Source organism: Hydrogenophaga sp. (assembly GCF_025699295.1).
Taxonomy (GTDB): Bacteria; Pseudomonadota; Gammaproteobacteria; order Burkholderiales; family Burkholderiaceae_C; genus Hydrogenophaga.
Window position 1 is genome coordinate 223,212 of the sequence record NZ_JAILWB010000005.1, and the last position, 56,115, is coordinate 279,326.

Annotated in this window: 52 protein-coding genes (2 of these 52 running past the window's edge); 24 read left to right on the top strand and 28 right to left on the bottom strand. The window is 67.6% G+C overall.

All coding sequences use genetic code 11. The features are described 5' to 3' along the window. The 5 genes in view from K5880_RS07020 to K5880_RS07040 are tightly spaced (at most 53 nt apart) and all read left to right on the top strand, a layout consistent with a single transcriptional unit that may run on beyond the window. Window positions 1-462, top strand: partial view of an amidohydrolase family protein gene (locus tag K5880_RS07020; RefSeq protein WP_297650185.1) — the 3' portion only. Its footprint begins 381 nt before the window's first position; only the last 462 of its 843 coding nucleotides appear in the window; its start codon lies off the left edge, out of view; its stop codon occupies window positions 460-462. Between the two features lie 2 nt (window positions 463-464). Beyond that, window positions 465-1,679 carry a 3-oxoadipyl-CoA thiolase gene (gene pcaF / locus K5880_RS07025; protein WP_297650187.1) on the top strand — a complete coding sequence of 405 codons (1,215 nt, stop codon included), beginning with the start codon at window positions 465-467 and terminating at the stop codon, window positions 1,677-1,679. Continuing rightward, complete coding sequence (locus K5880_RS07030) at window positions 1,676-2,482, top strand: crotonase/enoyl-CoA hydratase family protein (RefSeq protein ID WP_297650189.1); 807 nt, start codon at window positions 1,676-1,678, stop codon at window positions 2,480-2,482. The genes pcaF and K5880_RS07030 overlap by 4 nt, the downstream gene beginning before the upstream one ends. After that, the gene (locus tag K5880_RS07035; RefSeq protein WP_297650191.1) at window positions 2,479-3,252 is read left to right on the top strand and encodes an enoyl-CoA hydratase-related protein; all 774 of its coding nucleotides are present in this window, start codon (window positions 2,479-2,481) and stop codon (window positions 3,250-3,252) included. The genes K5880_RS07030 and K5880_RS07035 overlap by 4 nt, the downstream gene beginning before the upstream one ends. A 53-nt stretch (window positions 3,253-3,305) precedes the next feature. Beyond that, on the top strand, window positions 3,306-4,286 hold the full coding sequence (locus K5880_RS07040; RefSeq protein ID WP_297650193.1) for a tripartite tricarboxylate transporter substrate-binding protein: 981 nt from the start codon (window positions 3,306-3,308) through the stop codon (window positions 4,284-4,286). A 70-nt stretch (window positions 4,287-4,356) separates the two neighbouring features. Here the strand turns inward: K5880_RS07040 and K5880_RS07045 are convergent, their stop codons facing one another. Beyond that, window positions 4,357-5,283: a LysR family transcriptional regulator gene (locus K5880_RS07045; protein WP_297650195.1), complete on the bottom strand. Its 927-nt coding sequence runs from the start codon at window positions 5,281-5,283 to the stop codon at window positions 4,357-4,359. Window positions 5,284-5,411: 128 nt separating this feature from the next. On the opposite strand from K5880_RS07045, the gene K5880_RS07050 reads away from it, so the two are divergent. From K5880_RS07050 to K5880_RS07070, 5 genes are read left to right on the top strand one after another with little or no spacing between them, the layout of a single operon-like run. Next, window positions 5,412-6,383 (top strand): tripartite tricarboxylate transporter substrate-binding protein, encoded by a 972-nt coding sequence (locus tag K5880_RS07050; protein ID WP_297650197.1) that lies wholly within the window; start codon window positions 5,412-5,414, stop codon window positions 6,381-6,383. Window positions 6,384-6,389: 6 nt separating this feature from the next. After that, window positions 6,390-7,421: an amidohydrolase family protein gene (locus tag K5880_RS07055; protein ID WP_297650199.1), complete on the top strand. Its 1,032-nt coding sequence runs from the start codon at window positions 6,390-6,392 to the stop codon at window positions 7,419-7,421. Continuing rightward, window positions 7,418-8,326 carry a VOC family protein gene (locus tag K5880_RS07060; RefSeq protein WP_297650201.1) on the top strand — a complete coding sequence of 303 codons (909 nt, stop codon included), beginning with the start codon at window positions 7,418-7,420 and terminating at the stop codon, window positions 8,324-8,326. The genes K5880_RS07055 and K5880_RS07060 overlap by 4 nt, the downstream gene beginning before the upstream one ends. 34 nt (window positions 8,327-8,360) lie before the next feature. Next, the gene (locus K5880_RS07065; RefSeq protein ID WP_297650203.1) at window positions 8,361-9,227 is read left to right on the top strand and encodes a fumarylacetoacetate hydrolase family protein; all 867 of its coding nucleotides are present in this window, start codon (window positions 8,361-8,363) and stop codon (window positions 9,225-9,227) included. Window positions 9,228-9,229: 2 nt separating this feature from the next. Continuing rightward, window positions 9,230-10,783: a bifunctional 3-(3-hydroxy-phenyl)propionate/3-hydroxycinnamic acid hydroxylase gene (locus K5880_RS07070; protein ID WP_297650313.1), complete on the top strand. Its 1,554-nt coding sequence runs from the start codon at window positions 9,230-9,232 to the stop codon at window positions 10,781-10,783. Between the two features lie 45 nt (window positions 10,784-10,828). Here K5880_RS07070 and phnY read toward each other — a convergent pair whose 3' ends face one another. The 6 genes from phnY to phnD are packed head-to-tail and all read right to left on the bottom strand — an operon-like array spanning window position 10,829 to window position 17,192. After that, entirely contained in the window at window positions 10,829-12,283 is a 1,455-nt protein-coding gene (gene phnY, locus K5880_RS07075) for a phosphonoacetaldehyde dehydrogenase (protein WP_297650205.1), read from the bottom strand. Continuing rightward, window positions 12,280-13,383 carry an iron-containing alcohol dehydrogenase PsrA gene (psrA, locus tag K5880_RS07080; RefSeq protein WP_297650207.1) on the bottom strand — a complete coding sequence of 368 codons (1,104 nt, stop codon included), beginning with the start codon at window positions 13,381-13,383 and terminating at the stop codon, window positions 12,280-12,282. Before psrA ends, phnY begins: the two co-directional genes overlap by 4 nt. 9 nt (window positions 13,384-13,392) lie before the next feature. After that, window positions 13,393-14,643, bottom strand: a complete 1,251-nt coding sequence (gene phnA, locus K5880_RS07085; protein ID WP_297650209.1) for a phosphonoacetate hydrolase — start codon at window positions 14,641-14,643, stop codon at window positions 13,393-13,395. A gap of 1 nt (window position 14,644) precedes the next feature. Further along, window positions 14,645-15,463, bottom strand: a complete 819-nt coding sequence (gene phnE, locus K5880_RS07090) for a phosphonate ABC transporter, permease protein PhnE (protein ID WP_297650211.1) — start codon at window positions 15,461-15,463, stop codon at window positions 14,645-14,647. Next, window positions 15,460-16,299 carry a phosphonate ABC transporter ATP-binding protein gene (gene phnC / locus K5880_RS07095; RefSeq protein ID WP_297650213.1) on the bottom strand — a complete coding sequence of 280 codons (840 nt, stop codon included), beginning with the start codon at window positions 16,297-16,299 and terminating at the stop codon, window positions 15,460-15,462. The genes phnE and phnC overlap by 4 nt, the downstream gene beginning before the upstream one ends. Continuing rightward, window positions 16,296-17,192: a phosphonate ABC transporter substrate-binding protein gene (gene phnD, locus K5880_RS07100; RefSeq protein WP_297650215.1), complete on the bottom strand. Its 897-nt coding sequence runs from the start codon at window positions 17,190-17,192 to the stop codon at window positions 16,296-16,298. The genes phnC and phnD overlap by 4 nt, the downstream gene beginning before the upstream one ends. A 196-nt stretch (window positions 17,193-17,388) precedes the next feature. Between phnD and K5880_RS07105 the strand changes: the two genes are divergently transcribed. From K5880_RS07105 to K5880_RS07115, 3 genes are all read left to right on the top strand, one after another. Next, window positions 17,389-18,303 (top strand): LysR substrate-binding domain-containing protein, encoded by a 915-nt coding sequence (locus tag K5880_RS07105; protein WP_297650217.1) that lies wholly within the window; start codon window positions 17,389-17,391, stop codon window positions 18,301-18,303. Between the two features lie 181 nt (window positions 18,304-18,484). After that, window positions 18,485-18,820 carry an ankyrin repeat domain-containing protein gene (locus K5880_RS07110; RefSeq protein ID WP_297650219.1) on the top strand — a complete coding sequence of 112 codons (336 nt, stop codon included), beginning with the start codon at window positions 18,485-18,487 and terminating at the stop codon, window positions 18,818-18,820. Between the two features lie 107 nt (window positions 18,821-18,927). After that, window positions 18,928-19,740 (top strand): class I SAM-dependent methyltransferase, encoded by an 813-nt coding sequence (locus tag K5880_RS07115; RefSeq protein WP_297650221.1) that lies wholly within the window; start codon window positions 18,928-18,930, stop codon window positions 19,738-19,740. A gap of 26 nt (window positions 19,741-19,766) precedes the next feature. Here the strand turns inward: K5880_RS07115 and K5880_RS07120 are convergent, their stop codons facing one another. Continuing rightward, the gene (locus K5880_RS07120) at window positions 19,767-20,531 is read right to left on the bottom strand and encodes an enoyl-CoA hydratase (RefSeq protein WP_297650223.1); all 765 of its coding nucleotides are present in this window, start codon (window positions 20,529-20,531) and stop codon (window positions 19,767-19,769) included. A 148-nt stretch (window positions 20,532-20,679) separates the two neighbouring features. Here K5880_RS07120 and K5880_RS07125 point away from each other — a divergent pair, with 148 nt between their 5' ends. Then, complete coding sequence (locus K5880_RS07125) at window positions 20,680-22,962, top strand: patatin-like phospholipase family protein (RefSeq protein WP_297650225.1); 2,283 nt, start codon at window positions 20,680-20,682, stop codon at window positions 22,960-22,962. An 18-nt stretch (window positions 22,963-22,980) separates the two neighbouring features. On the opposite strand, the gene K5880_RS07130 is transcribed toward K5880_RS07125, so the two are convergent. From K5880_RS07130 to K5880_RS07185, 12 genes are all read right to left on the bottom strand, one after another. After that, window positions 22,981-23,802 carry a thioesterase family protein gene (locus tag K5880_RS07130; RefSeq protein ID WP_297650227.1) on the bottom strand — a complete coding sequence of 274 codons (822 nt, stop codon included), beginning with the start codon at window positions 23,800-23,802 and terminating at the stop codon, window positions 22,981-22,983. A gap of 5 nt (window positions 23,803-23,807) precedes the next feature. Beyond that, window positions 23,808-25,016 (bottom strand): acetyl-CoA C-acyltransferase, encoded by a 1,209-nt coding sequence (locus K5880_RS07135; protein WP_297650229.1) that lies wholly within the window; start codon window positions 25,014-25,016, stop codon window positions 23,808-23,810. Then, window positions 25,013-25,435, bottom strand: coding sequence for an endonuclease domain-containing protein (locus K5880_RS07140; protein ID WP_297650230.1), 423 nt, complete (start codon window positions 25,433-25,435; stop codon window positions 25,013-25,015). Before K5880_RS07140 ends, K5880_RS07135 begins: the two co-directional genes overlap by 4 nt. A gap of 143 nt (window positions 25,436-25,578) precedes the next feature. Continuing rightward, window positions 25,579-27,978, bottom strand: a complete 2,400-nt coding sequence (locus K5880_RS07145; RefSeq protein WP_297650231.1) for a 3-hydroxyacyl-CoA dehydrogenase/enoyl-CoA hydratase family protein — start codon at window positions 27,976-27,978, stop codon at window positions 25,579-25,581. Window positions 27,979-28,104: 126 nt separating this feature from the next. Next, window positions 28,105-28,545, bottom strand: a complete 441-nt coding sequence (locus K5880_RS07150) for a DUF2147 domain-containing protein (RefSeq protein ID WP_297650232.1) — start codon at window positions 28,543-28,545, stop codon at window positions 28,105-28,107. Window positions 28,546-28,589: 44 nt separating this feature from the next. Further along, window positions 28,590-30,386, bottom strand: a complete 1,797-nt coding sequence (locus K5880_RS07155) for an acyl-CoA dehydrogenase C-terminal domain-containing protein (protein ID WP_297650233.1) — start codon at window positions 30,384-30,386, stop codon at window positions 28,590-28,592. 40 nt (window positions 30,387-30,426) lie between these two features. Next, complete coding sequence (locus K5880_RS07160; protein ID WP_297650235.1) at window positions 30,427-31,128, bottom strand: TetR/AcrR family transcriptional regulator; 702 nt, start codon at window positions 31,126-31,128, stop codon at window positions 30,427-30,429. 160 nt (window positions 31,129-31,288) lie between these two features. Further along, entirely contained in the window at window positions 31,289-31,981 is a 693-nt protein-coding gene (gene slmA / locus K5880_RS07165; protein WP_297650237.1) for a nucleoid occlusion factor SlmA, read from the bottom strand. 125 nt (window positions 31,982-32,106) lie between these two features. Continuing rightward, window positions 32,107-33,600: an ATP-binding protein gene (locus K5880_RS07170; RefSeq protein WP_297650239.1), complete on the bottom strand. Its 1,494-nt coding sequence runs from the start codon at window positions 33,598-33,600 to the stop codon at window positions 32,107-32,109. Next, on the bottom strand, window positions 33,584-34,279 hold the full coding sequence (locus tag K5880_RS07175) for a response regulator transcription factor (protein ID WP_297650241.1): 696 nt from the start codon (window positions 34,277-34,279) through the stop codon (window positions 33,584-33,586). The genes K5880_RS07170 and K5880_RS07175 overlap by 17 nt, the downstream gene beginning before the upstream one ends. A 3-nt stretch (window positions 34,280-34,282) precedes the next feature. Next, window positions 34,283-35,182 (bottom strand): acetylglutamate kinase, encoded by a 900-nt coding sequence (gene argB, locus K5880_RS07180; RefSeq protein ID WP_297650243.1) that lies wholly within the window; start codon window positions 35,180-35,182, stop codon window positions 34,283-34,285. Window positions 35,183-35,344: 162 nt separating this feature from the next. Continuing rightward, on the bottom strand, window positions 35,345-37,330 hold the full coding sequence (locus tag K5880_RS07185) for an SDR family oxidoreductase (RefSeq protein ID WP_297650245.1): 1,986 nt from the start codon (window positions 37,328-37,330) through the stop codon (window positions 35,345-35,347). Between the two features lie 243 nt (window positions 37,331-37,573). Here K5880_RS07185 and K5880_RS07190 point away from each other — a divergent pair, with 243 nt between their 5' ends. The 4 genes from K5880_RS07190 (at window position 37,574) to K5880_RS07205 (ending at window position 40,952) form a co-directional block, all read left to right on the top strand. Further along, complete coding sequence (locus tag K5880_RS07190) at window positions 37,574-38,107, top strand: phasin family protein (RefSeq protein ID WP_297650247.1); 534 nt, start codon at window positions 37,574-37,576, stop codon at window positions 38,105-38,107. Window positions 38,108-38,229: 122 nt separating this feature from the next. Then, window positions 38,230-39,477, top strand: a complete 1,248-nt coding sequence (locus K5880_RS07195; protein WP_297650249.1) for a patatin-like phospholipase family protein — start codon at window positions 38,230-38,232, stop codon at window positions 39,475-39,477. Window positions 39,478-39,489: 12 nt separating this feature from the next. Beyond that, entirely contained in the window at window positions 39,490-40,149 is a 660-nt protein-coding gene (locus tag K5880_RS07200) for a TetR/AcrR family transcriptional regulator (protein WP_297650251.1), read from the top strand. 26 nt (window positions 40,150-40,175) lie between these two features. Continuing rightward, window positions 40,176-40,952: a hypothetical protein gene (locus K5880_RS07205; protein WP_297650253.1), complete on the top strand. Its 777-nt coding sequence runs from the start codon at window positions 40,176-40,178 to the stop codon at window positions 40,950-40,952. A gap of 1 nt (window position 40,953) precedes the next feature. Here the strand turns inward: K5880_RS07205 and K5880_RS07210 are convergent, their stop codons facing one another. The 4 genes from K5880_RS07210 to K5880_RS07225 all read right to left on the bottom strand — a co-directional run bounded on the left by K5880_RS07210 (window position 40,954) and on the right by K5880_RS07225 (window position 45,699). Further along, window positions 40,954-42,057, bottom strand: a complete 1,104-nt coding sequence (locus tag K5880_RS07210) for a M14 family metallopeptidase (protein ID WP_297650255.1) — start codon at window positions 42,055-42,057, stop codon at window positions 40,954-40,956. Then, window positions 42,054-43,271 carry a M20 aminoacylase family protein gene (locus K5880_RS07215; protein WP_297650257.1) on the bottom strand — a complete coding sequence of 406 codons (1,218 nt, stop codon included), beginning with the start codon at window positions 43,269-43,271 and terminating at the stop codon, window positions 42,054-42,056. The genes K5880_RS07210 and K5880_RS07215 overlap by 4 nt, the downstream gene beginning before the upstream one ends. Before the next feature lie 126 nt (window positions 43,272-43,397). Beyond that, window positions 43,398-44,549 (bottom strand): ABC transporter substrate-binding protein, encoded by a 1,152-nt coding sequence (locus K5880_RS07220; RefSeq protein WP_297650258.1) that lies wholly within the window; start codon window positions 44,547-44,549, stop codon window positions 43,398-43,400. A 76-nt stretch (window positions 44,550-44,625) separates the two neighbouring features. Beyond that, the gene (locus K5880_RS07225) at window positions 44,626-45,699 is read right to left on the bottom strand and encodes an ABC transporter substrate-binding protein (protein ID WP_297650259.1); all 1,074 of its coding nucleotides are present in this window, start codon (window positions 45,697-45,699) and stop codon (window positions 44,626-44,628) included. Between the two features lie 87 nt (window positions 45,700-45,786). Here K5880_RS07225 and K5880_RS07230 point away from each other — a divergent pair, with 87 nt between their 5' ends. The 3 genes from K5880_RS07230 to K5880_RS07240 are packed head-to-tail and all read left to right on the top strand — an operon-like array spanning window position 45,787 to window position 49,385. Continuing rightward, complete coding sequence (locus tag K5880_RS07230) at window positions 45,787-47,883, top strand: molybdopterin oxidoreductase family protein (RefSeq protein WP_297650260.1); 2,097 nt, start codon at window positions 45,787-45,789, stop codon at window positions 47,881-47,883. Next, the gene (locus K5880_RS07235) at window positions 47,883-48,995 is read left to right on the top strand and encodes an aminopeptidase (protein WP_297650261.1); all 1,113 of its coding nucleotides are present in this window, start codon (window positions 47,883-47,885) and stop codon (window positions 48,993-48,995) included. Before K5880_RS07230 ends, K5880_RS07235 begins: the two co-directional genes overlap by 1 nt. Before the next feature lie 36 nt (window positions 48,996-49,031). After that, complete coding sequence (locus tag K5880_RS07240) at window positions 49,032-49,385, top strand: polyhydroxyalkanoic acid system family protein (RefSeq protein ID WP_297650262.1); 354 nt, start codon at window positions 49,032-49,034, stop codon at window positions 49,383-49,385. A gap of 118 nt (window positions 49,386-49,503) precedes the next feature. Here the strand turns inward: K5880_RS07240 and K5880_RS07245 are convergent, their stop codons facing one another. Next, window positions 49,504-49,758 (bottom strand): acyl-CoA-binding protein, encoded by a 255-nt coding sequence (locus tag K5880_RS07245; protein ID WP_297650264.1) that lies wholly within the window; start codon window positions 49,756-49,758, stop codon window positions 49,504-49,506. A gap of 160 nt (window positions 49,759-49,918) precedes the next feature. On the opposite strand from K5880_RS07245, the gene K5880_RS07250 reads away from it, so the two are divergent. Beyond that, window positions 49,919-51,475 carry a wax ester/triacylglycerol synthase family O-acyltransferase gene (locus K5880_RS07250; protein WP_297650266.1) on the top strand — a complete coding sequence of 519 codons (1,557 nt, stop codon included), beginning with the start codon at window positions 49,919-49,921 and terminating at the stop codon, window positions 51,473-51,475. A gap of 43 nt (window positions 51,476-51,518) precedes the next feature. Here K5880_RS07250 and K5880_RS07255 read toward each other — a convergent pair whose 3' ends face one another. Both K5880_RS07255 and K5880_RS07260 read right to left on the bottom strand, forming a co-directional pair. Beyond that, window positions 51,519-52,289: a type III pantothenate kinase gene (locus K5880_RS07255; RefSeq protein WP_297650268.1), complete on the bottom strand. Its 771-nt coding sequence runs from the start codon at window positions 52,287-52,289 to the stop codon at window positions 51,519-51,521. 66 nt (window positions 52,290-52,355) lie between these two features. After that, on the bottom strand, window positions 52,356-53,024 hold the full coding sequence (locus K5880_RS07260; RefSeq protein ID WP_297650270.1) for a helix-turn-helix transcriptional regulator: 669 nt from the start codon (window positions 53,022-53,024) through the stop codon (window positions 52,356-52,358). A gap of 90 nt (window positions 53,025-53,114) precedes the next feature. Between K5880_RS07260 and K5880_RS07265 the strand changes: the two genes are divergently transcribed. Then, window positions 53,115-54,440, top strand: a complete 1,326-nt coding sequence (locus K5880_RS07265) for a HAMP domain-containing sensor histidine kinase (protein WP_297650272.1) — start codon at window positions 53,115-53,117, stop codon at window positions 54,438-54,440. Between the two features lie 7 nt (window positions 54,441-54,447). Beyond that, window positions 54,448-55,434, top strand: coding sequence for a response regulator (locus K5880_RS07270; RefSeq protein WP_297650275.1), 987 nt, complete (start codon window positions 54,448-54,450; stop codon window positions 55,432-55,434). Between the two features lie 14 nt (window positions 55,435-55,448). On the opposite strand, the gene cqsA is transcribed toward K5880_RS07270, so the two are convergent. Next, window positions 55,449-56,115 carry the 3' portion of an alpha-hydroxyketone-type quorum-sensing autoinducer synthase gene (gene cqsA / locus K5880_RS07275; RefSeq protein WP_297650315.1) on the bottom strand. It continues 518 nt past the right edge of the window, so only the last 667 of its 1,185 coding nucleotides appear in the window; its start codon lies beyond the right edge, outside the window; its stop codon occupies window positions 55,449-55,451.

Below are 56,115 nucleotides of genomic sequence, written 5' to 3' on the forward strand. Positions count from 1 at the left end.
AGCGACAGTCGCTACTACCCGCTGTTCGAGGAGATCAACGCCATGGGCGCGGCGGTGATGATCGACGTCGGCACCACCGGCATGGGCGCCGGCATGCCCGGCGGCAACGGTGCGCTGGTGCGCCACGCCCACCCCGAGCACATCGATCAGCTCGCGGCCGATTTCCCGAACCTGAAGATCATCATGGCCCACCCCGGCTGGCCCTGGGTGGACGAGACCACCGCCGTGGCGCTGCACAAGGGCAACGTGTACTGGGAGATGTCGGGCTGGGCGCCCAAACATTTCCCGGGCAACCTGAAGGTGGACATCCGGGGCCGCCTGCAGGACAAGATCATGTTCGGCAGCGACTACCCCAGCCTGCCCTACGAGCGCATCCTGCGCGAGTGGGACGAGCTGGGCTACAAGCCGGAAGTGATGGAGAAGATCATGCATGGCAATGCCGAGAGGGTGCTGGGCCTGTGACCATGAACGCCTTCATCTGTGACGGCGTGCGCACGCCGATCGGCCGCTACGGTGGCGCGCTCTCCAGCATCCGCACCGACGACCTCGGCGCCATCCCCATTCGCGCGCTGATGGCGCGCCACCCTTCGTTCGACCCGGTCCTGGTCGACGAGCTGGTCTTCGGCTGCGTCAACCAGGCCGGCGAGGACAACCGCAACGTCGCGCGCATGAGCGCGCTGCTCGCGGGCCTGCCGGTGGAGGTGCCGGCGGTCACGGTCAACCGGCTGTGCGGCTCGGGCCTCGAAGCCGTGGCGCAGGCGGCGCGCGCGCTGCATGCCGGGCAGGCGCAGGTCGCCATCGCCGGTGGCGTGGAAAGCATGAGCCGCGCGCCGCTGGTGATGCCCAAACCCACGGCGGCGTTCTCGCGCCATGCCGAGGTGCACGACTCCACCATCGGCTGGCGCTTCGTCAACCCGCGCATGGAACAGCTGCACGGCGTGGACGCGATGGGCGAGACGGCCGAGAACGTGGCCGAGGAACACGGCATCTCGCGCGCCGACCAGGACGCGTTTGCGCTGCGCAGCCAGCAGCGCGCGGCGGCCGCGATGCGCTCGGGTGTGCTGGCGCAGGAGATCGTTGCGGTGGAGGTGCCGGGCCGCAAGGGCGCGGTGACGCAGGTCACCGAAGACGAACATCCGCGCGCCGACACCACGGCACAGAGCCTGGCGGCGCTCAAACCCGCCTTCCGCCAAGGTGGCAGCGTCACCGCCGGCAATGCCTCGGGCGTGAACGACGGCGCGGCCGCCTTGCTGCTGGCCAGCGAAGCGGCGGCGCAACGCCACGGCCTGCAGCCCATCGCCCGTGTCGTCGGCTGCGCCAGTGCCGGCATCGCGCCGCGCGTGATGGGCTTCGGCCCCGTGCCCGCCGTGCACAGGCTGCTGGCGCAGACCGGCATGCGCATCAGCGACTTCGACGTGATCGAACTCAACGAGGCCTTCGCAGCCCAGGGCCTGGCCGTGATGCGCGCGCTGGGCCTGCCCGACGATGCACCGCATGTGAACCCGAACGGCGGCGCCATCGCCTTCGGCCACCCGCTGGGCATGAGCGGCGCGCGCCTGGTGCTCACCGCCGCGCGGCAGCTGCAGCGCACCGGCGGGCGCTACGGCCTGGTGACCATGTGCGTGGGCGTCGGCCAGGGCGTGGCCCTGGCGATCGAACGCGTGGGAGACACACCATGAGCGCGCCCCTGCTTGTCGTGCGGCGCGGCCACGTCGCGCTGCTCACGCTCAACCGGCCAGACACCCGCAACGCCTTGAGCGGCGAGGCCATGTTCGCCGCGTTCGAGCAGACCTTCGCCGAACTGAACGCCGACATGGGCGTGCGCGTGGCCATCCTCACCGGCGCGGGCACGGCTTTCTGCTCGGGCGGCAATGTGGCCGAGATGCGCGAGCGCACCGGCATGTTCGCCGGCTCACCCGCCGAAATTGCCGAACGCTACCGCGACGGTATCCAGCGCATTCCGCGCGCCTTCGAGGCGCTGCAGGTGCCCATCATCGCGGCGGTCAACGGGCCGGCCATCGGCGCCGGAAACGACCTGGCCTGCATGTGCGACCTGCGCATCGCCTCCAGCACCGCGCGCTTTGCCGAGAGCTTCGTGAAGGTCGGCATCGTGCCCGGCGACGGTGGCTGCTGGCTGCTGCCGCGCGTGATCGGCCACGCGCGCGCGGCCGAGATGGCGCTCACCGGCGACACCATCGACGCCGAAGAGGCCCTGCGTTTCGGCCTGGTCTCGCGCGTGGTCGCGCCCGAGGCGCTGCTCGACGAGGCCATGCGCCTGGCCGGGCGCATCGCGGCCAACCCGCCACAGGTGCTGCGCTGGACGCGGCAGCTGCTGCAGCAGGCGCGCACCGGCACGCTGGACGAAGCGCTGAACGCCGCCGGCCGGTTGCAGGGCCTGGCCCACCACACCGCCGACCACGCCGAGGCAGTGGCCGCCTTCTTCGAAAGACGCACGCCCACGTTCACCGGGGGCGCCGCATGAGCGGCATCCTGCTGGAGGAAAGGCCTTTCGATGGCGTGGCCCTGCTGCGCCTGAACCGGCCCACCGTGCTCAATGCGCTCAACCTCGACCTGCGCCACGCGCTCGCCGACGCCTTCCACCGGCTCGATGCCGATGCGCAGGTCCGCGCCATCGTGCTCGCCGGTGGCGAGCGCGCGTTCTGCGCCGGGGCCGACCTGACGGAGTACGTGGACGCCACGCCCACGGAGATCATGGAGCGCCGGATGGACCGGCTCTGGGACGCCATCGGCGCTTGCCGCAAGCCGGTGATTGCCGCCGTCAGGGGCCACGCACTGGGCGGCGGCTGCGAGCTGGCGATGCACGCCGACATCCTCGTCGCCGGGCGCGGCGCGCGCTTCGGCCAGCCCGAGGTGAAGCTGGGGATCATGCCCGGGGGCGGCGCCACGCAACGCCTGACGCAGGCGGTGGGCAAGTTCGCCGCGCTCCACATCCTGCTGCGCGGCGAGCCCTTCAGCGCGGACGCGGCCCTGGCGATGGGCCTGGCGAGCGAGGTGGTGGACGACGAGCAGGTGGAGGCCCGCGCATTGCAGCTGGCCGGCGAGCTGGCGGCTCTGCCCGTGCAGGCGCTGCGCCTGATCAAGGAGGCGGTGCTGGAAGGGATGAGCAGCGGGCTGCAGAGCGGCCTGCGGTTCGAGCGGCGCTCTTTCCAGACCCTGTTCGCCACGCAAGACAAACACGAAGGCATGCGCGCCCGGCTGGAGAAGCGCGCGCCGAACTTCATCGGGAGCTGATCGCCCGCGGCGCACGGGCGGCGACGACATTGACCACCCACCAGGAGACCACCATGACCAGACAACCCCTTCGCTCCCTCGTGACCGGCTTCGCGCTGGTCGCGCTGGCCACCAGCGCCGCGCACGCACAGGCCCCGGCGTATCCGAGCAAGCCCATCCGCCTGCTGGTCGGTTCGCCCCCGGGCGCGCCGTCGGACATCACGGCCCGGCTTTTCGCCGACCGCTTGTCGCAGCGCCTGGGCCAGAGCGTGATCGTGGAGAACCGTCCCGGCGCCGGCACCAGCCTGGCCGCCGGCGTGGTGGCGGCTGCCGAAGCCGACGGCCACACGCTGGGCGTCAGCCCGGACACCGTCGTCACGGTAAACCCGCTGGTCTATCCCAAGCTCAGCTTCGACGCGCGCAAGGACCTGATGAACATTTCGGTGCTGGCCAGCTTCACCCAGATGCTGGTGTGCCACCCGAAAACCGGCGTGAAGACCGCGGCCGACCTGGTCGCCCGCGCGAAGGCAGGCCGCATGACCTACGGCTCGGGCGGTGCGGGCGTGCCGGGCCACCTGGCGGCCGAGATGTTCCTGCAGAACACCGGCGCCCGCATGGAACACATCGCCTACCGCGGCCCCGCCCCGGCCACCACCGCGGTGCTGGCCGGCGAGGTGGACTGCGGTTTCCTGGCGACGCCGACCGTGCTGCCGCACGTGACGGCCGGCAAGCTGACCGCGCTGGCCGTGTCGTCCGCCGAGCCCTCCGCGCTCGCGCCGGACGTGCCGACGCTGGCCAAAGCCCTCGACGACCCGAAGCTCGACATCAGCTTCAAGCTGGTGCTACAGGCGCCCCGGGACCTGCCGGCACCGATTGCGGCGGCGCTCGAGCAAGCGGCGGGCGCCATCATGGCGGCCCCGGATGTGCGGACCCGGCTGCAGGCGCTGGACCTGCGCGGCGTGGGCAGCACGCGGCAGGCGGCCGAGGCCCAGGTGCGGGCCGACACCGCGCGCTGGGCGCCGGTGGTGAAGCAGCTGAACCTGAGCCTGGACTAGGGCCTGTTCACACTATTTTTCCCAGTGCGAAGGGGTTGAAAACAGGCCCTAAGCGGCGCGCGCGCCGGACCTACAGCGGCATGCCGGCGTTCGCTTCGCGCCGGTTGACCTCGTGGAACAGGCCGCGCAGCCAGCGGTGCCCGGGGTCGTTCTGCATGCGCCGGTGCCAGAACTGCTGCACCTCGATCACCGGCGGCTTGAACGGCAGCGCGATGCGCCGGATCGGGATGTGCCGCTCCATCACGGTGGCGATGTCTTCGGGCACGGTGGCCACGAGATCGGTGCCGGGCAGCAGGGCGAGCAGGCTCATGAAGTGCGAGAGTTCCAGCGTCACGTGGCGCCGCCAGCCCTTGGTGTCGAGGTAGCGGTCGAGCATGTGCTCGCGACCGTCGGGCAGCACCACCACGTGGCGCGCCGCCAGGTACTGCTTCTGCGTCATGCGCGACGGGCCTGGCCCCACGCGCGCGCAGGCAATGCAGGCGTACGAGGTCTTGAACAGGCCTTGCTGAAAGAAGCCGGCCTTCTTCAGGTCCGGGAAAAAGCCCACCGCCAGGTCGGCGTCGCCCGAGGCCAGCGCCTCGGCGGCGGCCTCGCGCGGCTTGGCGATGGCGCGCAGGCGCACCAGTGGTGCTTCGTGCCGCAGCCGCCGCAACACACCGGGCAGGAACGCCACCTCGCCGATGTCGGGCGTGAGGAGGGTGAAGCTGCGTTCGGCGCGCGCCGGGTCGAAGCGGGCCTGCTGCAGGATCTCGTGGTTGATCGTCTCCACCACGCGGTGCACCACGGGACCGAGCTCCAGCGCGCGCGGCGTCGGTTTCATCTGCGTGCCGGCGCGCACGAACAGCGCGTCGTCGAAGATCAGGCGCAGGCGCGCCAGGGCGGCGCTGGTGGCGGGCTGGCTCAGGCCCAGGATCTCGCCGGCGCGGCCCACGCTGCGCTGGCGCGAGAGGGCATCGAACACCACGAGCAGGTTCAGGTCGACATTCCGGATATCCATGCCATGGATTCTATGAATCCACGTCATCGTCTGTACAGATGGGGTTGCCCTGCCTAGCATCCGCCCTGCCTTCATTGCCACCGACGGCGCCGCACGCACGGCGACGCACCCTTTCAGGAGACAAATCCATGCAACGCAGAGACTTCGCCCGCGCCGCCGCGCTGCTCCCCTTCGCCGGTACGCTGCGGGCACAAACCCCCGCCTGGCCGCAGCGCCCGGTGCGCTTCATCCTCTCGCAACCGGCTGGTGCCGGCCCCGACATCCTGGCGCGCTTTGTGGGCGACCAGCTGGGCCGCCTGTGGAACCAGGGCGTGGTGGTGGAGAACAAGCCCGGCGGCCAGAACGTGATCGGCGCGCAGGCGGCGGCGCGCGCGCCAGCGGACGGCTACACCTTCTACTACGCCACCACCGCCGCGATGGTGACCAACGCCTTCACCTTCAAGTCCCTGCCCTACGACCCGGCGAAAGACTTCGCTCCCGTGCGCCTGGTGGGCCGCAGCCCGTTCCTGATCGCCGCCGCGAGCGACTTCCCTGCCAAGGACCTGGCCGAAGTGTTCGCGATGGCCAGGGCGAAACCCGGCACGGTGTCCATGGGCACCGAAGGCCCCAAGACCTTCTCCGGCATGCTGGCCGGCAGCGTCGCCGGCATGGCGGGTGTGCAGTTCAACCTGGTGCCCTACACCAAGGCACCCGAAGCCATTCAGGACGTGATCGCTGGCCGCGTGCAGCTGGTGTGCCTGCCTGACGCCGCGCTCAGCGCCTTCCTCAAGAGCGGACAGCTGCGCGCGCTCGCCATCAGCACCGCGCAGCGCCAGCACGACAAACCCAACGTGCCGGCGCTGGCCGAGACCTTCCCTGGCTTCGAGTACACCGGCTGGAACGGTGTGTTCGCACCGGCGGGCACGCCGGCCGACGTGGTGGCGCGCGTGAACCGCGACCTGGAGACCGTGCTGCGCCAGCCCGAGGTGTCGCAACGCCTGGCGCAACTGGGCTCGCTGGCCGAGCAGAAGATGTCGGTGGCCGAATTCGACGCCTTCATGCGCGATGAGCGTGAGCGCTGGCGCGGGGTCATCAAGACCTTGGGCATCACCGCGGAGTAAACCAGCGTGCCGTCCGTGATGCGTTGCGCCTGCGGCGTCGACGTGCATTCGCACGTCGTGCCCGAGAACTTCCCCGCCTACATCGGCCGCAGCATGCCGGCGGACTGGCCGTCCATGGCGCCGGCGCAGCCCTGCCACCGCAGCGTGATGATCGCGGGCAAAAACTACCGCACCGTGGTCGACAAGTGCTGGGACGTGGCCCGCCGCCTGGAGGACCTGCCCGGCATGGGGCTAGGCCTGCAGGTGATGTCGCCCATGCCCGAGCTGCTGTCGTACTGGATGGCGCCAGCCGACGCGCAGCAGCTGCTGCGCTTCCTCAACGACCAGATCGCGGCCATGGTCGCCGACAGCGCGGGCCGGCTCGCCGGCCTGGGCGCGGTACCGCTGCAGGACATGGACCTGGCCCTGCGCGAGCTGGAGTACGTGGTGAAGACACTGGGTTTTCCCGGCGTGGAAGTGGGCAGCAACATCAACGGCGTGCCGATCGGTGCGCCCGCCTTCGATCCCTTCTTCGAGGCCTGCGAGGCGCTGGGCGCGGCGGTGTTCGTGCACGCCATCCGGCCTGCCGGCATGGAGCGCCTGGTGGGCCCGGCGCCGCTGCAGCAGGTGCTGGGCTACCCCGGTGACGTGGGGCTGGCCGCCGCGTCCGTCATCACCACCAACCTGCTGGTGTGCCGGCCGGCACTGCGCATCGCCTTCAGCCACGGCGGCGGCACGCTGGCTTCACTGCTGCCGCGCCTGCAGCAGGGCTGGGGCGTGTTTCCGGCGCTGCGCGAGGCCGTGCTGCAAGCCCCTGCCGAACAGGCGCGCCGCCTGTTCTACGACACCCTGGTGTTCGACGAGCCCATGTTGCGCCACCTGGTGGACCGCTTCGGCGACACGCAGCTGATGGTGGGCACCGACTACCCGTTCAATTTCCACGACCACACGCCGGTGCAGCGCATCGAAGCCGCCGGCTTCGACGATGCGGTCACCGCGCGGCTGGTGCAACACAACGCCGAGCGCTTCCTGGGCCGGCAGAAAGTGACCACCCCATGAGCTCTCCCTGGATCGAAGGCCTGCGCAGCGTGGCCCTGAACGTGCCCGACCTGGCGCAGGCCGAGGCCTTCTACACCACCGTGTGGCGCCTCGACGTGGCGCACCGCAGCGAGGGCAAGGCCCTTTACCTGCGCGGCACCGGCAGCGACCACCACCTGCTCGCCCTCTATGCCGGCGGGCCCGTGCCGCAGCTGCGGCAGGTCACGCTGCGCGCGCGCAGCGCCGAGGCCCTGCAGGCGGTGGCCGAGGCCGTGCCGCGCGCGGGCGGCCGCATCGTCTCGCCCATCGGCCCGTTGTCGAAGAACCCCGCTGGCGGCACGGGCCTGACCCTGCGCGACCCGCACGGCCGCGTGTTCCAGGTGGTGCACGGCGACGCGCGCGCCGACGACATGGGCGAATGGCGGGACCGGCCCGTGCGCCTGACCCATGTGGTGCTCAACAGCCACGCGGTGGACGACACGCAGCGCTTCCTCACCGAAGCCCTGGGCTTCACCCTGGCCGACCGCACGGTGGCGATTGCCTTCATGAACTGCAACAGCGACCACCACACGCTCGCGGTGGGCGTGGCCGACAACGATGCGCTCAACCACATCGCCTTCCTGATGCCGGACGGCGAATCGGTGATGCGCGGTGGCGGCCGCATGAAGGACGCGGGCCACCCGATCCAGTGGGGCCCGGGGCGCCACGGCCCGGGCAACAACCTTTTCAACTACTTCATCGACCCGTTCGGTGTCGTCATCGAATACACCGCCGAGGTCGAACAGGTCGACGAGAGCTACCAGCCGCGCGGCCCGGCCGACTGGAAGTGGCCGCCCGGGCGCGTCGACCAGTGGGGCATCTCGCCCCCGCCCGGCCCCACGCTGAAGGAGGCGCAGCGCCGCGTGCTGTTCGCGCCTTCGACCTGATTCCCTGTTTCTTCTTTCTCAACGACCACCTGCCATGAAGTTCACCACCTACCTGCGCGAAGGCGCACCCCGCCTGGCCGTCGTCGACGGCACCGACCTGATCGACCTGAACGACGCCCAGCCCCAGGTGCCTGCCGACCTGCGCGCGGCCTTGCGGGCGGGCATCGACCTGCAGGCCGCCGCAAGCACCGCGCTGAGCGGCCCCTGCAAGCGGCAGGCCATCGCCAGCGCGAAGCTCGCGCCGCTGGTGCCCGAACCCGGCAAGATCATCTGCCTGGGCCTGAACTACTTCGACCACGCCAAGGAGGGCGGGCGCGACAAGCCCGAGTACCCGTGGTTCTTCTTCCGCGGCGCGTCCTCGCTGATCGCGCATGGCGACGCGGGCGTGGTGCCCTCGGTGTCCACGAAGTTCGACTACGAGGCCGAGCTGGCGGTGGTGATCGGCCGCACCGTGCCGCGCCACACGAAGCAGGCCGACGCGCTGCCCTATGTGTTCGGCTACAGCTGCTTCAACGACATGAGCGTGCGCGACTACCAGAAGCGCACGCCGCAATGGACCATCGGCAAGAACTTCGACGGCACGGGCGGCTTCGGCCCGGTGCTGGTGAGCGCCGACGAACTGCCACCCGGCGCGGTGGGCCTGAAGATCCAGGGCCGCCTCAACGGCCAGGTGATGCAGGACGCCAACACCAGCGACATGATCTTCAACGTGGCCGAAACCATCGCGCTGCTGGCCGACGTGCTCACGCTCGAACCCGGCGACGTGATCGTGATGGGCACGCCCGCCGGCGTGGGCCAGGCGCGCACACCGCCGGTGTGGATGAAGTCCGGCGACAGCTTCGAGGTGGAGATCGAAGGCGTCGGCACGCTGGTCAACCCGATCGCGAACGAGCGGGTGTGACGATGGAGCGCGTGTTCGATGTCGCCATCGTCGGCTACGGCCCGGCGGGTGTGGTGGCCGCCGGTCTGCTCGGCCAGGCGGGCCTGAGCGTGTACGTGTGCGAGCGCCTGACCGAGGTCTACCAGATACCGCGCGCGATCTCGCTGGACCACGAGATCATGCGCGTGTTCCAGCAGCTCGGCGTGGCCGACGCGGTCGCGCCCTTCTGCGAGCCGTTCACACCATCGGAGTACTTCGGTGTCGATGGCCAGCTGATCCGGCGCATGACCATGGTGGCGCCGCCCTACCCGCAGGGCCACACGCCGTCCATGGTGTTCACCCAGCCCGCCGTGGAGCGCGCGCTGCGCGAACGCGTGGCGCAGATGCCCAACGTGGTGGTGGAACTGGGTGTGGAGATGACGCACATCGCGCAGGACGCGTCGGGCGTGGCGCTCGACGTGCGCACCGGCAGCGGGCAACACACGGTGCGCGCGGCCTGGGCGATTGCCTGCGACGGTGGTGCCAGTACGGTGCGCACCCAGCTGGAGATGCCGCTGGAGGACCTGGACTTCGACGAACCCTGGCTGGTGGTGGACGTGCTGGTCAACGAGCAGGGCCTGGCGAAGCTGCCCAAGGTGAGCGTGCAGTACTGCGAACCCGAACGCCCCTGCACGCTGGTGATCGGCCCGAAGAACCACCGCCGCTGGGAGATCTCGCTCAAGCCCGGCGAAGACCCGAAGGCGGCCGCCACGCCCGAGGCCACCTGGCGCCTGCTCTCGCGCTGGCTCACGCCCGAGGACGGCGAACTCTGGCGCCAGGCCAGCTACCGCTTCCACGCACTGGTGGCGCGCGACTGGCGCCTGGGCCGCGTGTTCCTGGCCGGCGACGCGGCCCACATGCAACCGCCCTTCCTCGGACAGGGCATGTGCCAGGGCATCCGCGACGCGACCAACCTGTCGTGGAAGCTCGCGGCCGTGCTGCGCGGTGACGTCACGGGCGCGCGCGCCGAGGCGCTGCTCGACAGCTACGGCACCGAACGCAAGGCCCATGTGCGCGAACTCACCAGCCGCATCAAACACGTGGGTGCCGTCATCTGCGAACGCGACCCGGCAAAAGCGCGCGAGCGCGACGCCCGGATGCTCGCCGATTGCGGCGGCGTGGTGAAGGACACGCCGCGCCAGGACATCCTGCCCGCGCTGGAGCAGGGGCTGCTGGCGCCGCAGACCCATGCCGCGCGCGGCAGCCTGTTCCCGCAACCCTGGCTGCTCAACGGCCCGCAGCGCCAGCGCATGGACGCCATCGCCGGCAACGGCTGGCGCCTGGTGCTCGCCCCCGGCCAGGCCACGCCGGCCGGCGCGGCGGCCCTGCCCTGGCTGCGCGCGGTGGCACTGGGCACGCCCGCTGCACGCGAGACCGACGGCGTGGCCGAAGCCTGGTTCCAGCGCCACCAGTGCGTGGCAGCGCTGGTGCGGCCGGACAACTACGTGTATGGCGTGGCGGGCACGACCGACGAGGCCGAGGCGCTGGTGGCGGAACTGGCCATGCAACTGGGCGTGATGGAGGCCTGCGCGACGTGACGGCGCCCGACCGCCGAGCGAGCGAGCGGCTGGCCCGATCGTCCGCTACCAGGGGAGGGTGAACGTCTTGCCGTTGCAAAACGACTTCATGGCCTCCTGCACACCTTCCTTGTAGCCCAGGCCAGAGTCCTTGATGCCGCCGAAGGGCGTGAGTTCGATGCGGTAGCCAGGCACTTCCCACAGGTTCACGGTGCCCACCTTCAACTCGTGCGCGAAACGGGTGGCGTAGTCCATGCGGTTGGTGCAGATGCCGGACGACAGGCCGTAGGCCGTTCCGTTGGAGATGGCGATGGCTTCGTCTATGTCCTTGAACGTGACGATCGGGGACACGGGGCCGAAAGTCTCCTCGCGCACAAGCGTCATCCCGGGTTGCACGCGGTCGAGCACGGTGGGTGAGTAGAGTGCGCCGTCACGCTGGTTGCCGGTAAGCACGCGGGCGCCCTGGCCCACCGCTTCGTTCACCAGCTCTTCAAAACGCGCGGCGGCCTGGGCGTCGATCACGGTACCCATGTCCATGCTGGCGTCCATCGGGTTGCCGTGTTTCCAGAGACGGGTTTTCTCCACCACGAGCTCGGTGAAGTCGGCGGCCACGGCTTCGTGCACCAGCATGCGTTTCACGGCCGTGCAACGCTGACCGGAGTTCTTGTAGGAACCCTGCACCGCCAGGTCAGAGGCTTTGTCCAGGTCGGCGTCCTCCATCACGATCAGTGGGTCGTTGCCGCCGAGCTCGAGCACGATGCGGCGGTAGCCCGCCTTGGCCGCGATGTACTTGCCAATGGGCACACCGCCGGTGAAGGTGATCAGGTCCACGTTTTCGTTGGTCAGCATTTCATCGGCAATCTCGCGCGGGTCGCCCGTGATCACCTGGAACATCTCGGGCGGCAAGCCGGCCTCGTACAGGATGTCGGCCAGGAAGCAGGCCGAAAGGGGCACCTTCTCCGACGGCTTGAGCACCATGCGGTTGTTGGTAGCGATGCTTGGAACCACCTTGTGCGCCACCTGGTTCATGGGGTGGTTGAACGGAGTGATGGCGGTGATCACACCCTGCAACGGTTCGCGCATGGTGATGACCTTGCGCTTTTTTCCGTGCGGCGTGAGGTCACAGGAAAACACCTGCCCGTCGTCGCGCAGCGCCTCATTGGCGCCAAACACCAGCACATCGGCCACGCGGCCGATCTCGTACATCGAATCCTTCTTGCACAGGCCCGATTCGAGCGTGATGAGCGTGGACGCTTCTTCGGCGCGCGCGCGCAGCAACACGGATGCCTTCTGCAGGATGCTGGAACGCTCGTAGCGCGTGAGCGTGGCCTGGTAGTCGTGGCCGATGCGGTAGGCGCGGCGCACGTCATCCAGCGTGGCCAGCGGCACTGTGCCCACGCGCTCGCGGGTGTAGGGGTTGATCACGTCGAGATTTCGGTCTCGGGCGATGCGCTCGCCGCCGATGCGCAGCGCTTCGGCGCGAAAGTGTTCGCTGTCGCGCAGGGGGGTGCGTGCGTTCATGCCAGGATCTCCTCGACGGCAGTGCCAATGAAGTTCTTGCCGCGTGCGCCGCCCTGGGCGTGCAGCACCATCTGTTCGGCCTCCTCGTCGCTCACGCCGTAGTCGGCAAATCGCGTCTTCACGCCCAGGCTTTCGATGAAGCGCTCCAGGCGCGCGGGCGCATCGGCCAGCGGCAGGCCCAGGGCCTGGGTGAGCACGGCGTCGCGATCAGCGCGGTGGCCGATGGCGCGTTCCAGCACCATGGGCAGCGAGAACGAACATGCAATGCCGTGCGGAATGCCGTAGCGCAGCGTCATTTCATAGGAGATGGAATGCGCCAGCGCGGTCTTGGTGTTGGAGAAGGCCATGCCGGCCTTGAGCGCGGCCAGCGCCATGCGTCCGCGCAGTTCCACGCTGCCCAGCTCGCGCATCAGGCGCGGCAACACGTCCAGGATGTCCTGCACAGCCGAGATGGCGAGTGTGTCCGACATCGGGTTGGCGTTGACGTTCCAGATCGATTCGAGCGCGTGCGAGAGGGCGTCCAGCCCGCTTTGCAACGTCACCGAAGCGGGCAACGAGAGCATGAGCTCCGGGTCGATCAGCGCCACGCTGGGCCAGGTCTGCGGCAGATGCAGCGAATACTTCTTCTGCCGCTCCCGGTCCCAGATGGTGGCCCAGGGCGTCACCTCGCTACCGGTGCCGGCGGTGGTGGGCACGGCAATCAGCGTCTTCGTGGCGTGCGGCGTAAAGGGCGCGCCGGTGGCCAGCAGTTCGACCAGTTCGTTGAAGCGGCCGCTGGCCGTGCCGACCATCAGTGCCTTGGCGGTGTCGATGGCACTGCCGCCGCCCACGGCCACGATGACTTCCGCATCGGCGTGGTCGCGCCAGAACGTTTCGTAGGTGTGCGCGAGTTCGGCCACGTCGGGGTTGGGCAGCACCTGGTCGATCACGCAGGCCAGTTGCGCACCCAGCACACTCTCAAGGCGCGCCAGCAGGCCCAGTTGTCGCGCCTCGGGAAAGGTCACCAGCGCGGCTTTTCGGCCGGCCAGCAGTGTCGGCAGGGACAACAGGGCTCCTGGCCCGTACACGCTGTGCACGGGGTTGAAATAGTTTGCGGTCATGGAAGGCCTCTAGGCGGTCGTGGTCACCACGGCGTGGTTGAGCGCCAGGTCGAAGATGTCGAAGTTGCGCAACCGGCGCCCCGGAATCAGACCCTGCAGCTGGCGGTTGAACAGCAGCGGCACCTTCTGCTCGGACAGGCCGCCGTGCGAGCGCAATGGCACGGTGAGGCCGCTCAGATCGTGCTCCGAAGCACGCGTTCCCAGCACCGTGAGGTGGTCGGAGATCACCACAAGATCACCAATGCGGTCGGGGGGCAGCTCGAAGCGCTCGGCCGCCTCCCCCCGTGTGAGCACGGCTTCGATGCCGTCGTGGGTCATGAGTGCGCGGGCCACCGCGCGGGCGTTCGCGCCCTTGGCCAGGTACACCGTGGCAAACGAGCCCAGCGCGCCGTGGTGCACCACGTAGGGGTCTGTGATGGGCAGGATCACGCGGCTGCCGTCGCCGCCTGCGGTAGCGTCCATCACCTCCTGCAGGTACACCACGCGGGGCTGGCCGGCAGCGTCGGTCTTGGGGCTCATGCCATGGTCGGCGGTGAGCGCAATCACCGCGCCCAGCGCATCGAGCTGCGCCAGGTAGCCGTCCATCATGGCGTAGAAGTCGTTGGCACCCTGCGTACCGGGCGCGCACTTGTGCTGCACGTAATCGGTGGTGGAGAGGTACATCAGATCCGGTCGATGCGTTTCCAGCAGCTTCACCCCGGCCGCAAACACAAACTCGCTCAGATCCGCGCTGTAGACCGAGGGCACGGGTTTGCCCACGAGTTCGAGCACTTGGTCAATGCCGCTGTCGGCAACCGTCGCCTTGTCGGCCTTCTCGGCCGAGAAACAGATGCCGCCTTCGAGCTGGTGGCCCAGCAGGGTGCGCAGCTTGTCCTTGGCGGTGACCACCGCCACGCGGGCCCCTGCCCGGGAGAACGCCGCCAGCAGCGTTTCGGCGCGCAGGTAGGCCGGGTCGTTCATCATCACTTCCTTGCCGATAGCCGTGTCGAGGAAGTAGTTGCCACAGATGCCATGCACCGAAGGCGGCGCACCGGTCACGATGGACAGGTTGTTCGGGTTGGTGAAGCTGGGCACCACGCAGTCGCCCACCAGCGACGTGCCTCTGGCCAGCATCTTCTGCATGAAGGGCGCCACGCCGGCCTGGATGGCCTGGGTGATGTAATCGGGCTCGCAGCCATCGACGCACACCACCACCACCGGCTGGGTGGGCTTGCTGTACTCGCGGTCGTTGACCTTGAGCTTGAAATTGTCCGGTGCCATATCAACGAGCTCCTTGTTGGATCCAGGCGCGCAGCTTGCTGGAGACGTAGTCGGCGGTCATGACCATGGCCACGATCACCAGAATGCAGGTGGCCGTGTCCTGGTACTGGAACAGCTTCATGCTGCCCACCAGTTCAAAGCCAATACCGCCCGCTCCCACCATGCCGAGCACGGTGGCCTGGCGCAGGTTGGTCTCGAAGCGGTAGAGGATGACGGCGATCCACGCGGTGACCACCTGCGGCAGCACGCCGAAGATGATGATCTGGATCGGCCCGGCGCCGGTGGAGCGCAGCGCCTCGATGGGGCCCTGGTCGATGTCTTCAATGGACTCGGCGAAGAACTTGCCCAGCATGCCGGCACCGTGCAGCGCGAGAGCGAGCACACCGGGGAACGGACCCAGCCCCACCGCCGCCACGAAGATCAACGCAAGGATGATCTCGTTGATGCCGCGCATGATGTTGAGCACCTGCCGCATGAAGTGGAACACCGCGATGTTGGGCGATATGTTGCGCGCGGCCAGGAAACACATGGGCACAGCCAGCACGATGGCCAGCAGCGTGCCCCAGATGGCAATCTGCACGGTTTCGATGGCGGGCTTCACCAGCTTGCCCGCGAACTCCCAGTTTGGCGGGAACATGCGCGAGAGGAAGTCGCCTATCCAGGGCGCGCCTTTGGCGAGTTCGTTGAAGCTGACCTGGCTGCCGAGAGCGGCCCACCAGACCACGCCGAATAGCGCTACGGCGCTGGCGGCGTATTTCCACCAGCCATCGTTGCCGCCGCTCTTGCCCACGAGAAGGTTGTAGCGTCCGATGCCGATCATGATTGCTCCAGAGCGAGTTGAGGGGCGGCATGTGCCGTGACGGGCGACGACGCGGGAGCAGCGAAGGCCGCTGGCGCTTCGGGCGTGGCCGGCACGGGCGCATCGAGTCCGCCGGGGTAGATGCGTTGCAGCACCTCGTCGGTCAGTTCGTCAGGCCGGCCTTCGAAGACCACACGGCCCGCCGCCACGCCGATGATCCTTTGGCCGAATTCGACGGCGTAGTCCACCTGGTGCAGGTTGCAGATCACGGTGATGCCGGAATCGCGGCTGGCCTGCTGCAGGTAACGCAGCACCTTGCGCGAGGTCTTGGGGTCCAGGCTGGCCACGGGCTCGTCGGCCAGGATCACCTTCGGGTGCTGGGCCAGCGCGCGGGCAATGCCCACGCGCTGCTTCTGCCCGCCCGAGAGGGTGTCGGTGCGCACGTCGGCCTTGTGCTCCAGCTCCACGCGGCGCAGGCATTCGTGCGCGGCCTCGATGTCGGCGCGCGGAAAAAGCTGGAACCACGAGAGCAGCGCAGGCATGGAGCCCAGCCGACCGGTGAGCACGTTCTTCAGTACCGAGAGGCGCGGCACCACGTTGTAATGCTGGAAGATCATGGCCACGTCGCGGCGCACCTTCCGCAAGCCTGAGCGGTCACCGCGCGAGAGTTCGCCATCCAGCCTGATCTCGCCGGCCGAGGGTTCGGCCAGGTGGTTGATGCAGCGCAGCAGCGTGGACTTGCCCGCACCCGACGCACCGAGGATGACGACGAACTCCCCCTTGGCCACAGTCAGGCTCACGTCGTGCAGTGCGACGAAGTCGCCGTAGCGCTTGGTCAGGTTGCGGATCTCGATCATTTCATCTTCCTCAGATCGAGATTGAGCAACTTGGCCGTGTCGCGGATCACGTTGTACGCGGCGTCGTTGGTGGGATGGAAGCCATTGAGCAGTCCTTGGTCCGACCAGGGAATGTCCTTCACCTGCAGGAACGCAGCCTGCACGCGCTTCTTGAGGTCGGCCGGCAGGTCGGTGCGCCACACCGTGGGCGACTCCGGGATGGGGTCGGACTTCCACACCTCGACCAGGTCCTCGCGCTTGGCCAGGCCCTTGTTGATGGCGGCGTCCAGGATGCGGTCGGCAATGGCGGCTGCATCGATCTTCTTGTTCTGCACGGCGATCGCGCTGGAGTCGTGCGAGCCGGAGAAGATGACGCGACCGAAGTCCTTGTCGGCGTCGAAGCCGGCTTTCATCAGACCCGCCTTGGGGAACAGATGGCCCGAGGTGGAGCTGGGGTCGACGAAGGCGAAATTCCTGCCCTTGAGGTCGGCCACCGTCTTGATGCCGCTGTCCTTGTGGGCAATGATCTGGCTGTGATAGAACGTGCGCCCGGCCTTCTTGGTCTCGGCCACCGCGAAGGCCTCGATGGGAGCGATGGTGGCGCCCAGCACATACGAGAACGGACCAAGGTAGGCCACGTCCAGGCGCTTGGAGCGAAGGGCCTCGATGACGCCGTTGTAGTCGGCCGCCACGAACGGCTTCACAGGCATGCCCAGCGCGCTGGAGAGCATGTCCATCATCTTCTGGCTGTTGGCGATCATGGCGCGGGAGTCCTCCGACGGGATCAGCCCGACGGTGAGTACCTGCTGGGATCGTGCGGGAAAAGACAGCGTGCCGGCCACGGCCGCGGCGGACCCTATCAGCACTTTTCTGCGGTTCATCATGAGCTTGTCTCCGGTGTGTTGTGAGGACATGAAATTTCTCCATCCTTGACAGGGCGGATTGCCCGGCTTGGGGTTTTTCAGCCGGTCATGACACGCCTGTGACAACGATGAATTTCCACGAGCGTTCGGTGGTTCTATCGACTCCTGCACCGCTCTGGACGCAGTAAACCACCGCGGACATAATTCACCAAATTCAAAGATTTTCAGACTTCCATTCTTTTTTTCTATGCGACTCACACAGCTCAGATCGTTCTACGCGGTGGCGCGCATGGGCAGTTTCACCAAGGCTGCCGAGCATCTGCACGTGAGCCAGCCCACCATCACCACGCAGGTGCGCTTCCTTGAAGAGAGCTACAAGGTCGAACTGTTTCACCGCAGTGGCCGGCGCGTGCAGCTCACGCTGCTGGGCGAGCAGTTGATGCAGCTGGCACAGCAGATATTCAGTCTGGAGGCGGATGCGGTGAGCCTGCTGCGCGATGCGGGCGAGCTGCGCACCGGCCACCTTCGGGTGGCGGCCGTCGGGCCCTACCACGTGACGCAGATGCTGGCCGACTTCAGCCTGCGGTACCCAGAGATCAAGGTCAGTGTGAGCACCGGCAATTCGCAGGACGTGCTCGACAGGCTGCTGGACTACAGGGCCGATGTGGGCGTACTCGCGCAGCTGGTAAAGGACGACCGTTTCATGTCGGTTCCCTTCAACCGCCACCCGGTGGGAATCTTCACATCCTCATCGCACCGTTTCGCGCGGCGGCGCAGCATCCGCCTGGCCGAGCTGCAGGGTGAGCGCATGATCCTGAGGGAGCAAGGATCCACCACGCGCAAGGCACTGGAACTGGCGCTGCAGAAGGCGGGTGTGGCACCCGAGGTGGTGATGGAGATCAGCAGCCGTGAGGTGATTCGCGAGGCCGTTTCGCAGGGCATCGGCATCGCTGCGGTGTCGTCGGTGGAATTCGTGCCAGGCCCCGGCCTGCATCTGGTGAGTGTCAGCGACGCTGACATCTTCACTTATGCGCATGTGGTGTGTCTGGCCGAACGGCGCACCATGCGCATGGTCAAGGCGTTCTTCGACACGGTGTCGCCACCCGAGACGACCCCATTGCGATCGCCACGCAAGATGGCATCAAGGCGTCAGGCGCAATGACATCGTTGGATGCCTTGCTCCGCTGCCGCCCGACCGCAGAAGAACATCGCTCCTGCGCCGCCGTCTGCCGGGACATGCGGATTCAGTCCACGCAGCGCGGGCCGCCCTACAATCGCCGCCACGCCTGCCCCCGGCGTGGCGCCACACCGATCGAACAACCACCACCCCGACGAGCAAGCCCATGTCCGCAGGCGACTGGAAGGATCTGTACCAGGCGGCCCTGACGGGCGATCTGCCGCTGGTGCGGCACCACCTCGGCGAGGGCGTGAACCCCAACTACCAGCATCCCGAGGTCCTGTGCACGCCGCTGGTGGCGAGCCTGATCCACGGGCATGACGAGGTTGCGCGGTGCCTGCTGGACCACGGCGCCGACCCGAACCTGCTGTCGGACTTCGACGACCTCACCCCCTTGCAGGCCGCGCGCCGGCATGGCCGCGAGGCGCTCGCGCAACTGCTCGTCGAGCGGGGCGCCCGGGACGTTCGACGGCCGTTCTGGTGGCGCTGGCTTCCCATTTGAAGGCGTGATTGATGAACGCCTGCGCGGGCGTGATGGCTTGCACTTGAACGCCACCTGGGCGACGATGCGGCGCTGAGTGGCGCTCGTTGCGCCCAAGGAGCTGCAGCGTGAACGTGTCCTCCACCTTTTTTGCCACGGATGGCGACGGATACGAACTCAACATGGGTCGCTGGAGCAAGCTGCTGGCGCATCCCTTCCTGGATTTTGTCGGCGGCACGGCCCATGAACGCGTCCTCGATGTCGGCTGCGGCACGGGGCACCTGGCGGCGGCGGTCGCGGCACGCACAGAGCCGCTTGCCGTGTGTGGCATCGACCTCTCGCCTGCCTACATCGCCCACGCACAGGCCCACACATCCGACCCCCGGCTGGAATTTCAGGTCGCAGACGCGTGCGCACTGCCCTACCCCGACAACAGCTTCGACCGTGTGCTGTCACTGCTGGTGCTGCACTTCGTCCCGCGGGCGCTCGATGCCATCGCCGAAATGAAACGGGTGGCGAAGCCGGGTGCGGTGGTCGCCGCAGCCGTGTGGGACGCGCGCGGCGGCTTCGTCGCCAACCGCCTGTTCTTCGACACCGCGGCAGCCCTGGACCCGAAGGCCTCTGAACGGCGCGCGAAGAACTATTCCCGGCCCATGACACGCCCGGGCGAACTGGCGGCAGCGTGGCGCAGCGCCGGCTTCGCGGAGGTGACTGAAGCGCAGATCGGCATCCGGATGGACTATCCATCGTTCGCCGACTACTGGGCGCCTTACCTCGGCAAGGACGGCCCGGGCGCCGAGTACGTGGGCACGCTGACGGCAGCCGAACGCCTGCGCCTTGAGGCGGCGGTGAGGGCGGCGTACCTGGACGGCGAGGCCGATGGACCCCGCTCCTACGCGGCGCTGGCCTGGGCCGTCAAAGGCACCAAGCCGGTTTCCTAGCCGCCCGGAATATCTGCTTCAGCAGGTCAGAGCTTCGAAAAATCCGGCTTCCGGCGTTCCATGAAGGCGCCGAAGGCCTCCTTCGCCGCCGGCTCGCCGAGCATGCGGCCGAAGCTCGCACCCTCCTCGGCCATCACGGCCAGCACCTGCTGCGTCTGGTTCTTCTTCATGAGGCGCTTGGTCTCGACCAGTGCGCTCATTGGCTTGGCGGCAAGCTTGCGCGCGACCGTCTGCGCGTAGCCCGCGGCCTCCATCGGCGGCAGCACGCGGTTGACCAGGCCGACTTCGAGCGCGGCCTCGGCCATGAAGGGTTCGCCCAGCAACAGTGCCTCGGCGGCGCGGTGGTGGCCCAGCATCTGTGGCACCAGCAGGCTGGACGCGGCCTCGGGGCACAGGCCGAGGTTGACGAAGGGCATGGAGAAGGCGGCGTTGTCACCCGCGTAGACCAGGTCGCAGTGGAACAACATCGTGGTGCCCACACCCACCGCCGGGCCGCACACGGCGGCGATCAGCGGCTTGGGGAATTGCGCGATGCCGCGCAGGAAACGAAACACCGGCGAGTCGGCGCCGGCGGGCGGGTTGTTCAGGAAGTCGGCGATGTCGTTGCCGGCGCTGAAGATGGTTTCGTTGCCCTGGATGACGACGCAGCGCACGGCGGCATCGTCCTGCGCGGCCTGCAGGCCGTCGGCCAGCGCGCCATACATGGCGGCGGTGATGGAGTTCTTCTTGTCCGGGCGGTTGAACGTGAGGGTGCAGACGCCGGCTTCGGTGTGGACGAGGATGTCGCTCATGGGGGTGTCTCGGGTGGTGCGGAAAAGGAAGCCGCAAATTACCACGAACGGGCGTGCTTTTCTGGGTGGCACGCCCGGTGGCTGACGGGTGCGTGACAGCGTGTTTCAGCGCATGCCTGCACGCGCACCCACCCCTACACTTGCCGCCATGCTGTTCCGACCCTTTTCCTTGTTCGTCACGGGCCTGGCCGCGCTGCTGGTGTGCACATCGGTCCGGGCCCAGCCCCAGAACCCGCCGCCGGCAGCGAGCACGGCCCTGCCCGCTGAGCGGCCCCGCGTGGGCCTGGTGCTCTCGGGTGGTGGCGCGCGCGGCTTCGCGCACGTGGGCGTGCTCAAGGCGCTGGAGGCGGCGAAGGTGCCGGTGGACCTGATCGTGGGCACGTCCATGGGCGCGATCATTGGCGGGCTGTACGCCAGCGGCATGACGGCGGACGACCTGGAGCGCGAGATCCTGGCGGTGGACTGGGGCGGCCTGTTCGACCGCCGCGAGCCGCGCCAGATGCTCTCGCAGCGCCGCAAGGAAGAGGACTTCGAACTCTCGCCGGTGCTGATGCTGGGTTTCCGCAAGGGCGAATTCGTGCTGCCCACGGGCGCGGTGTCCACCCGCTCGCTGGAGATGCTGCTGCGGCGCTACACCCTGTCCACGCGCCACCTGGCCACCTTCGACGGCCTGCCCACGCCGTTTCGCGCCGTCGCCACCGACATGGAAACCGGCCAGGCGGTGGTGCTCGACCACGGCGACCTGGCGGCCGCGCTGCGCGCGAGCATGTCGGTGCCGGCGGTGTTCTCACCGCTGGAGGTGGACGGGCGCGTGCTGGGCGACGGCGGGCTGGTGAACAACCTGCCGGTGGACGTGGCGCGCCGCATGGGCGCGGACGTGGTGATCGCCGTCAACATCGGCACGCCGCTGGCGGGGCGCGAGACGCTGGGCAGCGTGGTGGGCATCACCACGCAGATGGTCAACATCCTGACCGAGCAGAACGTGCAGGCCAGCATCGCCACGCTGACGCGGGACGACCTGCTGCTCGCGCCGCCGCTGGGCCAGCTCACCTCGGCCGATTTCGGCCGGGCCCCCGAGCTGGTGAAGCTCGGCCACGACTACGCAAAGACGGTGGGCGAAGCACTGGCGCGCTTCGCGGTGGACGCGCCGCGCTACCAGCGCTGGGTGGCCGCGCGCGAGGCCCAGGCGCTGGCCAATGCCGGGCGCATCGGCACGGTGGCGACGGTGACCTTCGAAGGCGTGAACGAACAACGCGCCGATCGCCTGGCGACCACGCTGTCCACCACACCCGGCCAGCGGCTGGACGTACCCAGGCTGGAGGACGACCTGCAGCGGCTCGCGGCCCTGGGCGACTTCGAGCGCGTGGACTACAGCCTGGTGCGGCGCGACGACGGCGCCGAGGACCTCACCGTGCACCTGCGCGAGAACACCTGGGGTCCGAACTACCTGCGCGTGGGGCTGGACCTGCGCACCGACTTCCAGGGCCAGGGCGCGTTCAACCTGCGCATCAGCCACAACCGGCACTGGCTCAACGACAGCGGCGCCGAGTGGCGCAACCGCGTGCAACTGGGCGAGACGGTGGGCCTCTACTCCGAGATCTACCAGCCACTGACCTTGCGCAGCGACCGCTTCGCTGCGGCCTACGTGGACGCCAGCCTGCGCAAGGTGGAGCTGTTCGGCACCGAAGGCGAGGCTCTGGCGCTGGTGCAGCGGCAGAGCCTGCGCGTGGGCGCGGACATCGGCTGGCCCATGGGCCTGCTCGGCAATGTGGGCGACATGCGCGTGGGCCTGGTGGCCGCGCAGCGGCGCGTGAGGCCGGAGCTGCTCGCGGCCAGCATCCCGGCCAGCGCCACCACCTCGCTGAAGTGGCGCGAGGTGGGCTTGCGCGGCGCGGTGATCGCCGACCAGCTGGACTATGCGAACTTTCCCTCCCACGGCTACCGCGCGCAGGGCGAGGTGGTGTTCGGCCGGCGCAGTTTTGACGGCGCACCGAGCAGCAGCTTCTCCAGCTTCGAGGGCACGGCGACCGCCGTGAAGTCATGGGGCCCGCACACCTTCAACATCGGCGCGCGCCTGGCAAAGACGAGCCAGATTCCCCTGGGCGCGATCGACGAGTATTCGCTCGGCGGTTTCCAGCAGCTCTCGGGCTACCGCGTGGGCCAGGTGGCGGGCAACTACCTGGTGTTCGGGCGCATGACCTACTACCGCCGACTGCCCTGGAGCCCGGGCGTGGCGCGCGCGATGTTCGTGGGCGGCTCGCTGGAAGCAGGCAATGCATGGACCGAGCGCCGCGACATCTCGCTGGGCGACTTGCGCGCTGGCTCCAGCCTGTTCGTGGGCGCGGACACCGGCATCGGGCCGCTGTACCTGAGCATCGTGAGCGCGCCGCGTGGCTACACCGGGCTCTACCTGTTCCTGGGCAGGCCCTGACGCCGCCCAGGCACGGCGTCACTCCTTGTAATAGACGACCTGGTGGGTGGTGGCCAGCAGCGCGCCGGCCTCATTCCAGACCTGCGCGGTCTGGTCGAAGAAGCCGTTGCGAAACCCCTGAGCCTGAGCCTGACCGAGCAGCCAGCCGGTGCCGGTGCCGGTGCCCGCCAGCTGCACCGAGCCGGCGTGAAAGTACACCGTCATCGACACCGTGCCCGCAGGCACGCGCGTGGCGCGGCGCAGCCAGACGCGCGGGAAGAACACGTCGGCCATCGCTGTCAGGTTGCAGAAGTCGAGCATGCGCGCGGGTTCGTCGCGCACCCACAGGGTGCTGCGGCTGGCGTCGCCGCTGCCGTCCCACGCAGTGGGTATTGCACCTTCCGCGATGCGGATGTCGTAGCGCCTGACCCATTCCACCAGCGCCGCCATGTTGGGCCGGCCCACCGCCTCGGGCGAGAGCACGGCGGGCATGGGCGCATCGTCGGTGCCCCAGGTCTCGCGCCGCGCGGCGGTGACGGCGGTAGCGGTGAGCACGGTGGATTCGGTGCCATCGGGGCCGGGCTGGGTGATCTCCATCAGCCAGTGCTGCGTGGAACGGTTGGTGCGCACCGGCCGCGCGTGGACGGTGAAGGCACCGTCGGCCAGCGCGGCGGCGAAGTTCACCGTGAGCGCCACCGGCTCGCCCAGCAGCGCCGGGTGCTGCAACACGGCCTTGAGCACGGTGGCAGCCGTAACGCCGCCGAACGGACCGACCATGTTGCCGTAGGCGGGTGAGGTCGCGCCGCTGTAGGTCCCTTCACCCCGCGCAGAGAGGGCAATGGCCTGGTCGAACACGTGCATGGCGGTCAGACTCGCTCGAAGATGCCCGCGGCCCCCTGGCCCATGCCCACGCACATGGTGACCATGCCGTACTTCCTGTTGTGGCGCTTGAGCGCGTGCACCACGGTGGCCGCGCGGATGGCGCCGGTGGCGCCCAGCGGGTGGCCGAGTGCAATGGCGCCGCCCATGGGGTTGACCTTGGCCGGGTCCAGACCCAGGGTGTTGATGACGGCGAGCGACTGCGCGGCGAAGGCCTCGTTGAGTTCGAACCAGTCGATCTGGTCCTGCGTCAGGCCGGCCGCCTTCAGCGCGGCGGGAATCGCCTCGATCGGGCCGATGCCCATGAGGTGCGGCGGCACGCCGCGCGAAGCGTAGCTGACGAAACGCGCCAGCGGCGTGAGGTTGTAGCGCTTCAATGCGGCTTCACTCACCAGAATGAGCGCGCCCGCGCCGTCGCTGGTCTGCGAGCTGTTGCCCGCCGTGACCGAGCCGCGCGCGGCGAACACGGTGCGCAGTTTCGCCAGGCCTTCGATGGAGGTGTCGGGCCGCGCGCCCTCGTCCAGGCTCACGGTGCGGGTGGTGGTGCTGACCTCGGCGCTCTCCAGATCCACGCTGCGCTCGGTGACCTCCACCGGCGTGATCTCGTCGCTGAACTCGCCGTTCTTCATGGCCAGCACGGCGCGCTGGTGCGACTGCAGCGCGAACGCGTCCTGCGCCTCGCGCGAGACCTTCCACTTCTGCGCCACCTTCTCGGCCGTCAGGCCCATGCCGTAGGCGATGCCGTAGCTCTCCACGTCGTCGGTGTTGCTGAAGATGCTGGGCGACAGGCTGGGCGTGTTGCCCATCATCGGCACCATGCTCATGCTCTCGGTGCCGGCGGCGATCATCACGTCCGCCTCGCCCACGCGGATGCGGTCGGCCGCCATCTGCACCGCCGAGAGACCCGAGGCGCAGAAGCGGTTGACCGTGATGCCACCCACGCTGTTGGGCAGGCCGGCCAGGATGGCACCGATGCGCGCCACGTTCAGGCCCTGCTGCGCTTCGGGAATCGCGCAGCCGCAGATCACGTCTTCGACAGCCTTCGGGTCCAGGTCAGGCACTTGCGCCATGGCGGCGCGCAGGGCGTGCGCCAGCAGGTCGTCCGGGCGCAGGTGCTTGAACGAGCCCTTGTGCGAACGGCCGATGGGGGTGCGGGTGGCGGCGACGATGTAGGCGTCTTGGATTTGTTTGCTCATGGGTTCGCTCCTTCAGCGGTGTCTTGCTCCTTCCCCCTCTGGGGGAAGGCAGGGATGGGGGCAGCGCCCGCCAACATGTTGAGTTGATGAAGAATGGCGCTCAGCACGCCATCAAGGTTCTGGAACGGTGCGTTGGACGGGAAGCGCAGCACGACAAAGCCCCGCGCCTTGAAAAATGCATCCCGGACCAGGTCGTACGTTTGTTGATCCGCATGCTGCGAGCCATCAAGCTCGACGATGAGCTGCGGTTCGAGGCAAGCGAAGTCGGCGATGTAGTGGCCCAGTGGGTGTTGGCGGCGGAACTTGAAGCCCAGTTGCTCGCCCCGAAGCCCCGACCACAGCTTGCGCTCGGAGTCGGTCATGGCCCCGCGCAGGGCGCGGGCGTTGACTTGGGCATTGGGGGTGGCCTGGTTCTGCATGGTTGTTTGGCTGTGGGGAGAGCCCCCATCCCTACCTTCCCCCAGAGGGGGAAGGAGCAAGATATCTCGCTGGAGCACGTGTCTGACCCCTTCCCCCTCTGGGGGAAGTCTGGGATGGGGGCACGCACACCAGAAACATCACCTCAGTTCCGCACCGGCTTGCCGGTGTTCAGCATCCCCAGAATCCGCTCTTGCGTCTTCGGGTGCACGATCAGCGAGCAGAAGGCCTGGCGCTCCAGCGTCATCAGATAGTCTTCGTTCACCAGCGTGCCTGGTTCAACATCGCCGCCGGTGACCACGTTGGCAATCAGGGACGCGATGTGGAAGTCGTGCTGGCTGATGAAGCCGCCGTCGCGCATGTTGACCAGGCTGCCCAGAATGGTGGCCTTGCCGTCGCGCCCGGCCACCGGGAACAGGCGCTTGTGCGGCGCGCGGTAGCCGCCCACAAACAAGGCCTTCGCTTCGTTGATGGCCACGAACAGCAGCTCGTCCTTGTGCGGCACGATCACGTCGGAGTGCAACACGTAGCCGAGCTTGCGGGACTCCAGCGCGCTCGTGCCGACCTTGGCCATGGCGGCGGCAGTGAATCCCTCGGTAAGGAAGGGCAGCAGGTCCTTGCCGGTGGACGTCTCGGCGTTCTCGGCCGCGCGGCGCGCGATGTAGGTCAGGCCGCCGGCACCGGGCACCAGGCCCACGCCGACTTCCACCAGACCGATGTAGCTTTCCATGTGCACCACGCGGCGTGCGCTGTAGACAGCCAGTTCGCAACCACCGCCCAGCGCCAGGCCGCGCACGGCAGACACCACCGGCACGTTGGCGTAGCGCAGGCGCAGCATGGTCTGCTGCATGAAGCCCTCGGCGTCCTCGATGGCGCTCACGCCCACGGCCATGAAGGCCGGCAGCATGGCCTGCAGGTCGGCGCCGGCGCTGAAGGGTTCGTCACCCGACCAGATCACCAGGCCCTGGTAGTCCTTCTCGGCCAGGTCCACGGCAGCCATCAGGCCTTCGCAGACCTCCGGGCTGATGGCGTGCATCTTGGTCTTGATGCTGGCGATGAGCACCTGCTCGTCCAGCGTCCAGATGCGGATGGCTTCGTTCTCTTCGATCGTGCTGCCCGCGGTCTCGAACTTCGGCCCGGCTTCGCCGAGCAGCAGCTCGGGGAAGTGCTGGCGCTGGTAGACCGGCAACTGAAGCCGCCCCTGGAATTCACCCTTTCCGGGGTTCCACGAACCCTGCGCGGTGTGCACGCCACCGGCCTCGGCCACCGGCCCCTTGAACACCCACTCGGGCAGCGGCGCCTTGCTCAGTGCCTTGCCGGCATCGATGTCCTCCTGGATCATCTTCGCCACCTCGAGCCAGCCGGCTTCCTGCCAGAGCTCGAACGGACCCTGCTTCATGCCGAAGCCCCAGCGCATGGCCTGGTCGACATCGCGCGCGGTTTCGGCGATGGTGGCCAGGTGCACGGCGGCGTAGTGGAAGCTGTTGCGCAGGATGGCCCAGAGGAACTGGCCCTGCGGGCCTTCGCTGTTGCGCAGCAGCTTCAGGCGCTCGGCCGCCGGGCGCTTGAGCATGCGGCCATAGACTTCGTCGGCCTTTTGCCCGGCGGGCACGTAGTCCTCGCTGTCCAAATCGAAGCGCAGGATGTCGCGGCCGACCTTCTTGTAGAAACCGGCCTTGGTCTTCTGGCCCAGGTTCTTGAGCTCCAGCAGTTTGGCCAGCACCGGCGGCGTGCCGAAGCTGCCGTAGAACGGATCGGTCTTCTCGTTCAGGTTGTCCTGCAGCGTCTTGACCACGTGGGCCATGGTGTCCAGACCCACCACGTCGGCGGTGCGGAAGGTGCCGCTGCTGGCGCGGCCCAGGCGCTTGCCGGTGAGGTCGTCCACCACGTCGTAGGTCAAGCCGAAGTTCTCCACCTCCTTCATCGTGGCCAGCATGCCGGCGATGCCGATGCGGTTGGCGACGAAGTTGGGCGTGTCCTTGGCGCGCACCACGCCCTTGCCCAGGCCACTGGTGACGAAGGTCTCCAGGTCGTTGAGGATCTGCGGCTCGGTGGTGGGCGTGGCAATCAACTCCACCAGCGTCATGTAGCGCGGCGGGTTGAAGAAGTGGATGCCGCAGAAGCGCGGCTTGATCGCCTCGGGCAATGCCTCGCTGAGCTTCGTGATCGACAGGCCCGAGGTATTGGACGCGACGATGGCGTGTTCGGCAATGAAGGGCGCGATCTTGCTGTACAGATCAAGCTTCCAGTCCATGCGCTCGGCGATGGCCTCGATGATCAGGTCGCAGTCCTTCAACTGGTCCATGTGCTCTTCGTAGTTGGCCTGGCCGATCAGGTCGGCATCGGCCAGCACGCCCAGCGGTGAGGGCTTGAGCTTCTTCAGGCCTTCCACCGCGCGGGTGACGATGCCGTTCTTCGGGCCTTCCTTGGCCGGCAGATCGAACAACACCACCGGCACCTTGACGTTGACCAGGTGCGCAGCGATCTGCGCGCCCATCACGCCCGCGCCGAGCACGGCGACTTTCTTCACTTGAAATCGGTTCATTGCTTGAGTTCCTTTACGCGCCATGCGACGCGTGAGAGGCAGTTGTCGAGAGATACCGCGGAACCGGCTTTGCCGGGCCGCAGGTGTCGCCCCCTTGAGGGGGTCGCGCGAAGCGCGGCGGGGGTGTCATTCCACCCGTATCCAGACTTGCGTTCGGTAGAACGGGCCGATGTAGCCGCGCATCTCCAGCTTCTTGCCGTCTTCGACAGGCTTGAGACGCGTCCGGTAAACCTTGCCGTTGTTCGGGTCAACGATGTCGCCACCGTCGTACACCGTCTTGTCGTCGGCGCTCTGCCTGAGGTTGCGCAGGATGGTCATGCCCAGCACGGGTTTGTCCTTGCGCTCGTCGGTGCACTTGTCGCAAACGGCGTCCTGCTTGCTGGTGGGGTCGAGCAGTTTCTCGATGGTGCCGCTGTAGACGCCGTTGGTTTCCTTGATGCGCACCAGGGACTTTTCCTTCTTCGTGTCGTCGTCGATGGTCTTCCACAGGCCCACGGGCGACATCTGCGCGAACGCGGAGAGGGAAGCCAGCGACAGGGCAAGGGTGCTCACAACGGTCTTGATCATGAAAGTCTCCTGGTGGTGGTCGGTCAGGACAGGGCAGGACAGGGTCAGGCCAGTGCTTCGTCGGTGTCCATGAGAACCTTCGAGCCCGCGCGCGCGGTGCGCATCAGCGTGGCGGTCTCGGGGAACAGCTTGGCAAAGTAGAAGCGCGCGGTCTGCAGCTTGGCGGTGTAGAACGGGTCGGTGTTGCCGGCCGCGATCTCGCGCAACGCCACCTGCGCCATGCGGGCCCAGAAGTAGCCGAACACCAGGTGACCGGCCACGCGCAGGTAGTCCACGGCGGCGGCGCCCACCTCGTCGGCGTTCTGCAGGCCCTTGAAGCCGATTTCGGTGGTGAACTTGGTGATCTGCTCACCCAGCACCGCCAGCGGGTTGATGAACTCGGCCATCTTCTCGTTGACACCTTCTTCCACCACCAGCGCGCCCACGAGCTTGCCGAACTTCTTCAGCGTGGCGCCATTGTTGCCCAGCACCTTGCGGCCCAGCAGGTCCAGCGCCTGGATGGTGTTGGTGCCTTCGTAGATCATGTTGATGCGGGCGTCGCGCACGTACTGCTCCATGCCCCATTCCTTGATGTAACCGTGGCCGCCGAACACCTGCTGGCACTGCGTGGCGGCGTTGTAGCCGTTGTCGGTGAGGAAAGCCTTGGTGATGGGCGTGAGCAGCGAGAGCATCTCGTCGCTGTCCTTGCGCACCTTCTCGTCCGGGTGGTGGTGCGCCTTCTCCAGCAGCACCGAGCAGAAGATGGCCAGCGCGCGGCCGCCCTCGGCATAGGCCTTGGCGGTGAGCAGCATCTTGCGCACGTCGGGGTGCACGATGATCGGATCGGCCGGCTTGTCCTTGGCCTTGGGGCCGGTGAGCGAGCGCATCTGGATACGGTCCTTGGCATAGGCCAGCGCATTCTGGTAGGCCACCTCGGTGAGGCCCAGCGACTGGTTGCCCACGCCCAGGCGGGCGGCGTTCATCATCACGAACATGGCCTGCATGCCCTTGTTGGGCTGGCCCACCATCGTGCCGATGGCGCCGTCGATGACGATCTGCGCGGTGGCGTTGCCATGGATGCCCATCTTGTGCTCCAGGCCACCGCAGTAGATGCCATTGCGCTCGCCCACCGAGCCATCGGCCTTTGCGTGGAACTTGGGCACGATGAACAGGCTCACGCCCTTGATGCCGGGCGGCGCGTCGGCAAGACGGGCCAGCACCAGGTGGACGATGTTCTCGGCCATGTCGTGTTCACCGGCGCTGATGAAGATCTTGTTGCCGGTGAGCTTGTAGGTGCCGTCCGGCAGGGGTTCGGCTTTGGTGCGCATGAGGCCCAGGTCGGTGCCGCAGTGCGGTTCGGTCAGGCACATGGTGCCGGTCCACTCACCACTGGTCATCTTCGGCAGGTAGGTCTTCTTCTGCTCGTCGGTGCCGTAGGTGTGCAGCGCGGCGTAGGCGCCGTGCGTGAGGCCGGGGTACATGGTCCAGGCCTGGTTGGCCGAGTTCATCATCTCGTACAGGCACTGGTTCACCACCAGCGGCAAGCCCTGGCCGCCGAACTCGGGGTCGCACGAGAGCGCGGCCCAGCCGCCGTCCACGTAGGTCTTGTAGGCTTCCTTGAAACCCTTGGGTGTGGTGACCTCGTGCGTCTTCTGGTCGAGCTTGCAGCCCTCGGTGTCGCCGCTGATGTTGAGCGGGAAGATCACCTGCGAGGCGAACTTGCCGGCCTCTTCCAGCACGGCATTGATGGTGTCGGCGTCGGTCTCGGCGTGCTGCGGGATGGCCTTGAAGTCGTCCGTGACCTTGAGCACCTCGTGCATCACGAACTGCATGTCTCGCAGGGGTGGGTTGTATACGGGCATGGGGAACTCCTGTGCTGGTTTTCGAAAAGATGAAAGGGAATCAGCCCGGCTGCTTGCGCGCGGGGGCCGGGGGTTTGCGGCTGCCACGGGTGGCGGGCGTCTGGCTGTAGCGCTCCACGATGCCGTCGAACGCGCGCAGCGCGCGGCGCACCGAGTCGGGGCTGCGCAGGAAGCGCGCCTCGTAATGCAGCGCCAGGATCTGGGCGTGGATTTCAAACGCCATTTGTGACGCGTCGGTGTCGGCCGCGAGGTGGCCTTCCTCGATCGCGATCTCGACCGCGCGGCGCATGGCCGTGAGCCAGGTGTTGACCGAGCTGGCCAGCGCGTCACGCACCGGCCCGGGCCGGTCATCGAACTCGACCGCACCGCTGATGTAGATGCAGCCGGAATCGATCTCGACCGAGGTGCGCTTCATCCAGTTGGCGAACAGCATGCGCAGGCGTGGCAAGCCGCGTTCCGCGTTCATGGCGGGGTAGAACACCTCGTCCTCGAAACGCGTGTGGTACTCGCGGATCACCGAGATCTGCAATTCCTCGCGCGAACCGAAATGGGCGAACACGCCCGACTTGCTCATCTGCATCACCTCGGCCAGTGCGCCGATCGACAAGCCTTCCAGGCCGATCTGCGTGGCCAGGCCCAGCGCGGCGTCGACGATGGCAGCCTTGGTCTGCTGGCCCTTCTGCAAAGGCTTGTAGTCCGTGGCGGTGGCGCGCGGGCGGCGGGCTGTGGATATCACGCTCATGCGGTCGGTCCTGCTGGATGGTGGGCGAAAAAAAGCGATCGTCCGAATAATCGAACGGTCGTTCTATTTTTACCGCAAAACCCACCCACCGGGTTGGTTGGTCGCGAATTGAGCGGGCTTTGTTTAGGGGCTGCGCCCTAAATCACGCCCACACGGGTGCTCAGAGCCGACCGTCGGGCAACAGCAGGTTCAGGCTGTGTTCCAGGCTTTCGCCAGGGGAGCGCTTGAAGCCGCTGCGCGCGAAGCGCTGCAGGCGCCCGACGCAGAAGGAGGTAATGACCGAGGCATCGGCCTGGGCATCGACCGTGGGCGTGACCGCGCCGGCCAGCACCGAGGTTTCGCGCAGGTTCTGGCGCAATGCCGACTCGATCTTGTCGAAGAACAGGTTCATGCGCTGCTGCAGGCGCTCGTTCTCGAACACCAGCGCGTCGCCGACCATGACGCGCGCCATGCCGGGGTTCTTCTCACCGAATTGCAGCAGCAGGGTGACGAGCTTGCGCGAGCGCGCATTGGGATCGGGCTCTCGGTCGCCAAGCTGGTTGATCAGGCCGAACACCGACTGTTCGATGAACTCGATCAGGCCTTCGAACATCTGGGCCTTGCTGGCGAAGTGCCGATACAGAGCGGCTTCGCTGACCTCGAGGCGCGCGGCCAGTGCCGCAGTCGTGATGCGCTCGGCACCCGGTTGCTCCAGCATGGTGGCCAGCGCCTGCAGGATCTGCACGCGGCGTTCGCCGGGTTTGGGCCGCTTTCGTGTGATTCCATCGGTCTGGGCCGCGGCCTCGATGGCTTGCGCGGCTTCGAAGGCGGCGTCGTCCGCCGGGGATGGAGACTCAGGGACGTTGGAAGTCATGGGCGAGCGGTCCGTGGGGTGTGGGCTGCCATGGCTGCGTGGCGCGGCCGGCAGGGGACTTTCACGCGGGCATTCTCGCACAGCACGATTGCAGCATGTGCCCAGTGCACTGGCGCCATGCCGGGTCAGTGAGTGACCGCCTCGAAGGCCACACGCACGCGCAGCCCGCGCCCATGTGCACCGGTTTCGAGCTGCAGCTGGATGCGGTGGGCGCGCGCGATCTCGTCGGCAATGGCCAGGCCCAGGCCATTGCCTTCGCCGGCCGTTCCCGGCACCCGGTAGAAGCGCTGCAACACGCGCTCGTGCTCTTCGGGGGCGATGCCGGGGCCGTCGTCCTCGACCTCCATCCAGGCGCGCACGGCCGTGCCCTCCTTCACCGGCTCGAGGCCGCAGCGCACAGTGATGCGCCCACCCGCCGGCGTGTACTTGACGGCATTGTCCACGAGGTTGAGCAGCAGTTCGCGCAGCAGCCAGGCGTGGCCCAGGGTCTGCGCCGGCTGGGCCTCCAGGCCGAAGTCGATCTGCTTGTGCCCGGCCGCGTCCAGGTACAGCGCGAGCATGTTCTCGCACAGTTCCATCAGGTCGACGCGCTGCATCGGCTGCGTGTCGGCGCTGACCGCGTCGGCCCGCGACAGCGCGAGCAACTGGTTGGCCAGCTGGGAGGTGCGCCGCGTGGCGTCGCGCAGGCGCCGCACCTGGTCGGCGCGAAGGCCGATGAGATCGTCCCCACCCATGCCACGCGCGGCCTGGGCCCAGGCCTCGACCTGCGCCTGCAGGCCGGCCAGTGGTGTGCGCAGCTGGTGCGCGGCATCGGCGACGAAGCGGCGTTGCGCTTCGGTTTGCGCGTTGACCAGCTGGAACAGGCGGTTGAGCGAATCCACCAGTGGTCGCACTTCTCCCGGGATGCTGCCGGTGTCGATGGCGCTCAGGTCGCGCGGCGAGCGGTTCTCCACCGCCTCCTTCAGATCGATCAGCGGCCGCAGCGCGCGTGCCACGCCCCAGGTCACGACGGCGGCGGCCACCGCGAACAGCAGCAGGTTGGGCAGCAACACGCGCAGCAGCACGTTGCCGAACCAGTGCTGGCGCGCGTCGGAGCCGTCGGCGAGCATGACGATGAGCTGGCCCATCTCCGAATTGACGCGCTGGGCGACCACCCGGTAGGTGGAGCCGCCTTCGACCACGCTGAGGAATTCGGCATCCTGCGTGGCGGGCAATATCGTGGGCAACCAGCGCTCACCCAGGATCTGGCTGCCCTGCGCATCGAACACGCCGAACGCGGCCAGCCCGCGCCGCTCCGAGAGGAACTCCTCCACCGGGGGAGCCAGCAGCATGGCCATGCCCGGGCCATCGACCAGATCGCTGTCGGTGATCAGCGGTTCATCGATGACCGAAGGGTCACGGTCCGCCAGGCTGGTGACGACGATCGAGTCGGCCAGCAGCGGCACGAGCTTGAGCAGGCGCTGGTCCTGCTGCAGAGCGGCGGTTCCGGCGGTCTGGTAGTGCACGAAGACGCTGACGGTGCCGATCACGCCCAGGGTGAACAGCAGCATGACCAGCAGCCGCCGCTGCAGGCCCCAGATCAGTCCACGTGCCGCAGCGGCTTCAGGCTGGGGTGGCATGACCGCCCGGATCGGCCACCAGTTCGAGGCGGTAGCCAAAACCCCGGATCGCGCGCAGGCTGATGCCGGCCGGGTCGAGCTTGGCGCGCAGGCGCGAGACGTAGACCTCGATCGCGTTGGGCGTGATTTCCTTGTCCCAGCCGGTCAGCGCCTGCAGCAGCTTGTCCTTGGCGGCCGGCTTGGGCACCTGCATCAACAGGTACTCGAGCACCGTCCATTCGCGCGGCCCCAGCTCCATGGGTTGTCCGGCCAGCGTGACGCGCCGGTGCGCGGTGTCCATCTCGAGCGGGCCGAAGCCCAGCACCGCCGAGGTGGCGGCCTGCGAACGCCGCAGCAGCGCACGCAGGCGCGCCAGCAACTCGGGCAGCTCGAAGGGCTTGATCATGTAGTCGTCGGCGCCGATGTCCAGCCCCTGCACCCGGTCGTGCAGCGCATCGCGCGCTGTCAGGATCAGCACCGGCATCTCCAGCCCGCCGTTGCGCAACTGGCGTGTGAGCGAAAGCCCGTCCATGCTGGGAAGGCCGATGTCGACGATGGCGAGGTCGAAGCTGTCGCTCTCCAGCGCCTGCAGAGCGCGTTCGGCGCTGCCGACCCAGTCCACCGTGTAGCCGGCGTTGCACAGCCCCAGCTTGATGCCGCTGGCGACCATCACGTCGTCTTCGACCAGTAGCAGACGCATGGATCAGTGGCTTTTGATCATGGTGCCGAAAGGCTGGTTGCCCAGCACTTCGAGCAGCAGCGCGTGCGGCACGCGCCCGTCGATGATGTGCACCGCGTTGACGCCGCTCTTGGCCGCGTCGAGCGCGCCGGCGATCTTCGGGATCATGCCGCCGGAGATCGTTCCGTCTTCCACCAGGTCGTCGATCTGGCGCGGTGTGAGTTCGGTCAGCAGCTCGCTGTTGCTGTCAAGTACACCGCGGATGTTGGTGAGCATGAGCAGCTTTTCGGCCTGCAGCACCGTGGCCAGCTTGGCGGCCACCACGTCGGCGTTGATGTTGTAGCTCTCGTTGTGCTCGCCAAAGCCGATCGGGCTGACGACGGGGATGAACTGGTCGTCCTGCAGGGCCTTGACCACGCTGGGGTCGATGCTCTCGATGTCACCCACCTGCCCCACGTCGTGCTCGCGCGTGGGGTCCTGCTGGTCGGCCATGCGCAGCTTGCGCGCGCGGATCATGGCGCCGTCGCGCCCGGTCAGTCCCACGGCCTTGCCGCCAGCCTGGTTGATGAGGCCCACGATGTCCTGCTGCACCTCGCCGGCCAGCACCCATTCCACCACCTCCATGGTCTCGGCGTCGGTCACGCGCATGCCCTGGATGAACTGGCCCTGCTTGCCCAGGCGCTTGAGCAGCGTTTCGATCTGCGGCCCGCCACCGTGCACCACGACCGGGTTGATGCCGACCAGCTTGAGCAGCACCACGTCTTCGGCAAAGGCCTGCTGCAGGGCCGGCTCGGTCATGGCATTGCCGCCGTACTTGATGACCATGGTCTTGCCGTGGTACTTGCGGATGTACGGCAGCGCCTGCGCAAGGACATCGGCCTTGTCGCGCGGCGCGAGGGTGGAGAGGTCGGGGGGCGTGGTCATGCGGCACTTCCTGCAAAGGCGGGCAAAACCGAAATTCTAGGGCTATGGCATGGCCAGCCACTCAGGCCTCGATCCAGAAACACCGCGGAGCCGCCCTTCGACAGACTCAGGACGGGCCGCGGGTGTTGCCCCTTGAGGGGGTCGCGCGCAGCGCGGTGGGGGTCAGAAATGTATTCCGCGCATCATCTGCTGCATCGCCACCGCCTCGGCCGAAAGCTGCGCCTTCGCGCCCTTCTCCCCCTTCGCCGCCGACGAATCGGGGAACATGCGGAAGCTGGTGTTCATCACGATCTGCGCCACGCGCGGCACCATCGCGTGCATCACCTGCCCGGTAATGCCCAGGCGCGTGGCAATGCGCACCGGCTTGAAGATGCAGGCCTGCGCGATCATGTCCGCGGCTTCCTCGGGTGCCAGCGTGGGCACGTTCTTGTAGATCTGGGTCGGCGCGATCATGGGCGTGCGCACCAGCGGCATGTTGATGGTCGTGAAGCTGATGCCCTGGTCGGCGAACTCGCTGCTGGCGCAGCGTGTCCAGGCGTCCAGCGCCGCCTTGCTGGCCACATAGGCGCTGAAGCGCGGGGCGTTGGTGAGCACGCCGATGGAGCTGATGTTGACCACGTGACCCTTCTTTTTCGCCACCATGCCGGGCAGCAGCCCCATGGTTACGCGCAGGCAACCGAAGTAGTTGAGCTGCATCGTGCGCTCGAAGTCGTGGAAGCGGTCGTAGCTGCCTTCGATCGCGCGCCGGATCGAACGCCCCGCGTTGTTGATCAGGAAGTCGACACCGCCGTGGTTCTGGATCAGCAGTTGCACGAAGCGATCGGCATCGGCCATGTCGGCGATGTCGGCGGGGTAGGCAATGAACTGGTAGCCCTTGTCTTTCGCCTCCCTGCAGGCCTCGTCGAGCTTGTCCTGGTCGCGGCCGCAGATGATGGTGACCGCGCCCGCCTCCGCGAACTTGTGTGCCGCCGCCAGGCCGATGCCCGAGCTGCCACCGGTGACCAGCACCACCTTGCCGGCCACCGTGCCCTTGAGACTGCGGTCAATGTGCAGGTCCGGGTCGAGGTAACGCTCCCAGTAGTCCCACAGGCGCCAGGCGTAGTCCTTGAGGTTCGGGCATTCGATGCCGCTGCCCTTGAGCGCGGCGAGCGTTTCGCGGCAGTCGAAACGCGTCGGGTAGTTGACGAAGGTCATCATGTCCTCGGGCAGGCCGAGGTCCTGCATGACGGCCTTGTAGACACGGCGCACCGGCGCCAGCGCCATCAACCCCTTCTTCACGCTCCTGGGGATGAAGCCCATCAGCGCGGCGTTGACGAACAGGTTCATCTTGGGCGCGTGCGCGGCCTTGCTCAGGATGTCGAGCACGTCGCCAACGCGGTAGCCCATGGGGTCCACCAGGTGGAAACAGGCACCGCTGCCGCGCTTCTGGTGGCTGATGTGGTCCAGCGCGTCGACCACGAAATCCACCGGCACGATGTTGATGCGCCCGCCCTCCAGCCCCACGCTGGGCATCCAGGGCGGCAGGATCTGCCGCATGCGCTGGATCAGCTTGAAGAAGTAGTAGGGCCCGTCGATCTTGTCCATCTCGCCGGTGCGCGAGTCGCCCACCACGGCGGCGGGCCGGTACACGCTCCAGGGGATCTTGCATTCCTGCCGCACGATCTTCTCGCTCTCGTGCTTGGTCATGAAGTAGGGATGGTCGTAGTTTTCCGCCTCCTCGAACATGTCCTCGCGGAAGACGCCCTCGTAGAGGCCGGCGGCAGCGATTGACGACACGTGGTGGAAGTGGCCGGCGGCGATCGCCCGGGCGAACTCCACGGTGTTGCGCGTGCCGTCCACGTTCACCGCGATCTGGCTTTCCTCGTCGGCTTCCAGGTCGTACACCGCCGCGAGGTGGAAGAAGTGGTCGATCTTCCCCTTGAGCGCTTTCACGTCGTCCGCCGACACACCGAGCTTCTTCGCCGTGAGGTCACCGAAAACCGGCACCGCGCGTGCCACACCCACGCCCCAGTACTCGCGCAACCCGGCCACCTTGCCCTCGCTCTCCTTGCGAATCAGGAAGTGCACCACCGCGCCTTTGCGCTGCAGCAGCCTGGCCACCAGGCGTTTGCCGATGAAACCGGTGGCACCGGTGACGAAGTAGTGCATGGAGATCTCCTGAAGCGGTGTTATTGAGTTGAAGAGAAGGGAAACAGCGGGGGGGCGTCAGGCATTCTTGTCCAGGACGGTGGCACCCGCATTCCGCAAAAACCCGCGTGAGGCGCGGCCCACAGCGCGGCACGTTTAGTCGTGCGACCCTACACAGGCGCGGCGCCCGGGCCGTACAGTGGTTGCACCCGTGGCTGCCCAGCTGGTCACGCCTTTTTCCTCAAACCACTCCAGGAGTTCCGCATGGTCAAGAAAATCCAGAAAGCCGGCAGCGCAGCGCAGTCCAGCGCCGCAGGCTTCAACTCCCCCCTGTCGGGTGCCATCAAGGATTCGGCTCAGCAGATCTGGCTGGCCGGCCTGGGTGCCTTTTCCAAGGCGCAGGAAGAGGGAGGCAAGGCCTTTGAATCGCTCGTGAAGGAAGGCATGTCGATCCAGCGCAAGACGCAGGCCGTGGCCGAAGAGCGCATCTCCGAAGCCACCAACCGAGTCAGCAGCATGGCCACCGACATCTCGTCCAAGGCACAGGGCCAGTGGGACAAGCTGGAGAACATCTTTGAAGAGCGCGTGGCCAAGGCGCTGAACAAGCTGGGTGTGCCCTCGGCGCGCGATGTGGAGGCACTGATCGAGCGCATCGATGCGCTCAACGCCCAGGTGCAGCGCCTGGGTGGCAAGGCACCGGCCAAGGCCGCGGCCCGCAAGGCAAGCACCCCCAAGAAGGTCGCCCCGGCGAAGAAGGCTGCCGCACGCAAGACCACGCGCCGCACAAAGGCCGCCTGACGGCCGACGCCCAGCCTCGGCACCAGGCAAAAAAGAGGGGCGCACGACGCCCCTTTTTTGCGCCTGTACCGGATGCTGCAACGCAGCACTTTTACCCACCCACGCGGTCTACACTCGAACGCATGACGACGCCTCGCCAAGCCCTTCATCGCAACGCCACGACGAAGTCCCACCGTCCGCGCATTGCCCTGGCACTGGCCGGTGGCGGACCGCTCGGCGCGATTTACGAGATCGGCGCGCTGTGTGCGCTGGACGACGGTCTTGCGGGCCTGGACTTCAACGACTGCGACCACTACCTGGGCGTGTCGGCCGGAGGCTTCATCGCGGCCGGCCTGGCCAACGGCATTCGTCCGCGCCAACTCTGCGAAGCTTTCATCGAGGACCGCTCGGGCGAAGACGATTTTGATCCCGCATGGCTGCTCAAGCCGGCCTGGGGCGAGTTCGGCACGCGCCTGCGGCGCCTGCCCGGCCTGCTGGGCAGCGCGCTGTGGGCCTGGGGCGCACAGGGCAAGGGCTTCACCAGCGCCTTCGAGCGCGTGGGCGCGGCGCTTCCCACTGGCGTGTTCGACAACGAGGACATCCACCTGCAGATTCAGCGCCTGTTCAGCCAGCCCGGGCGCAGCAACGACTTTCGCGAACTGCGCGCGCGCCTGACCCTGGTGGCGACACAGCTCGACACCGGCGACGCCGCTCCCTTCGGCCGTCCCGGCTGGGACCACGTGCCGATCTCGCGCGCCATCCAGGCCAGTGCGGCACTGCCCGGCCTGTTCCCGCCGGTCGAGATCGGCGGCCAGCACTATGTGGATGGCGCCCTCAAGAAAACCTTGCACGCCACCGTGGCACTCAATGAAGGCACCGACCTGCTGCTGTGCCTGAACCCGCTGGTGCCGTTTCACACCAACCCCGGCCTGCACGATGGCCGGCGCATCCCCGCGCTGGTCGAAGGGGGCCTGCCAGCGGTGATGAGCCAGACCTTCCGCTCGATGATCCACTCGCGCCTGGAGCTGGGCCTCAAGCACTACGAGCGCGCCTACCCGGACACCGACATCGTTCTCATCGAGCCCGACCAGCGCGACGCGACCCTGTTTTTTGCCAACACCTTCAGCTACCGCCAGCGCCGCGAAATCGCCGAACACGCCTACCAGCAGACGCGCCGCCTGCTTCTGGATCGCGCCGCCCGGCTCACACCGCAGCTCGCGCGCCATGGCATCGCGCTCGACCTGCAGACCCTGCGCGACCCCGCGCGGCGGCTGCTGGCCCCGAGGCCGCGCAGCCACAGCGCGGTGGGCACACGGCTGCACGCCACGCTCGACGAGTTGCAGCGGCACCTCGAACAGGGCCGCGCCGCGCCGGCGCAAGCCGCCCGCTGAGCGAGCGCCACCATGGCCAGGAAAGCCCCGCGCCGTACCGCCGAGCGCATCCTCGAGGTCACGCTCGAACTGTTCAACCGCTTCGGCGAGCCCAACGTGTCGACCACGCTGATCTCGGCCGAGTTGGGCATCAGCCCGGGCAACCTCTACTACCACTACCCGGCCAAGGACGAGCTCATCAACTCGCTGTTCGAGCGCTACGAGCGCGCGCTGGGCGAGCTGCTGGGCGCCAGCGAGAGCGTGCGCAACGTGGAGGACGCCTGGTTCTTCCTTCACTCGCTGTTCGAGATCATCTGGGAATACCGCTTCCTGTACCGCGACCTGAACGACCTGCTGTCGAAGAACCGCCTGCTGGAAACCCGGTTCCAGACCGTGTTGAAGAACAAGTCGCGCGCGATCCGCAACCTGCTCGCCGGCATGAGCCGCCACGGTGCGGTGCAGATCGACGCCCGCGAGACCGAGCCCACCGCCACCAGCATGGTCGTGGTGCTGACCTACTGGCTGAGCTTTGAATACGTGCGCGACCCGCGCCACGCGCTCGAGCCCGACAACGCACAGCAGGCGCTGCTGCGTGGCGCCTGCCACGTGCTCAACCTGCTCGCGCCCTATCTGGAAACCTCGCAGCGGCAGCATCTGATGACGCTCACCGGCGCCTACGGTGCAGCCGCCTGAGCCCTTCTTGCGAGAGAGAACACACCATGGCCGAATGGACCCCCGCCCCCACCACCGGACAGGTCGACCACTTTGACGTCGAGCGCCTGCAGCGCCTCTGGAGCCGCCTGCACCAGGGCGACGCCGAGCCCTGGTCCGACGAACCCGCTGTGCAGCATGCCTGGGTGCATTTCCACAATGGCGAGTTCCAGCGCGCCGCCGAGGCCGGCCTGGCGATCGGCGACGCTGGCATGAACGTCGCGAACAAGGCCACCTGCATCTACGCCAACTACCTCGAACCACGCGAGCAGAACCGACAGGACCTGCTGCTCGAAGCCGCGGCACGCGCCGAGTCGCTGCAGCGCCGCCATCCCGACAACACCGGCGGATGGTACTGGCAGGCCTACGCCCTGGGTCGCTACAGCCAGGGCATCAGCGTGGCCAAGGCGCTCACGCAGGGCCTCGGCGTGCGCGTGCGCACCGCGCTGGAAGCCACCATCGCCCGCGAGCCACAGCATGCGGACGCCCATCTTGCTCTGGCGGCCTTTCACGCCGAGGTGATCGACAAGGTGGGCAGCATGGTCGGGCGCATGACCTACGGCGCGAACAAGGCCACCGGGCTGGCCCTGTACCAGCAAGCCATGGCGCTCAATCCCGACGCCATCGTCACCCTGACGGAATTCGCCAATGGCCTGCTCATGCTCGAAGGACCGGACGCCTTGCCCGAGGCCAACCGACTTCTCGACCGTGCCGCGTCGATCGAGCCACTGGACGCAATGGAGCGGCTGTACGTGGCGTCCGCACGGGTGGCGCTGGAAGGCTGAATCAGGACGACGCGCCCAGCCCGTCCACCGCCTGGAACATCGCCTGCCGGGCCTGCGCGACGATCTGCGCCTTCCATTCGTCCGTGTCCACGTAGAACGCCGCCAGCATGCGCTGCTTGATCGCAGCGCGCAGTTCGGACGGCGCCTCGGGGTGGAGGTGCTGCCAGTGGTCACCGCGCAAGGCGTCGATGACTTCGGTGATCGGCACCGTGCCGTATTCCATGGCAATGCCGGTGTACTGCGCCTGCGGGCATTCTTCGTACGCGGCGCACCACATCAGCCCAGTGAGCAGGGCCGATGTGGAGGTGCCGTCGTAGATGGAGGTCACAGGTGTCTGGCCATTGCCGCCCCACCAATCACGCGCACGCTTGAGTGCGGCAGCATCGTCGCGGCAGGCAAAGATGCGCTCGCCCAGACCGCTGGGCCCCAGGCCGGTGTGCAGGTCGATCCACGCCAGGTGGCGAGCCTGGCCGCCATGCTGCCGCAGCACCGTGCGCAGCGTCTGGTTGCTCCATGTAGGTGCCATGCCGCCGAAGAACAGACCGTCGGCAAAGGCATGCTGGCCTTGCGAGACGGCAGCCTGATAGCGCGGGAGTCCGTTCGTCGCAATGTATGCCTGGATGGCCGCTTCGTTGTCCGCCCCCGGTGGCCACTGTGCCGGCAACAGCAGATCGTGCAGCTGCGCGTACGCCGCATTCACCGGCAGGGGCTGGCCGAAGTCCTGGAAGTTGCGGTTGAGGTCCACGTTCTCGTGGGTCACGCGGCGCACCCACGAGAAGCCGTGCGGGTTGAGCGCATGGATGTAGAGCACGGCCACCCCTGCGGCGCGCGCGTGTTCGCGCCATTCCGCGTCGTGCGTGGCAAACACCTGCACGCCCGAGCCGCAGTAGCCCTCGGCCCCATGGCAGGCGCTGCTGACGATCAGCAGGCGCCCGGCATCGGGTGCACCGTCAAGCGCCACATCCATGGCCAGGGTTTCTCCGTCGCGGCCAGGCAGTGGATGGTTGTGGCTGGTGATCGCCATGCCCGCTGCAGCCGCCCCTTCGAGGAACTGCACCCGGGCGCGGGCGTAGGACGAAGAGAAAGCGTCTTGCGGCGCGATCAAGCGGCACCCCCGGTGCGCGGCTGGCCCAGCCATTTCTCGGCCAGCCGCACCCAGAAGGTCGCCCCAAGGGGAATCAGGTCGTCGTTGAAGTCGTAGCTCGGGTTGTGCAGCATGCAGGGGCCGTCGCCATGGCCCATCTCGCGGTGCGCGCCGTCGCCGTTGGCAATAAAGGCGTAGCAGCCCGGGCGTGCCTGCAGCATGTAGGCGAAATCCTCCGCGCCCATCGTGGGCTCCTGCTCCACCACGTGGTCTGCGCCCACGATTTCGGCCATCACCTCGCGGGCGAACGCGGTTTCGGCGGCGTGGTTGATGGTAGGCGGGTAGTTGCGATGGAACCTGAACTCCACAGTGGCGCCGAAGGCCGCGCAGGTGTGTTCGGCAATCTCCTGCATGCGCCGCTCGATCATGTCGAGCACCTCCAGCGTGAACGTGCGCACCGTGCCCTGGATCTCGCAGCGGTCGGGCACGACGTTGGTGGCCTCGCCGGTATGGATCATGGTGACCGAGATCACGCCCGCGTCCACCGGCTTCTTGTTGCGCGTGATGATGGTCTGGAAAGCCTGCACCATCTGGCAGGCCACCGGCACCGGGTCGATGCCGTTGTGCGGCAGGGCAGCGTGCGCGCCCTTGCCGCGGATGACGATGTGGAACTCGTTGCTCGACGCCATCACCGGACCCGTGCTGGCGGCGAAGGTGCCCACCGCCATGCCGGGCCAGTTGTGCATGCCGAAGACAGCCTCCACCGGGAACTGCTCGAACAGGCCGTCCTTGATCATTTCGCGCGCGCCGCCACCGCCCTCCTCCGCCGGCTGGAAGATCAGGTAGACCGTGCCGTCGAAGTTGCGGTGCTTTGCGAAGTGCTGGGCGGCTGCGAGCAACATGGCGGTGTGGCCGTCGTGGCCGCAGGCGTGCATCTTGCCCGCGTTCTGGCTTGCATGGGCGAAGCTGTTGTGCTCCTGCATGGGCAGCGCGTCCATGTCGGCGCGCAGGCCGATGGCGCGCCCGCTGGCACCGCCGTCGCGGCCATGCACGATGCCTACCACGCCGGTGGTGCCCAAGCCCCGGTGCACGGGAATGCCCCACTCGGTGAGCCGGGCAGCCACCACGTCGGCGGTTCGCACTTCTTCGAAGCAGAGTTCGGGGTGGGCGTGGATGTCGCGCCGCACGGCGGCAATGCCTGCCGCCTGGGTAAGGATGGAGTCAATGAGTTTCATGGGGTCTCTGGGTGGGTGCAAGGGGCGGCATGCACCATCTGAAAAAACGCCCATGGTATCGAAGCCGCTCCACCCTGGCTGCCGCCGCGATGACAACCACCACCCACCAAGGGGCCATGCACCGCTTCAGCGCCGGATGCGGCCGTCCTCGGTCAGCAGTGTCAGTTCCACGAACTTCGAACCGGTGTGCTTGTTCGGTCCGAAATCGACCGGGAAGCCACCCAGGTCCAGGTTGCGCATGCTCTGTACCGCGCTGATGAAGGTGTCGCGCGTGAGGTTGCGCCCGGCCCGGTTGACCGCCTCGGTGAACACCTTGGCCGCCACGAAACCCTCGATGCCCGAGTAGTTCGCCGCCCGGCCCTGCTTGGCCCGGACCGCAGCCAGGTATTCGCCGGAAATGCCGGTGACGGGTGTGTACGGAAACGGCATCACCTGGCTGACCACGACGCCCCGGGCGTCCTTGCCCAGTTCGTCAAGCAGGGCCTGCGTGCCGACGAAGGACACGTTGTAGAAGTTGCCGATGAATCCGCGTTTGCGCGCCTCGCGAATGAAGGCGGCGCATGACTTGTAAGCGCTGATCTGCACGATGGCCTCGGGCTTCTGCGCCATGATGGCGTCGAGCGACGCGGCCACGTCCACGGTGTTGCGCTCGACCGTCCCGGTTGAGGTGGGCGCCAGATCCAGCGTCTTGAGCGCGCGCGTCACGCCTTCGAGGCCCGCCTTGCCATAGGCGTCGTTCTGATAGAACACCGACACCTTCTTGATGCCCGTACCGGTGATCTGCCGCACGATGGCCGCGGTCTCGTCGAAGTAGGACGCGCGCACGTGGATGGCGTAGCGGTTGAACGGGTCGCGCAGCGCCTCGGCACCGGTGAAAGGCGCGAAGAACGGCACTTTGGCCTCGGTCGCCAGTGGCAAAGCCACCACACTGGTGGGCGTGCCGATGTAGCCGAACAGGGCAAACACGCCGTCGGCGATGAGCTTGCGCGTGTTGGCCACGCAACGCTCGGGCTCGTAACCGTCGTCCATGCGCGTGAGCTCGATGCGCCGGCCGTTGACGCCGCCCTTCTGGTTCAGGGCCTCGAAGTACAGCTGCGCGCCCAGGTGAAACTGCAGGCCCAGCTGTTCGGCAGCGCCACTGAACGGAGCCGACTGGCCCAGCACGATGCGGCTGTCGTTCACCCCCACAGACTGGGCCCGCGCCGACAAGGCCGCGCCCCCCAGCATCTGCAATCCGGCCAGACGGCCCGCACATCCAAGAATTTCTCTGCGTCGCATGCTCAAGGTACTCCCCCCCGATAGGGCATTGAGATACCTCGCAGCGTATGCGATTTGCTGCATATGAGAAAGGGGTTTATTCCCGAACCCGCCCCTGGCCGTCGATCAGGCTCAGGTCGACCCGGCGCGAGCCCACGCGTTCGCCGTCGAAATGGACCCGCACGCCGCCAACGTCGAGGTTGCTCAGCCCCTCGATGGCCTCGCGCAAGCCGGCTGCGTTCAGCGGAGGCTTGCGCACGGCCACGCGCAGCGCCTCGGTCAGGGCGCGTGCGGCAAGATAGCCTTCCAGCAGATAGACATCGGGCTTGAGCCGCGCGGCAGCGGCATCGGCCATCAGTTCACGCACCAGGGCCGTGCGGGCATGGTCGGGCTTGGGCGTCACGCGCACCACCACCACGCCGCTGCCGGCCGCGCCCAGTTGCTCCGCCAGCAGGCCTTCGCCGGTGTTGGAAAAACCGTAGATGGGGCCTCGAAACCCCTGGGCACGCAAAGCACGAATGCCTTTCCCCGCCGACGTGGCGTCGCCCAGCACAAGCACGGCCTGCGGCTTCTTCTCCAGAGCGCTTCCCACCTGCTCCAGGGGCAGACTGGCCAGCAGGTTGGCCCCCATGGCGGTGGTGGTCCGCTGCGCCGAATCGAGCGCGAACAGCGACTCGCTGTCCGGTCCGTGCAGGATGACCAGGCGGCGCGCGCCGAGCATGTCCACATGCCGCGTCACGGCAGCCGCCTCCTCCGAGAATCCCGGGCGCATGCTGTAGACGTTGGCATACACCGGCCCGCGCAGCTCATCGGCCGAGGCCATCGGCCCGAACAGGATGGCGTCGGACGCCTTGATGGTCGGGTAGGCACCAATCACCTGCGGCGAGCCGTAGTAACCGAACAGGGCGAGCACGCCCTCGTCCAGAAAGCGCTGGGTGTTGGCCAGCGTGCGCGAGGGTTCACCGGCGTCGTCCACCGTCACGAGTTCGACCCGCTGTCCGTCCACGCCCCCGGCGAGGTTGAGGCGCGCGAAGTACAGCCGGGCACCGCGGGCGAAGGGTGCGGCCATGGGCGCATTCGGTCCGGTCAGGGCCACACTCTGCCCCAGCACGATAGGGGGCTTGTCGACCCCGCCGGTCTGCGCCGCGGCACCGAGGCATGCAGCGGCCAAGCACGCGAATATCATGAACGACTTGCGACGGATGAACTCCACAACCTGCCCCTTGAACACAATGGCCCGCCACGATAGGTGCCCCGCATGACCACCACCTCAGGGCATTCCCTGAAACCCGCCGCCCCCGTCAGCGCTTTGCAAGTTCTGCAGGTGCGCGGCGCCTGCCCGCACGACTGCCCGGACACCTGCGCCCTGGTCACCACCGTGGAAGACGGCGTGGCCGTGCGCGTCGCGGGCAACCCCGAACACCGCCACACCGATGGCGCCCTGTGCACCAAGGTCTCGCGCTACGCCGAACGCAGTTACCACCCCGAGCGCCTGCTCACCCCCCTCAAACGCAGCGGGCCCAAGGGCAGCGGCTGCTTCGAGCCTGTGACCTGGGACGAGGCGCTGGACGACATCGCGGCGCGCCTCAAGGCTGTCGCCGCGCGCGACCCACAGGCCATCCTGCCCTACAGCTATGCCGGCACCATGGGTCTGGTACAGGGTGAGGCCATGGCGGCGCGCTTTTTCCATCGCCTCGGCGCCTCGCTGCTGGACCGCACCATCTGCGCCTCCGCCGGTGGCGAGGGCCTGGTGCAGACGCTGGGTGGCAAGGTCGGCATGAAGGTCGAGCACTTCGCCCGGTCGAAGCTGATCCTGATCTGGGGCAGCAACTCGATCGGCAGCAACCTGCACTTCTGGCGCCTGGCGCAGCAGGCCAAGCGCGACGGCGCGCGCCTGGTCTGCATCGATCCGCGTCGCAGCGAAACGGCCGACAAGTGCCACGAACACATTGCGTTGCGCCCCGGCACCGACGCCGCGCTGGCGTTCGCGCTGATGCACCAGCTCATCGAGCACGGCTGGCTGGACCAGGACTACATCGACCGCCATACCCTGGGCTGGGAAGGGCTGCGCGAGCGCGCGCTGCAATGGCCACCCGAGCGCGCGGCCGAGGTCTGTGGCATCCCGGTGCAGCAGATCGTGGCCCTGGCGCGCGACTACGGAACGACCCGGCCCGCGGCGATCCGCCTGAACTACGGCATGCAGCGCGTGCGCGGCGGCGGCAACGCAGTGCGCGCCATCGCCTGCCTGCCCGCGCTGGTGGGCGCCTGGCGCGATCCGGCTGGCGGCCTGCTCCTGTCCACCTCGGGTTATTTCCCGGCGCGCCGCGCGGCGCTGCAGCGGCCCGACCTGCTGGCCGGACGCACGCCGCGCACCCTCAACATGAGCACCATAGGCGATGACCTGCTGCGCGAGACCTCGGCGACGTTCGGCCCGAAGGTCGAGGCGGTGATCGTCTACAACAGCAACCCCGTGGCAGTGGCGCCCGAATCGGGCAAGGTGGTGCAGGGCTTCGCGCGGGACGACCTGTTCACGGTGGTGCTGGAACACTTCCAGACCGACACCGCCGACCACGCCGACTACATCCTGCCGGCCACCACGCAGCTGGAGCACTGGGACATCCACGCCAGCTACGGCCACACCGACGTGCTGCTCAACCGCCCGGCGATTGCACCCGTGGGCCAGGCCCGGACCAATACCGACATCTTCCGCGCACTGGCCGCGCGCATGGGTTTCGACGACCCGTGCTTCGCCGAGGACGACCTCGCGTTGTGCCGCACCGCCTTCGACGGCGCGGTGGATTTCGAGACCCTGCTGGCGCAGGGCTACGCCACGCTGCCCGTGCCCGAGGCCCCCTTTGCCGAGGGCAACTTCCCCACCGCCTCGGGCCGCTGCGAGTTCTTCAGCGCGCGGCTGGTCGCGCAGGGTCTGGACGGTCTGCCCGATCACCTGCCCAACTTCGAAGCCATCGGCAGTTCCACGGCATTCCCGCTGGCCATGATCTCGCCACCCGCGCGCAACTTCCTCAACTCCAGCTTCGTCAACGTGACCAGCCTGCGCGACATCGAGGGTGAGCCGCTGCTGGAGATCCACGCCGACGACGCGCTGGCACGCGGCATCACCAGTGGCCAGATGGTGCGCGTGTTCAACCAGCGCGGTGAATACCGTTGCAAGGCCAGCGTGTCGCGGCGCGCGCGGCCTGGAGTGGTCAACGGCCTGGGCATCTGGTGGCGCAAGCTCGGTCCCTTCGGCACCAACGTCAACCAGGTCACCAGCCAGCAGCTGACCGACATGGGGCGGGGCCCGGTGTTCTACGACTGCCTGGTGGAAGTGGCCGCCCTGGTGGAGACCTCCTGATGCGGATGCGGCGTCGCGCCGCGCTTGCAGCGCCGATCCTTGCCGCGCTGGTCGCGGGCTGCGCCGGCACCACTGGCGTGGGGTACTACTGGCAATCCGTCACCGGCCACCTGCGGCTGATGCAGGCCGCGCGCCCGGTGAACGACTGGCTGGCCGACGCGCACACCCCCGAACAACTCAGGCACAAGCTCGCCGTCGCCCAACGCATCCGCGCCTTCGCCGTGAGCGAACTGGCACTGCCCGACAACGCCAGCTACCACCGCTACGCGGACCTCCACCGCCGCGCCGCGGTCTACAACGTGGTGGCCGCGCCCCCCCTCTCGCTCACGCTGCAGACCTGGTGCTTTCCGGTGGCGGGCTGCGTCGGCTACCGCGGCTACTTTGATGAGGCCGACGCGCGCCGCTTCGCGCAGAGCCTGTCCGGCGACCTGGAAGTGTCGGTCTACCCGGTTCCCGCGTACTCCACCCTGGGCTGGATGAACTGGGCCGGTGGCGACCCGCTGCTCAACACCTTCATTGCCTACCCGGAAGGGGAGCTCGCTCGCCTGATCTTCCACGAACTGTCGCACCAGGTTGCCTACGCCAGCGGCGACACCGAGTTCAACGAGTCATTCGCCACCACGGTCGAGCGCCTGGGCGGTACACGCTGGATGGCCTCGCAAGCCAGCGACGCCGTGCGCGCCGAGTACGCAGTGTTCGACCAGCGCCGGCGCAGCTTTCGCGCCCTGACGCTCTCGGTGCGCCAGCGGTTGCAGGCGATCTACCAGGACACCACACTCGATGCCGACGAGAAGGCGCGGCGCAAGGCCGCCGCCATGGCCGAGTTCCGGCACCGCTACCAGGATCTGCGGCACGAATGGGATGGCTTCTCCGGTTACGACCGCTTTGTCACCCAGGCCAACAACGCCAGCTTTGCCGCGCAGGCCGCCTACGACGGCCTGGTGCCCGCGTTTGAAGCCCTGTTCGAGCGCGGGGGGCGCGACTTCGCGCGGTTCTATGATGCGGTTCACGCGCTGGCCGCGATGCCCCGGGAAGAACGGCATGCCAGGCTTCGCCGCCTCGTGCCCGACGGCACGGCGGTGGCTAGCAGCGGCGCGCACACGCGACCCTGATCCCGCGGCACCGCACGACACGAAACGAGACACGCCATGGCAGACATCCACATCGAACGCGAACACACCCTGGGCCTGCCCGCCGCACGCAAGCTGGCCTGGCGCTGGGCGGAACAGGCGGAGAACGACTTCGACATGAGCTGCACCTACGAGGAGGGTGACGCCTGCGACGAGGTGCAATTCACACGCTCGGGCGTAAGCGGCACGCTCAGGGTGTCGGCCGAACGTTTCGAACTCGACGCCCGCCTGGGCTTCCTGCTGGGCGCCTTCAAGGACCGCATCGAGGGCGAGATCGTGAAGAATCTGGACACGCTGCTGGCCGGAAAGAAGCCTGCGACCAAGGCCGCCTCCGCTCCGAAAGCCACGGCCAAAAAGAAGAAAGCCGGCTGAGCCGGCTTGTGCATTTACTTGTGCACTTATCCAGAGCGCAGAGCGCCCGCGGAATCGGCTTTGCCGGGCCGCCAGGTGCGTCCCCTTTGGGAGGTGACGCCGAAGGCGGCGCGGGGGGTCAACTCAAGCTTTCGATCAGATCGACGTACTGCTGCATTGCGTCATCCTGCCCCGTGCCCTTCAGGCCGTTCCAGGCGTCCCACTTGGCGCGTCCCACCATGTCACCAAAGCCCGGCTTCTTCTCGGCGTTGTCGCCTGCCGTGGCCTGCTTGTACAGGGCGTATATCTTCAGCAGCGTGGCGTTGTCGGGGCGCTCGCTCAGGTTCTTGGAATTCGCCACGGCGGCGTCGAAACGGGACTTGAGGTCGGCCATGAATGCTCCTGATGTGAATGGAATTGCCCGGTTCACGGTGGCCGGGCTTAGGGTGGTCCCGCTATCTTACGTTCAGGCCACTGCGCACAATAGAGCCACAAACCCAGAGAAACGCCGTGCCGGGTGATCCCGCAGCGGTCCACGCACCCGAGGAGCATCCATGGTTCAACGTGTTGCCGCGCGCGCCGGTACGTCGGTCAGGCAGGCCCTGACCAGCACATTGGGCCTGGAAGGCGAGCGCATGAGCAAGGTCGACACGGCCTGGCTGCGCATGGACTCGCCGTCGAACCTGATGATGATCGTCGGCGTGTGGATCCTGCGCCCGGGCATCACCCATGCAGCGCTGACCGAACGCGTGCGCGAACGCCTGCTGCCCTACCGCCGCTTCAAGCAAACCGCCCGGGAAGATGCGGCCGGCGCGCACTGGGCGGACGACCCCGATTTCCGGCTGGAACGTCACGTCGTCACGCACAAGCTGGCCCGGCGCAAGGGCCAGAGCGAGCAGGCCGCACTGCAGGCCCGGGTGGGTGACCTCGCCATGCAGCCACTGGACCACGCGCACCCGCTCTGGCGCTTCGAACTCATCGAGCAGTACGGCGGCGGCTCGGCCCTGGTCGCACGCATCCACCACTGCATCGCCGACGGCATCGCCCTCATCAGCGTGATGATGAGCCTGGTGGATGGTGGCGGAGCCCCGCCGCAACGCCAGCGCCGCAAGCCCCTGTCCAGCCTGGACAGCCCAGAGGACTGGCTGGCCGACACGCTGATCCGCCCGTTCGGCGACATCACGGCCAGGGCGCTGGAGGCCGCGGGCGGGGGTGCCGCCCGATCGCTCTCGATGCTGGCGGCGCCGCAACAGGGCCTGAGCGACACCCTGGGCCAGGCGATGGACCTCGCCCGCATGGGTGGCCAGCTGGCCAGCGACATCGCGGCCCTGGCGCTGATGCCCGACGACTCACCCACGCGCCTCAAGGGACAACCCGGCAGCACCAAGCGCGTGGCCTGGTGCGAACCCATTCCCCTGGACGAGGTCAAGGCCATCGGCAAGGCCCTGAACTGTTCGGTCAACGATGTGCTGCTGGCCTGCGTGGCGGGTGCGATCGGTGCCTATCTGCAAGGCCTGGGCGACGACACGCAGGGCAAGGAGATCCGCGCCATGGTGCCGATCAACCTGCGGCCGATGGAAGACGCCTGGAAGCTGGGCAACCGCTTCGGCCTGGTGCCGCTGGTGCTGCCCATCGGCATGGCCAATCCGATCGAGCGCGTGTTCGCCGTGCGCGCGCGCATGAACGAACTCAAGGGCAGCCTTCAACCCCTGCTCGCCTTCGGACTGCTGTCGGTGGCCGGGCTGCTGATCAAGCCGGCACAGGACGCCATGCTGGGCCTGTTCGGCCGCAAGACCACGGCGGTGATGACAAACGTGCCGGGACCGGCGACCAAGCTCAAGGTCTGTGGCTCCACGCTGGAGCAGACCATGTTCTGGGTGCCGCAGACCGGCACGGTCGGCCTGGGGGTGTCGATCCTGAGCTACGGCGGTGGCGTGCAGTTCGGCGTGATCGCCGACACCACACTGTGCCCCGACCCGCAGCTCATCATCGACCGGTTCGAGCCGGAGTTTGCACAGCTTCTGACGCTCACGCTGATGCTGCCCTGGGGCGAAGCGGGACACCCCGCACGCGCCACCGCGGCTCGGCTTGCTGCCCCCCGAGGGGGCTGATCCGGCTTCGGGCAGCCCGGCGCCGGGTCGCCCTTCAGCCGCCTCACACGGTGGCCAGCCGGCGGTCGGCCACTTCGAGCAGGCCGTCGAAGATCAGGCTGTCCACCAGCTCGACGTCGGTCGACATGCTGGGCGCCATCTTCCAGCCAGCGCCGCCGGTCATGAAGCACGCCGGCTCCTCGCCGCAGTGCCGGCGCAGGTTCTCCACCATGCGCTGCACCGCACCGGCGATGGCAAAGGTGCCGCCGCTGGTGAGCGCGTCGCTGGTGTTGGTGGGAAAGTCGCAGACCTCGCCAGTCGGAACGTGCAGACCGGCCGTGCCGGACTCGAGCGCGCGCAGCATGATGCCGTGCCCGGGCAGGATGATGCCGCCCAGAAAACGGCCTTCGGCATCGATCGCTTCCACGGTGACCGCCGTGCCCACCATCACCACCACGCAGGGCCGCTTCGGTCCCTGCGCGAGCAGGCGCTGACGCGCACCGATCATCGCCACCCAGCGGTCCGAACCCAGGCGGGCCGGGTGGTCGTAGCCATTGACGAGACCGGCCTCGGCATTGCTTGAAACCACCCATTGGGGCGTCACGTCCCAGAGTTCGAGCTGCTCTTCCACCCGCCGCTTGACGGCGTCGCCCGCCACGACGCAACCCAGAACCCAGCGCGGCGGTGGCAACCGCGCCCAGTCCCCGTCCTCCAGGGACTCGATGTTCTCCAGAAACTGCGCACCACTGGCCAGCAGGGAAGCCCCCACGCGCGGTGCGTCGTACAAGGCCCACTTCAGGCGGGTATTCCCTACGTCCAGGGCCAGCAAGGTCATGCGCGGATTATGGGCAGACGATTGAAAGGGGCATGTCGCACCGCAGCATGCTTGCGATGCGCGGTCTCAGATCAGGCCGATCCAGCAGGCACGCTGAACCGCTGCCAGTTTGTTGTCTGTTTGCAACTTTCCCATGGCGTTGGCGAGATGGTAGTTCACCGTGCGCTCGGAGCAGTCCATGCGCAGCGCGGTTTCGCGCGCGGTGAGGCCCTCGAACGCGAGGTTGAGGCTTTCGAGTTCACGCGGGCTCAGCCCCACGCGCTGCTCGGCAATCGTGCGCCGCAGCATCGGCCACACGTTGAACGCCGACCAGGCCAGCACCGCGGCCTCGGAACGGTCAGCGAACGCACGCGGGCTGAACATGAAGCACTCGAACGCACGGCCCGCCGGCAGGCTGAAAGCCACGCGCACCAGCGTCTGGTAGCCGTGCGCCAGCCAGAGGCGGCGCCAGCGGCTCGACTGTTCAAACGACGATTTCGAGATGTCCTGCCAGGCCACGAGCGGCGCGTCGCTGTCGCGCCAGCCCGCGCCAAAATCGCGGCTCTCGGCAAGTGCCTCCGCAGGGCCGAGCAGCCGCGGCGGGTGCACCGCGAGCACCTCGCGCTGGTCCCTGCCACCGGTGGGGTTGGGGCCGAGTACCAGCACGGCCTCGACACCCTGATCGCGCAGCGCGCACACCCAGTCAGCCAGAATGCCGTCCAGGCCCACACTGTCAAAGTTGACAGGCAGGGTCATGGTTTGCAACACCCTGTTGCATACACAATGCCTGATGTCTCACGATGGGGGTTACGGGCAGGGGGTATTGGGCGATCGAAGGAGTGCATATTGTCTTTGGACCGGTTGTGGATGCGCAGCGCCAAGGCCCGCTTGTGGCGATGGTTGCTGGACGAGGTCGTCCACGCGCCCGTGGAACCTATTTTGCACCCATCCCGCTACCGGTTGTTGTGGATCGGTGCCTTCACCTTTGTCGGTCACCTGCTGATTTATGGCATCTGGGGATATCTGGTCCCTCAGCCCTACGAGAACGTGTGGGCCCGTCTGGTCATGGCCTTCCTGGCATTGATTTATGTGCTTCCCCGGATTTCACGAGACCCCTCGGCCAAGGAAAGCGGCCGGCTGTTCAGCCTGGCCACATGGATTCAACTGCCCTGGTTCTTCACCTGGATGTACTGGATGAACGGCGGAAATGCCGTCTGGCTGGGCAGTGTCGCCGCCATGATCCTGATCTATTACCACGCCACAGACTGGCGCCTGGCCACGATCGGGCTGATCACCGGCGGCCTGGCCGGCTGGGGCAGCGCGGAGCTGTATGGCGCCGACATGCATGCGTTCGAGGAACCCATGGGCAATGTGGTGGTGATTGTCTTTGCGTGGCTCATGGGCTTGATGCTGGGCTTCTCCAGCGCCAATCTGCGCCGCGCCCGCCTGCTCAACACGCTGAGCACCATGGGTGTGATGGCACACGAGCTGCGCACTCCCCTGGCCACGGTCAACCTGATGGGCGACGTGCTGCGCAACCTGGTGCAGCACGACGTGCCCGAGTCCAAGCGCAAGAAGCTCGACGAGCTGGCCACGCGCCTGCAAAACCTGGTGCGCAGCATGAACCGGCAGATCGACACGCAGATATCCAATGCGCAGCTCATGCGCCTGCCGCGCGAGCAGTCCGAAATCCTGGCGGCCGAACTGGTGCAGGAAGTGGTGAGCCAATACCCTTACCGGTCGTCGCGGGAACGCGACTGCGTGCAGGTGCACATCCAGACCGACTTCTGCTTCACGGCATCGCGCCCGTTGTTCGCGCAGGTGCTCACCAACCTGATCAAGAACGCGCTGCACGCGCTCGCCGCTGCAAGCACCGCGCCCAGCCCCGGCGATCTGCGGGTGGATGTGGGCATACACCATGGCAAGGGCCGCATCGCGGTCTCCGACGACGGCATCGGCATCTCGCACGAGCAGCAGCAACGCATCTTCGAGCCGTTTTTTTCGACCCAGACCGGTGCCGGCAACGGCCTGGGCCTGACGTTCTGCAAGAACGTGGTGGAAGCGGCCCAGGGTCGCCTCAGTGTGCACTCCCAGCCCGGCCTCGGCGCGGTCTTCATGATCGACCTGCCTCTCACCCCCCAGGCGACCACCGCACGGGCCACACCAGGCTGACGACACCATGGCTTTGACGATCTCCCTCTTCCACCGCCCTGGCGGCGTCCTGTTCCTGGATGACGACACCGACTACCTTGAAATGCTGGGCATGGTGATCCCCGCCCACTGGCAGGTCGAGCTCTACTCGCGCCCCTCGGGGTTTGCCGCCCGCATGCAGAACGAGCCCGCGCGCTGGGAAGCAGACGCCATGGCCCAATTGCAGATGATCGAGCGCTGGCGCCAGGGGCAGCCGCTGCTGCCACAGGTGCTGCGGTACTGGGCCATCAACGCCTCGCGCTATGAACTTGCGCAGACCTGCGTGGTGGACTACGCGATGCCGGGCACCGACGGGCTCAAGGTGCTCAACACCTTGCTCGACTGGCCAGGGTCGCGTGTGCTGCTGACCGGGCAGGCCGACGAACAGATCGCCATCCAGGCCTTCAACAACGGGCTGATCGACCAGTTCGTGCCCAAGCAGACAACCGACATCACGCGCCACCTGCTCGGCGTGCTGCGCAAGCTGGCGCAAACGCCGCACCCGCGCCTCAACACCCTGTGGCGCGCCGCACTGCGACCTGCGCAGCAATCGATGCTGCAGATTCCTTCTGTGGCCAAGGCACTGCGCGCCTACACCGAGCAGCACTGGGTCGAGTACGTGGTGCTGGGCGAGCCTTTTGGCCTGGTGGGCCTGGACGCGCTGGGCAACTGCCACTGGTTGCAGCTGGAGTCCACATCCAGCCTGCCCGATCTGGCCGAACTCGCGAGCTCGGCCGGCCTTGGCTTCGATGCGGTGCGCTCGGTGCGCGCCGGACAACGGCTCGCGGCCGTCGAACTGCATCAGCAGATGGGGCTGAGTGGCGCGGTGCGCACCGCGCCCGCCTTCCCCGTGGGCGATGACGGCGTGCTGTCAGGCGCCGTGTTCACCCTGCAGGCCGCCGACCTGCCTCAGCCCATCTATGCCTACCGTCACTTCCTGGAGGCCCAGGGCGCGCGCGCGGTACACGACGACTGAGCGGCGACCGTGCATTACAAGGTACCGGCCTGAGCGCGGGCGCGACGTGCCACCGGCCAGTCCCAGGGTTTGACGATGGGCGCGATCTCGGCCGCCACCGCCTCCAGGTGCGACAGCTCGGCCTCGGTCAGCGACGCGTTGAGCGTCAGCCGCACCAGCGCACGGTTCTTGCTGGTCGCGGGCGCACAGAAGATCGCCCCGAACACCCCCCGGGCTTCGAGTTCATCGCGCAGGCGCATCGTCTCCGGCTCGGTACCGGCCTCCAGCGCAATGATCTGCTCCGTGCCCTGGTGGATGGTGTAGCCCAGCCCGGTCAGGCTGTCGCGCACCCGGCTGGTGATGGCCTTGAGGCGGGCACGCTCGGCGTCGGCCTTCTGCAGCACGTCCACCGTGGCTTTGAGACCGGCTACCTCATGCGGCAGCAGGCAGGAACTGAAGATGTTGGGAAAGCTCGAACTCAGGATGTAGTAGCGCATGCTGGCCGGCGCAGTGAAGAAACCGGCACGCCCCGCGAGCGACTTCGCCAGACTCGCGGAGATGAAGTGCACGCGCTCCGTGAGGCCCAGTTCGGCGCACAGGCCCGCACCGCCTGGCCCATGGGTGCCCAGCGAGTGCGACTCGTCGACCAGGATCATGCTGCCGTGTTTCTCCACGACTTCGAGAATCTCCTCCAGCGGGCAC

Excerpts from the sequence above, each read along its gene's own strand:
- K5880_RS07130 (WP_297650227.1), bottom strand. The coding sequence starts at position 23,802 with ATGCACGTGTTCGACCAGGCCATTGCCCTCTCTGCGCGGGGTGAAGGG.
- phnD (WP_297650215.1), bottom strand. The coding sequence starts at position 17,192 with ATGTCCTCACAACACACCGGAGACAAGCTCATGATGAACCGCAGAAAA.
- K5880_RS07135 (WP_297650229.1), bottom strand. The coding sequence starts at position 25,016 with ATGAGCAAACAAATCCAAGACGCCTACATCGTCGCCGCCACCCGCACC.
- K5880_RS07170 (WP_297650239.1), bottom strand. The coding sequence starts at position 33,600 with ATGCCACCCCAGCCTGAAGCCGCTGCGGCACGTGGACTGATCTGGGGC.
- K5880_RS07190 (WP_297650247.1), top strand. The coding sequence starts at position 37,574 with ATGGTCAAGAAAATCCAGAAAGCCGGCAGCGCAGCGCAGTCCAGCGCC.
- pcaF (WP_297650187.1), top strand. The coding sequence starts at position 465 with ATGAACGCCTTCATCTGTGACGGCGTGCGCACGCCGATCGGCCGCTAC.
- K5880_RS07250 (WP_297650266.1), top strand. The coding sequence starts at position 49,919 with ATGGTTCAACGTGTTGCCGCGCGCGCCGGTACGTCGGTCAGGCAGGCC.
- K5880_RS07105 (WP_297650217.1), top strand. The coding sequence starts at position 17,389 with ATGCGACTCACACAGCTCAGATCGTTCTACGCGGTGGCGCGCATGGGC.
- psrA (WP_297650207.1), bottom strand. The coding sequence starts at position 13,383 with ATGACCGCAAACTATTTCAACCCCGTGCACAGCGTGTACGGGCCAGGA.
- K5880_RS07200 (WP_297650251.1), top strand. The coding sequence starts at position 39,490 with ATGGCCAGGAAAGCCCCGCGCCGTACCGCCGAGCGCATCCTCGAGGTC.
- K5880_RS07150 (WP_297650232.1), bottom strand. The coding sequence starts at position 28,545 with ATGATCAAGACCGTTGTGAGCACCCTTGCCCTGTCGCTGGCTTCCCTC.
- K5880_RS07235 (WP_297650261.1), top strand. The coding sequence starts at position 47,883 with ATGCGGATGCGGCGTCGCGCCGCGCTTGCAGCGCCGATCCTTGCCGCG.
- K5880_RS07035 (WP_297650191.1), top strand. The coding sequence starts at position 2,479 with ATGAGCGGCATCCTGCTGGAGGAAAGGCCTTTCGATGGCGTGGCCCTG.
- K5880_RS07070 (WP_297650313.1), top strand. The coding sequence starts at position 9,230 with ATGGAGCGCGTGTTCGATGTCGCCATCGTCGGCTACGGCCCGGCGGGT.
- K5880_RS07060 (WP_297650201.1), top strand. The coding sequence starts at position 7,418 with ATGAGCTCTCCCTGGATCGAAGGCCTGCGCAGCGTGGCCCTGAACGTG.
- K5880_RS07125 (WP_297650225.1), top strand. The coding sequence starts at position 20,680 with ATGCTGTTCCGACCCTTTTCCTTGTTCGTCACGGGCCTGGCCGCGCTG.
- K5880_RS07110 (WP_297650219.1), top strand. The coding sequence starts at position 18,485 with ATGTCCGCAGGCGACTGGAAGGATCTGTACCAGGCGGCCCTGACGGGC.
- K5880_RS07065 (WP_297650203.1), top strand. The coding sequence starts at position 8,361 with ATGAAGTTCACCACCTACCTGCGCGAAGGCGCACCCCGCCTGGCCGTC.
- K5880_RS07255 (WP_297650268.1), bottom strand. The coding sequence starts at position 52,289 with ATGACCTTGCTGGCCCTGGACGTAGGGAATACCCGCCTGAAGTGGGCC.
- K5880_RS07155 (WP_297650233.1), bottom strand. The coding sequence starts at position 30,386 with ATGCCCGTATACAACCCACCCCTGCGAGACATGCAGTTCGTGATGCAC.
- K5880_RS07140 (WP_297650230.1), bottom strand. The coding sequence starts at position 25,435 with ATGCAGAACCAGGCCACCCCCAATGCCCAAGTCAACGCCCGCGCCCTG.
- K5880_RS07045 (WP_297650195.1), bottom strand. The coding sequence starts at position 5,283 with ATGGATATCCGGAATGTCGACCTGAACCTGCTCGTGGTGTTCGATGCC.
- K5880_RS07240 (WP_297650262.1), top strand. The coding sequence starts at position 49,032 with ATGGCAGACATCCACATCGAACGCGAACACACCCTGGGCCTGCCCGCC.
- phnA (WP_297650209.1), bottom strand. The coding sequence starts at position 14,643 with ATGGCACCGGACAATTTCAAGCTCAAGGTCAACGACCGCGAGTACAGC.
- K5880_RS07175 (WP_297650241.1), bottom strand. The coding sequence starts at position 34,279 with ATGCGTCTGCTACTGGTCGAAGACGACGTGATGGTCGCCAGCGGCATC.
- argB (WP_297650243.1), bottom strand. The coding sequence starts at position 35,182 with ATGACCACGCCCCCCGACCTCTCCACCCTCGCGCCGCGCGACAAGGCC.
- K5880_RS07040 (WP_297650193.1), top strand. The coding sequence starts at position 3,306 with ATGACCAGACAACCCCTTCGCTCCCTCGTGACCGGCTTCGCGCTGGTC.
- K5880_RS07185 (WP_297650245.1), bottom strand. The coding sequence starts at position 37,330 with ATGCACTACTTCGTCACCGGTGCCACCGGTTTCATCGGCAAACGCCTG.
- K5880_RS07205 (WP_297650253.1), top strand. The coding sequence starts at position 40,176 with ATGGCCGAATGGACCCCCGCCCCCACCACCGGACAGGTCGACCACTTT.
- K5880_RS07230 (WP_297650260.1), top strand. The coding sequence starts at position 45,787 with ATGACCACCACCTCAGGGCATTCCCTGAAACCCGCCGCCCCCGTCAGC.
- slmA (WP_297650237.1), bottom strand. The coding sequence starts at position 31,981 with ATGACTTCCAACGTCCCTGAGTCTCCATCCCCGGCGGACGACGCCGCC.
- K5880_RS07160 (WP_297650235.1), bottom strand. The coding sequence starts at position 31,128 with ATGAGCGTGATATCCACAGCCCGCCGCCCGCGCGCCACCGCCACGGAC.
- K5880_RS07030 (WP_297650189.1), top strand. The coding sequence starts at position 1,676 with ATGAGCGCGCCCCTGCTTGTCGTGCGGCGCGGCCACGTCGCGCTGCTC.
- K5880_RS07215 (WP_297650257.1), bottom strand. The coding sequence starts at position 43,271 with ATGAAACTCATTGACTCCATCCTTACCCAGGCGGCAGGCATTGCCGCC.
- K5880_RS07145 (WP_297650231.1), bottom strand. The coding sequence starts at position 27,978 with ATGAACCGATTTCAAGTGAAGAAAGTCGCCGTGCTCGGCGCGGGCGTG.
- K5880_RS07260 (WP_297650270.1), bottom strand. The coding sequence starts at position 53,024 with ATGACCCTGCCTGTCAACTTTGACAGTGTGGGCCTGGACGGCATTCTG.
- phnY (WP_297650205.1), bottom strand. The coding sequence starts at position 12,283 with ATGAACGCACGCACCCCCCTGCGCGACAGCGAACACTTTCGCGCCGAA.
- K5880_RS07270 (WP_297650275.1), top strand. The coding sequence starts at position 54,448 with ATGGCTTTGACGATCTCCCTCTTCCACCGCCCTGGCGGCGTCCTGTTC.
- phnC (WP_297650213.1), bottom strand. The coding sequence starts at position 16,299 with ATGATCGAGATCCGCAACCTGACCAAGCGCTACGGCGACTTCGTCGCA.
- K5880_RS07120 (WP_297650223.1), bottom strand. The coding sequence starts at position 20,531 with ATGAGCGACATCCTCGTCCACACCGAAGCCGGCGTCTGCACCCTCACG.
- K5880_RS07195 (WP_297650249.1), top strand. The coding sequence starts at position 38,230 with ATGACGACGCCTCGCCAAGCCCTTCATCGCAACGCCACGACGAAGTCC.
- K5880_RS07050 (WP_297650197.1), top strand. The coding sequence starts at position 5,412 with ATGCAACGCAGAGACTTCGCCCGCGCCGCCGCGCTGCTCCCCTTCGCC.
- K5880_RS07220 (WP_297650258.1), bottom strand. The coding sequence starts at position 44,549 with ATGCGACGCAGAGAAATTCTTGGATGTGCGGGCCGTCTGGCCGGATTG.
- K5880_RS07245 (WP_297650264.1), bottom strand. The coding sequence starts at position 49,758 with ATGGCCGACCTCAAGTCCCGTTTCGACGCCGCCGTGGCGAATTCCAAG.
- phnE (WP_297650211.1), bottom strand. The coding sequence starts at position 15,463 with ATGATCGGCATCGGACGCTACAACCTTCTCGTGGGCAAGAGCGGCGGC.